This is a genomic window from Micromonospora sp. NPDC004704, assembly GCF_053601675.1.
Genome location: NZ_JBSGCD010000046.1, coordinates 1 through 49,401, shown reverse-complemented (window position 1 = coordinate 49,401; position 49,401 = coordinate 1). Strand labels below are relative to the sequence as shown.

At 71.5% G+C, this 49,401-nt stretch carries 41 protein-coding genes; 13 read left to right on the top strand and 28 right to left on the bottom strand.

From position 1 onward, the window contains the following. Positions 1 to 158: 158 nt before the first annotated feature. The 16 genes from ACWEFB_RS34735 to ACWEFB_RS34660 form a co-directional block, all read right to left on the bottom strand. A complete protein-coding gene (locus ACWEFB_RS34735) occupies positions 159 to 1,442 on the bottom strand; it encodes an MFS transporter (protein ID WP_452292295.1) in 1,284 nt (427 codons plus the stop codon). Beyond that, a complete protein-coding gene (locus tag ACWEFB_RS34730; protein WP_452292293.1) occupies positions 1,442 to 2,098 on the bottom strand; it encodes an ArsR/SmtB family transcription factor in 657 nt (218 codons plus the stop codon). Before ACWEFB_RS34730 ends, ACWEFB_RS34735 begins: the two co-directional genes overlap by 1 nt. A gap of 51 nt (positions 2,099 to 2,149) precedes the next feature. Continuing rightward, positions 2,150 to 3,568, bottom strand: a complete 1,419-nt coding sequence (locus ACWEFB_RS34725) for a hypothetical protein (RefSeq protein ID WP_452292291.1) — start codon at positions 3,566 to 3,568, stop codon at positions 2,150 to 2,152. Then, positions 3,555 to 4,100: a SigE family RNA polymerase sigma factor gene (locus ACWEFB_RS34720; protein ID WP_326561027.1), complete on the bottom strand. Its 546-nt coding sequence runs from the start codon at positions 4,098 to 4,100 to the stop codon at positions 3,555 to 3,557. The genes ACWEFB_RS34725 and ACWEFB_RS34720 overlap by 14 nt, the downstream gene beginning before the upstream one ends. Positions 4,101 to 4,288: 188 nt before the next feature. Beyond that, positions 4,289 to 5,488, bottom strand: coding sequence for a cytochrome P450 family protein (locus tag ACWEFB_RS34715; RefSeq protein ID WP_452292289.1), 1,200 nt, complete (start codon positions 5,486 to 5,488; stop codon positions 4,289 to 4,291). Positions 5,489 to 5,706: 218 nt separating this feature from the next. After that, the gene (locus ACWEFB_RS34710) at positions 5,707 to 6,711 is read right to left on the bottom strand and encodes a TerC family protein (protein ID WP_452292287.1); all 1,005 of its coding nucleotides are present in this window, start codon (positions 6,709 to 6,711) and stop codon (positions 5,707 to 5,709) included. Between the two features lie 385 nt (positions 6,712 to 7,096). Beyond that, a complete protein-coding gene (locus ACWEFB_RS34705) occupies positions 7,097 to 7,351 on the bottom strand; it encodes a hypothetical protein (protein WP_326563035.1) in 255 nt (84 codons plus the stop codon). Positions 7,352 to 7,382: 31 nt separating this feature from the next. Then, positions 7,383 to 8,429, bottom strand: a complete 1,047-nt coding sequence (gene tsaD, locus ACWEFB_RS34700) for a tRNA (adenosine(37)-N6)-threonylcarbamoyltransferase complex transferase subunit TsaD (protein ID WP_452292285.1) — start codon at positions 8,427 to 8,429, stop codon at positions 7,383 to 7,385. After that, complete coding sequence (gene rimI, locus ACWEFB_RS34695) at positions 8,422 to 8,859, bottom strand: ribosomal protein S18-alanine N-acetyltransferase (RefSeq protein ID WP_326561031.1); 438 nt, start codon at positions 8,857 to 8,859, stop codon at positions 8,422 to 8,424. Before rimI ends, tsaD begins: the two co-directional genes overlap by 8 nt. After that, positions 8,856 to 9,533 carry a tRNA (adenosine(37)-N6)-threonylcarbamoyltransferase complex dimerization subunit type 1 TsaB gene (tsaB, locus tag ACWEFB_RS34690; RefSeq protein ID WP_452292282.1) on the bottom strand — a complete coding sequence of 226 codons (678 nt, stop codon included), beginning with the start codon at positions 9,531 to 9,533 and terminating at the stop codon, positions 8,856 to 8,858. The genes rimI and tsaB overlap by 4 nt, the downstream gene beginning before the upstream one ends. A gap of 118 nt (positions 9,534 to 9,651) precedes the next feature. Beyond that, positions 9,652 to 10,338: a uracil-DNA glycosylase gene (gene ung / locus ACWEFB_RS34685; protein WP_452292280.1), complete on the bottom strand. Its 687-nt coding sequence runs from the start codon at positions 10,336 to 10,338 to the stop codon at positions 9,652 to 9,654. A 100-nt stretch (positions 10,339 to 10,438) separates the two neighbouring features. Then, on the bottom strand, positions 10,439 to 11,035 hold the full coding sequence (gene tsaE / locus ACWEFB_RS34680) for a tRNA (adenosine(37)-N6)-threonylcarbamoyltransferase complex ATPase subunit type 1 TsaE (RefSeq protein WP_452292278.1): 597 nt from the start codon (positions 11,033 to 11,035) through the stop codon (positions 10,439 to 10,441). Beyond that, entirely contained in the window at positions 11,032 to 12,147 is a 1,116-nt protein-coding gene (locus ACWEFB_RS34675) for an alpha/beta fold hydrolase (protein ID WP_452292276.1), read from the bottom strand. Before ACWEFB_RS34675 ends, tsaE begins: the two co-directional genes overlap by 4 nt. After that, entirely contained in the window at positions 12,144 to 13,301 is a 1,158-nt protein-coding gene (alr, locus tag ACWEFB_RS34670) for an alanine racemase (protein WP_452292274.1), read from the bottom strand. The genes ACWEFB_RS34675 and alr overlap by 4 nt, the downstream gene beginning before the upstream one ends. Before the next feature lie 77 nt (positions 13,302 to 13,378). Further along, positions 13,379 to 14,839: an NAD(P)H-hydrate dehydratase gene (locus ACWEFB_RS34665; protein WP_452292272.1), complete on the bottom strand. Its 1,461-nt coding sequence runs from the start codon at positions 14,837 to 14,839 to the stop codon at positions 13,379 to 13,381. Between the two features lie 139 nt (positions 14,840 to 14,978). Further along, positions 14,979 to 15,347: a holo-ACP synthase gene (locus ACWEFB_RS34660; RefSeq protein WP_326561038.1), complete on the bottom strand. Its 369-nt coding sequence runs from the start codon at positions 15,345 to 15,347 to the stop codon at positions 14,979 to 14,981. 168 nt (positions 15,348 to 15,515) lie between these two features. Here ACWEFB_RS34660 and ACWEFB_RS34655 point away from each other — a divergent pair, with 168 nt between their 5' ends. Further along, the gene (locus ACWEFB_RS34655) at positions 15,516 to 15,782 is read left to right on the top strand and encodes a hypothetical protein (RefSeq protein ID WP_452292270.1); all 267 of its coding nucleotides are present in this window, start codon (positions 15,516 to 15,518) and stop codon (positions 15,780 to 15,782) included. Beyond that, a complete protein-coding gene (locus tag ACWEFB_RS34650) occupies positions 15,782 to 17,404 on the top strand; it encodes an alpha/beta hydrolase (RefSeq protein WP_452292299.1) in 1,623 nt (540 codons plus the stop codon). Before ACWEFB_RS34655 ends, ACWEFB_RS34650 begins: the two co-directional genes overlap by 1 nt. Before the next feature lie 179 nt (positions 17,405 to 17,583). On the opposite strand, the gene glmS is transcribed toward ACWEFB_RS34650, so the two are convergent. Then, complete coding sequence (glmS, locus tag ACWEFB_RS34645) at positions 17,584 to 19,497, bottom strand: glutamine--fructose-6-phosphate transaminase (isomerizing) (protein ID WP_452292268.1); 1,914 nt, start codon at positions 19,495 to 19,497, stop codon at positions 17,584 to 17,586. 474 nt (positions 19,498 to 19,971) lie between these two features. Between glmS and ACWEFB_RS34640 the strand changes: the two genes are divergently transcribed. Both ACWEFB_RS34640 and ACWEFB_RS34635 read left to right on the top strand, forming a co-directional pair. After that, entirely contained in the window at positions 19,972 to 20,727 is a 756-nt protein-coding gene (locus tag ACWEFB_RS34640; RefSeq protein WP_452292266.1) for an MmpS family transport accessory protein, read from the top strand. Between the two features lie 189 nt (positions 20,728 to 20,916). Continuing rightward, complete coding sequence (locus ACWEFB_RS34635; protein ID WP_452292264.1) at positions 20,917 to 22,104, top strand: pyridoxal phosphate-dependent aminotransferase; 1,188 nt, start codon at positions 20,917 to 20,919, stop codon at positions 22,102 to 22,104. A gap of 12 nt (positions 22,105 to 22,116) precedes the next feature. On the opposite strand, the gene glmM is transcribed toward ACWEFB_RS34635, so the two are convergent. The 5 genes from glmM to ACWEFB_RS34610 form a co-directional block, all read right to left on the bottom strand. Further along, positions 22,117 to 23,472 carry a phosphoglucosamine mutase gene (gene glmM, locus ACWEFB_RS34630; RefSeq protein WP_452292262.1) on the bottom strand — a complete coding sequence of 452 codons (1,356 nt, stop codon included), beginning with the start codon at positions 23,470 to 23,472 and terminating at the stop codon, positions 22,117 to 22,119. Between the two features lie 121 nt (positions 23,473 to 23,593). Next, positions 23,594 to 24,088 carry a 30S ribosomal protein S9 gene (rpsI, locus tag ACWEFB_RS34625; protein WP_326561045.1) on the bottom strand — a complete coding sequence of 165 codons (495 nt, stop codon included), beginning with the start codon at positions 24,086 to 24,088 and terminating at the stop codon, positions 23,594 to 23,596. A 20-nt stretch (positions 24,089 to 24,108) separates the two neighbouring features. Beyond that, on the bottom strand, positions 24,109 to 24,552 hold the full coding sequence (gene rplM / locus ACWEFB_RS34620; RefSeq protein ID WP_326561046.1) for a 50S ribosomal protein L13: 444 nt from the start codon (positions 24,550 to 24,552) through the stop codon (positions 24,109 to 24,111). 369 nt (positions 24,553 to 24,921) lie between these two features. After that, positions 24,922 to 26,340, bottom strand: a complete 1,419-nt coding sequence (locus ACWEFB_RS34615; protein WP_452292297.1) for a nitrate/nitrite transporter — start codon at positions 26,338 to 26,340, stop codon at positions 24,922 to 24,924. A gap of 305 nt (positions 26,341 to 26,645) precedes the next feature. Next, complete coding sequence (locus ACWEFB_RS34610; RefSeq protein WP_452292260.1) at positions 26,646 to 27,347, bottom strand: class I SAM-dependent methyltransferase; 702 nt, start codon at positions 27,345 to 27,347, stop codon at positions 26,646 to 26,648. Positions 27,348 to 27,492: 145 nt separating this feature from the next. Between ACWEFB_RS34610 and ACWEFB_RS34605 the strand changes: the two genes are divergently transcribed. Genes ACWEFB_RS34605 through ACWEFB_RS34585 form a run of 5 tightly spaced genes read left to right on the top strand, consistent with a single transcriptional unit; the run spans position 27,493 to position 35,183 of the window. After that, positions 27,493 to 29,721 (top strand): molybdopterin oxidoreductase family protein, encoded by a 2,229-nt coding sequence (locus ACWEFB_RS34605; RefSeq protein WP_452292258.1) that lies wholly within the window; start codon positions 27,493 to 27,495, stop codon positions 29,719 to 29,721. Further along, positions 29,718 to 31,172: an FAD-dependent oxidoreductase gene (locus tag ACWEFB_RS34600; protein WP_452292256.1), complete on the top strand. Its 1,455-nt coding sequence runs from the start codon at positions 29,718 to 29,720 to the stop codon at positions 31,170 to 31,172. The genes ACWEFB_RS34605 and ACWEFB_RS34600 overlap by 4 nt, the downstream gene beginning before the upstream one ends. Continuing rightward, positions 31,169 to 33,742, top strand: coding sequence for a nitrite reductase large subunit NirB (gene nirB, locus ACWEFB_RS34595; RefSeq protein WP_452292254.1), 2,574 nt, complete (start codon positions 31,169 to 31,171; stop codon positions 33,740 to 33,742). Before ACWEFB_RS34600 ends, nirB begins: the two co-directional genes overlap by 4 nt. Then, entirely contained in the window at positions 33,739 to 34,095 is a 357-nt protein-coding gene (gene nirD / locus ACWEFB_RS34590) for a nitrite reductase small subunit NirD (protein WP_326561051.1), read from the top strand. Before nirB ends, nirD begins: the two co-directional genes overlap by 4 nt. Then, positions 34,095 to 35,183, top strand: coding sequence for a uroporphyrinogen-III synthase (locus ACWEFB_RS34585; protein WP_326561052.1), 1,089 nt, complete (start codon positions 34,095 to 34,097; stop codon positions 35,181 to 35,183). The genes nirD and ACWEFB_RS34585 overlap by 1 nt, the downstream gene beginning before the upstream one ends. A gap of 251 nt (positions 35,184 to 35,434) precedes the next feature. Here ACWEFB_RS34585 and ACWEFB_RS34580 read toward each other — a convergent pair whose 3' ends face one another. The 4 genes from ACWEFB_RS34580 to ACWEFB_RS34565 all read right to left on the bottom strand — a co-directional run bounded on the left by ACWEFB_RS34580 (position 35,435) and on the right by ACWEFB_RS34565 (position 40,059). After that, on the bottom strand, positions 35,435 to 36,058 hold the full coding sequence (locus ACWEFB_RS34580) for a GTP-binding protein (protein ID WP_326561053.1): 624 nt from the start codon (positions 36,056 to 36,058) through the stop codon (positions 35,435 to 35,437). Continuing rightward, complete coding sequence (locus ACWEFB_RS34575) at positions 36,039 to 36,410, bottom strand: DUF742 domain-containing protein (protein WP_326561054.1); 372 nt, start codon at positions 36,408 to 36,410, stop codon at positions 36,039 to 36,041. Before ACWEFB_RS34575 ends, ACWEFB_RS34580 begins: the two co-directional genes overlap by 20 nt. Before the next feature lie 65 nt (positions 36,411 to 36,475). Further along, positions 36,476 to 36,886, bottom strand: coding sequence for a roadblock/LC7 domain-containing protein (locus ACWEFB_RS34570; protein ID WP_326561055.1), 411 nt, complete (start codon positions 36,884 to 36,886; stop codon positions 36,476 to 36,478). Then, complete coding sequence (locus tag ACWEFB_RS34565; RefSeq protein WP_452292250.1) at positions 36,883 to 40,059, bottom strand: nitrate- and nitrite sensing domain-containing protein; 3,177 nt, start codon at positions 40,057 to 40,059, stop codon at positions 36,883 to 36,885. Before ACWEFB_RS34565 ends, ACWEFB_RS34570 begins: the two co-directional genes overlap by 4 nt. 479 nt (positions 40,060 to 40,538) lie before the next feature. On the opposite strand from ACWEFB_RS34565, the gene ACWEFB_RS34560 reads away from it, so the two are divergent. After that, the gene (locus ACWEFB_RS34560) at positions 40,539 to 41,726 is read left to right on the top strand and encodes an ABC transporter substrate-binding protein (protein ID WP_326561057.1); all 1,188 of its coding nucleotides are present in this window, start codon (positions 40,539 to 40,541) and stop codon (positions 41,724 to 41,726) included. Between the two features lie 158 nt (positions 41,727 to 41,884). Here ACWEFB_RS34560 and ACWEFB_RS34555 read toward each other — a convergent pair whose 3' ends face one another. Continuing rightward, positions 41,885 to 42,712, bottom strand: a complete 828-nt coding sequence (locus ACWEFB_RS34555) for an ABC transporter permease subunit (RefSeq protein WP_442792137.1) — start codon at positions 42,710 to 42,712, stop codon at positions 41,885 to 41,887. Positions 42,713 to 42,937: 225 nt separating this feature from the next. Next, complete coding sequence (locus tag ACWEFB_RS34550; protein ID WP_326561059.1) at positions 42,938 to 43,978, bottom strand: ABC transporter substrate-binding protein; 1,041 nt, start codon at positions 43,976 to 43,978, stop codon at positions 42,938 to 42,940. 270 nt (positions 43,979 to 44,248) lie between these two features. Here ACWEFB_RS34550 and ACWEFB_RS34545 point away from each other — a divergent pair, with 270 nt between their 5' ends. The 3 genes from ACWEFB_RS34545 (at position 44,249) to ACWEFB_RS34535 (ending at position 49,137) form a co-directional block, all read left to right on the top strand. Continuing rightward, a complete protein-coding gene (locus ACWEFB_RS34545; RefSeq protein WP_326561060.1) occupies positions 44,249 to 45,034 on the top strand; it encodes an ABC transporter ATP-binding protein in 786 nt (261 codons plus the stop codon). Position 45,035: 1 nt separating this feature from the next. Further along, positions 45,036 to 45,986, top strand: coding sequence for an LLM class F420-dependent oxidoreductase (locus ACWEFB_RS34540; protein WP_326561061.1), 951 nt, complete (start codon positions 45,036 to 45,038; stop codon positions 45,984 to 45,986). A gap of 76 nt (positions 45,987 to 46,062) precedes the next feature. Continuing rightward, positions 46,063 to 49,137 carry a hypothetical protein gene (locus ACWEFB_RS34535; protein WP_452292247.1) on the top strand — a complete coding sequence of 1,025 codons (3,075 nt, stop codon included), beginning with the start codon at positions 46,063 to 46,065 and terminating at the stop codon, positions 49,135 to 49,137. The last annotated feature ends 264 nt before the right edge of the window (positions 49,138 to 49,401 follow it).

The following is a 49,401-nucleotide window of genomic DNA, read 5'->3' as shown; positions in this document are numbered from 1 at the left end:
GAAGTGCCAAAGTGAGTGCATTAGATGGTGTCACGAAAAGTCCGGGATCACATAAATGCGCGTCGTATTAACCTATGCGTTTGCGGGCGGGCGCGCACCGGCGGGCGGGCGGACGGACGCGGGCGGGCACGGATAGGCACGGACAGGCGCGGGCGGGGTCAGGCGCCGGAGGGGACCTGGCCGGTGGGCTGGACCGGAACCAGCGGGCGCTCCGGTGCCGGGCGGTCGTCCATGGTGCGCCAGACCGGGCTGAAGAACGGAAGCAACGTCACCACCAGGTACGCGAGCCCGAAGAGCAGGCAGGCTGCCGGCAGCGACAGCCCGGTCACCGCCGCGCCGCCGAGCAGTCCGCCGAGGGGGATGCCGGCGAACGAGACCGCGCGGGTCAGCCCGAGCACCCGGGCCCGGAGCCGTTCGGGAATCCGTTCGTAGGAGAGGGCACCGAAGATCGGGTTCACCGCGGCGATCGACACTCCGGCCACGAACGAGACGACGTAGACGACCCAGAGCCGGTCGGTCACGGCAAACGCGACGAAGCGCGGTGCACCCGCGATCAGGAACCCGATCGCGAACACCCAGAACCGGGGGATCCTCGGCGCGACCACGGTGAAGACCACGTTGCCGAGCACCGCGCCGACCGCGAACGCGGCGGAGACGAAGCCGAGGGCGATCGGGGAACCGATCACGTCGCGCGCCCAGACCGGGGCGAGCACGGTGCCGTACGCCGCGTCGGCCAGATTGGTCACGAAGACCATGAGCAGCATTCCGCGCATCAACGCGTTCTGCCGGATGAACCGCAGCCCGGTTCGCAGGGCCGCAAGGTACGACTCCCCCTCCCCGTCGCGCTCCTGCTCGGACCCCACCGTCGACCCGGCACGGGGTACGGCGAACGCGATGATCAGCGCACCGGCGCCGAAGGTCGCGGCGTCGATCAGCAGCACCGTCGGCGCGTCCAGGGCGGCGATGAGCAGCCCGGCGAGCGGGGCGCCCAGCAGGGTCGCGAGCCGACCGAGTCCGTCGTGGAGGCTGGTGGCGCGGGTCAGCTCCACCCCTGCGGCGGCCACCGTCTCCGGGAAGATGACCTGCTTGGACGAGTCACCGAACCCGCGCAGCAAACCGGCGACCGCGACCAGCGCGGTCAACACACCAAAACCGAGCAGGTCGGCCCGGTACAGCAGCGGTACGGCAACCACCGCCGCCGCGCTGCCCAGGTCGGCCACGATGCTCGTACGGCGGGCGCCGAGCCGGTCGATCAGCGGCCCACCCAACGCACAGGCCAGCACGTACGGCAGCATCTCGGCGAACGCCACCACGCCCGTCTTGGCCGCGCTGCCGGTGGAGACCAGGGTGAACCAGGGCAGCGCGACCATGCTCATCCGGCTGCCGACCAGTGAGATCGCCTCGGCGGTCAGCAGCCCGGCGAGCGGCGTCCGCCGACCCATCAGGCACCGTCCCCGGTCGAACCGCCGCCATCGTCGGTCGAGCCGCCGGACCCGGTCGAGTCGCGGTCAACGTCGGTCGAGTCGCCGTCGTCGGGTCGGCGGGTGAACGGCAGGATCTGCACCTGGAGGATCACCGACTCGGCATCGTCCGGCGCCGGAACGTCCGGGTGGTTGCGGCGGTAGCGCTCGGCCAGCGCGAAGACCTCGGCGTGCAGTTCGGCCGCTTCTACCGGAGTCAGCCGGAGCCGCCAGTCGCTGAGCGTGCTCACCCCGATCCATTCCGGTGGGATCGCCACTGCCTCGCCCAGCCACCGTTCGACCTGGTCGGCGTAGGCCGCGGCGACCGCACGCACGTACGTTTCCGCGTCGGCGGGGGCGCGGGTGATGGTCTCGGAGTCGAGCGTGGTCGTCCGGTGCGCCGCCCGCCACCACCGTTCCCGCCCCACCCCGCGCTCCGGGTCCTCGACCACGAAGCCGTACGTGGCGAGTTGGCGCAGGTGGTAGCTGGTGGCGCCGGTCGACTGCCCGAGACGCTCGGCGAGCCCGGTCGCGGTGGCCGGACCGTGCTCGCGCAACGCTCCGAGCATCCGTACCCGCAGTGGATGGGCGATGCCGCGCAGTGAGCGCGGGTCGAGCCTGATCCGATCCTCAGACATGTTTGCAAAGCTAGCCTTGCAAAGACTCCTTTGCAAGAACGGGGCTCGGGGTCAGACACAGCTCCAGCGGAACGCCACCCGCGTATCCCTGCCGACGTCGTGCAGCACGCTGCCGATCTGCTGGCCGTTGTCGCTGATCACGACGGTGATCGGTTCGTTCGTGTTCCGGTCGAAGCCCTGCGCGAGCGGCAGCACCAACAGGCGGCCATCGGTGGCGAGCGCCGGTGCGAGCTTGCCGGCACCGTCGACGACGTAGCCACCGACCCAGCCGTACCGGTTCACCGAGGTCACGAACTTCAGCGACAACGGCCGCACCTCACCGGTACGCAAATTCCACCGTCCCGCCACCATCGCCCCCTCGGCCGGGTTCAGGTAGGAACCGATCACCCAACCGTTCCGGATCGACTGGATCGAGACATCCGGCCCGTACCCGGGCGGCGCGGCAAGTTCGCGGACCGACCCGTCCGGCGCCCAGACCAGACCACGAGCCCCTCTGAGTATCGGGTCCTTGGCGTTGCCGCCGACCCGTGCCAGGGCCTTCGTCACGCTCCTGCCGACCACCGTGCCGTCGTCGTCGATCCCCGCGACGGTCACGAGGTCCGCGTTTGGCGGCGCGGCCAGTACGCGTACCGCGTCCGGGTTCTCCCCCGGCCAGACCACCTGCCGCAGGTCGTAGCTCCTGTCCAGCGCCTGCCCCCGCTTGGTCGCCAGGAGGTCGGGCGGGACGGCGTCCGAATCCGTCACGCCACCGGGAGCGGCACCCGCCGGAGCGCCGGGCACCACATCGCCGGAAGCCGGGGCCTCGGGCGCGACCAGCTTGCCGCCCTGGACCGTGCCGAGGATGTCGCCGCGCTCGTTGATCCCCACCACGGCAAAGGCACGCCCGCCGCCCGTGGGTAGGTTCACGAACGCGTCGTTCCGGTAGACCCAGGCAATGGATCTGCCCTTCTCCGCCGGACCGACGTAGCCGTCACCGGCGACATCGCCCCGGGAGTTGACCACCAGTTGGGTCGGCTGCTCGACCGGCACCTTGAGCGTCGTGAGCTGACCCCGGTCCCACCGGACCACGAAGGACTGCCCACGCTTGTCCGAGGCCGTGCCGACCAGGAAACGGCCGGACGGGTCACCGCCGAACACCTCGCTGCGGATCGTCATGTCCGGCAGCGGCAACTGGTGTGCCGTGCAGGCCGCCGGCTCCAACGGAACGTCCTCCGGCTGGGCCGCCCCGCCCGTCGCCACCGGGCGCTGCTGCTGTGCAGGGCGGTTGGCCAGGTCGACCACCACCGGTACGACGGCAACCGCGCCGATCGTCACCAGCGCGGTTGCCGTCACCGCGACCAGCCGTCGGCGCCGGGCCCGCCGTCGGCCGTTGCGCACCAGTGCGCCGATGTCGACCCGGGAAGGTGGCGGTGTGTCGTCGGCCAGCATGCCCAGCAGTGAGCGGGCCGACTCGTCATCAGACTGGCGCAACTACTCGACCCCCTTTCACACCGCGCGGGTCCCAGGCCGCGAGCGTCTCCGCGCCGAGCAGTCGCCGCAGTGCCGCCAGTCCGTGCGAGGTCTGGCTCTTCACCGTGCCGGGCGAGCAGCCGAGCAACTCCGCCACCTCGTCCACCGGCAGATCACAGAGAAACCGCAGTACGAGCACCGCCCGCTGACGTTTCGGCACCCGACTCAGCGCGTCCCGGAGCACCGCCCGGTCCTCGATCCCCGGCCCCTCCGGCGTGATCCGCTCCGGCACCGAATCGGTCAGGTCGACACGCGAGGACCAGGCCAACCGTTTCTCGCTCAGGAACGCCCGTACCAGCATGGTCCGTACGTACGCATCCGGGTACTCCACCGCGCGGACCCGCCGCCACTGCACGTAGAGGGTCGTGAAGGTCTGCTGGACGAGGTCGTCGGCCCGGTGGGCGTCACCACAGAGCAGGTACGCGATCCGCTGCATCCGGGCGAGCCGGGCGGTGACGAATTCGACGTACTCCTGCTCCAGCTCCGCCTGCACGCCGTGATCCCTCCCCTGGACTCCGGTGGGTCAAGGCGCCCGGGCACCTCGTTGGTTGTACGCATCGCCAACTGCGACCCAGGTCACACCGAACGTTCCAGCCTCCTGACCCGGCAGCCGGCCCGAAGACGATAACCCCAGGTCGGAGCTGGTCAAGAGGGGGCCTTTGTCGACGCCTCGGGAACCGCTCAGCCGAGGGTGACCGGAAGGGCCGAGAGGCCGCGCAACAGCAGATTGGGCCGCCAGCCGATCTCCTCGACCGGCACCGCCAGCCGCATCCCAGGGAACCGGCGGGACAGGGCGTGGAAGGCGATCTGCCCCTCCAGCCGGGCCAGGGGCGCGCCGAGGCAGTAGTGGATGCCGTGTCCGAAGGCCAGGTTCGGGGTGGCGGGCCGGTCCAGGTCGAGCTGGTCCGGCTCGGGGAACCGGTCGCTGTCCCGGTTCGCGGACAGGAGCGAGACCAGCACGAACGCGCCCTCCGGAATGGCCACCCCACCGATCTCGGTCGGCTCGAGGGCGGTACGGAAGGTGGCGCTCTGCACCGGGCCCTCGTACCGCAGCAGTTCCTCGACGGCGTTCGGGATCAGCTCCGGCTCGGCCACGATCCGGGCCCACCGGTCCGGGTCGGACAGGAGCAGCACACTTCCGTTGCCGATCAGGTTGACCGTGGTCTCGTGCCCGGCGATCAGGAAGAGGTAGACCATCGAGATCAGCTCGTCGTCGTCGAGCCGGTCGTTGTTGTCGTCCCGGACCGCGATCAGCGCGGAGAGCAGGTCGTCGGCCGGGTGCCGGCGCTTCGCCACCAGCAGCTCCCGGATGTACGCGACGATCGCCACCAGTGCGGGCGGCAACCCGGCCGGATTCACCGGCCCGGTGACGATGGCGTCACTCCACCGGCGGAAGTCGTCCTGGTCCTCCGCCGGTACGCCGAGCAGCTCGCAGAGCACCTGAATCGGCAACGGGAAGGCGAAGTGGTCGATCAGGTCCAGCCGTTCGGTGCCGGTCATCCGGTCCAGCAGCCGCTCGGCCAACTCCTCGATCCGGGGTCGCAGGGCGGCCATCCGGCGGGCGGTGAACGCGCCGGAAACCAGCCGCCGGATCCGGGTGTGGTCGGGCGGGTTGATGGCGAGCATGTGCCGGCTCACCGCCCGCGCCACGTCCGGCGGCACCATCTCCCGGTAGGAGAAGCCACCCGCGGAGGTGGTCTTGCCGAGCCTGGGGTCGCTGAGCGCCCGCTGGGCGTCGGCGTACCTGGTCACCAGCCAGGCGGTGGCGCCGGTGGGCAGGGCCAGCTCGACCACCGGGCTGTCCCGGCGCAGCGTGGCCAGCACCTCGTGCAGATCGGCCTTGGCGGACTCGAACGGATTGATGGCGGCGCTTGTGGTCATCTTTCGCTCCCCGTTTCCCGATCGCGGTTCCGCAGCCGGAAATTCATCCTCGCCGCGGCCGTACGCGTTGTCGAGACACCACCGACCGGTCCGAGTCCCGTACGGTCAACCGGCCGGCGACCCATGGACGGCCGTCGGGCCCGTCCCGGTGGTGACACCAGGACGGGCCCGACAGATCCGTTGCTGTGCGGCCGGGGCGGGTAGCCCCGGCCCCGCCGTCACGGCGTGCCGACGTCGGCCAGTTCCCGCTTGCGGTCCTTGGACGCCTTGAGCAGGCTGGCGATGGTGGCGATGATCAGCGAGCCGAGGATGACGGTGAGCGAGAGCCAGATCGGGATGTGCGGCGCCCACCCGACGTGGTCGCCACCGTTGATGAACGGCAGGCTGTTGTCGGCCAGCGCCTCCAGGACCAGCTTGACCCCGATGAAGCCGAGCACCACCGCGAGGCCGACGTTGAGGTAGACCAGCCGGTCGAGCAGCCCGCCGAGCAGGAAGTAGAGCTGGCGCAACCCCATCAGCGCGAACACGTTGGCGGTGAAGACCAGGTACGGCTCCTTGGTCACGCCGAAGATCGCCGGAATGGAGTCGAGCGCGAAGATCAGATCCGTGGTGCCGATCGCGATCAGGACCAGCAGCATCGGGGTGAACAGGCGCTTGCCGGTCTCGCTCATCACAGTGAGCTTGGTGCCGTTGAAGGAGTTCGACAGCGGCAGGTGCCGCTGGCTCCAGCGGACCAGCGCGTTCTCCTTCACGTCCGCCGCGTCCATCTCGCCCTGCCGGAGGAAGCTGATGGCGGTGTAGACGAGGAAGGCGCCGAAGATGTAGAAGACCCAGGAGAACTCCGACACCAGCGCGGAACCGGCGGCGATGAAACCGCCGCGCATCACCAGCGCGAGGATGATCCCGATCAGCAGTACGGTCTGCTGGTACTGCCGCGGTACGGCGAACCGTCCCATGATCACGACGAACACGAAGAGGTTGTCGATCGACAGGCTGTACTCGGTCAGCCAGCCGATGTAGAACTCACCGGCGAACCTGCCGCCGGAGGTGGCCCACACCCCCAGCCCGAACAGCACCGCGAGTACGACATAGAAGCCGACCCAGAGGCTCGACTCCTTGATGCTCGGCTCGTGTGGCCGCCGACCGATGATCAACAGGTCGAGCAGGAGTACACCGACCAGCACGACCAGCGTGATGATCCAGGTGAGGGCGGAAACATCCATCGAAACCTCCGGCAGGCACGGGACATCGCCGACCGACCTGAACCCGGAACGGGCCAGACTGGAGGGCGATGTGGCATCTGGTGACTGTCGGAGGTCTTTTCCGCCACCGAGCCGCGGGAGCTTAGCCCCTTGGGGTGACCGATGGCGCCGGGTTTCTCCCCGGCTGGGCCGGATGTCCACCGTGCTGACGACACCACCGTCGGGGAATACTCCCCTCCTTGCATCTATTGTTGCCCATCAGCCGCCCCTCGCGTCAAGATTCGACCCGTCGAGCGCCCGTCAAAGCACGCCGTCCGGGCCACCCGGTACGCTCGGTGGCAGCCGCTTACAGCGTACCTGACCAGGCAAAACGCGTACGGGGAGCAGGTTTCGCCGGGGCCGTGGCTCAGCGGTCGACCTGAGCGAAATCCCACACATGCGGCGGGCGGGCCATCAGCCGAGCGGGCGGCTCGGGGAGGTCGAGCGGGCTGCCCCGCCACTTCGAGATGACCACCAGCCGGTTGTCCGTGGAGGAGAAGACCTCACTGGACATGTGCAACGGATGGTGGTCGAACTCCGGCAGCGCGGTCTCCGTGACCCACACGATCAGGTCGGCGAATCCCGCCGGCTCCGCGCGTGCCTCCCACATCCGCACGATCACGTCCGCCATCTCCGTTCCCTCTTCCCTCGCACTACACGCTCACCACGGTCAGCGGCATCGCCGAATCGGCGGGCAGGTCCAGTCGGCTCGGCGCCACCCCGGCCGCGACCAGGTGCGACCCGAGCGCCGCCACCATCGCACCGTTGTCCGTACAGAGTTTGGGTCGGGGGACCCGGACGGTGATGCCGTACTTGGCGGCGCGTTGCTCGGCCAGCACCCGCAGTCGCGAGTTCGCCGCCACCCCACCACCGATCACCAGTGTCTCGATGCCCCGGCTGCGGCAGGCATCGATCGCCTTGGCGGTCAGTACGTCACAGACCGCCTCCTGGAACGAGGCGGCCACGTCGGCGACCGGAACCGGCTCACCGGCCCGCTGCTTCGCCTCGACCCAGCGGGCCACCGCCGTCTTCAGCCCGGAGAAGGAGAAGTCGAACCGGTGCGCGGCGAGATCCTTCGGTGCGGTCAGCCCGCGCGGGAACCCGATCGCGGCGGCGTCGCCGGACCGCGCCTCCCGGTCGATCGGCGGACCACCCGGAAACGGCAGGCCGAGCAGCCGGGCCACCTTGTCGAACGCCTCACCGGCGGCGTCGTCGATGGTGGCACCGAGCGGCGTCACCCCGGTCGCCAGGTTGTCCACCACCAGCAACGACGAGTGCCCACCGGAGACCAGCAGGGCGATCGCCGGCTCGGGCAGCGGGCCGTGCTCCAGGGTGTCGACGGCGACGTGGGCGGCGAGATGGTTCACCCCGTACACCGGTTTGTCGGCGGCGACCGCGTAGCCCTTGGCCGCGGCGACCCCGACCAGCAGGGCACCGGCCAGGCCCGGACCGGCGGTGACCGCGATGGCGTCGATGTCGGCCAGGGTCACCCCCGCGTCGTCCAAAGCCCGCCGCATCGTCGGCACCATCGCCTCGAGGTGCGCCCGGCTGGCCACCTCCGGCACCACCCCACCGAACCGGGCATGCTCCTCGACACTGGACGCCAGCGCGTCCGCAAGCAGGGTGTGCCCGCGTACGATCCCGACCCCGGTCTCGTCGCAGGAGGTTTCGATCCCCAGGATCAGCGGCTCGTCAGCCATCTCGCATCATCACCAGCGCGTCGGTGTTGCTCGGTTGGTAGTAGCCCCGGCGGATCCCCACCGGCTCGAAGTCGTACGCCGCATAGAGCTTCTGGGCGCCGGGGTTGTCCACCGCGACCTCCAGCATCGTCTTGCGTACGCCGCGCCGGGCCGCCTCGGCCAGCAGCGCCTCCAGCAGGGTCCGGCCGATCCCGCCCCGCTGGGCGTCCCGCCGGACCGCGATGTTCTGCACCCACGCCTCGTCCGGCGTCACCGCCAGCCCGGCGTACCCGACCAGCGACCCGGTGTCGTCCAACGCCACCGCGTAGTAGTGGCCGCTGGCCAGCTCGTTCCAGAACATCCCCGGCGACCACTGCTCCTCACCGAAGAGGTCGGCCTCGATCGCCAGCACGTCCTCGATGTGCCACCAGCGGAACCGGGCCAGTCTCACGGCAGCACCGACTTGTGGCCGGTCGCCGCGACCGCGTCCGGCCGGCGCAGGTAGAGCGGGACCAGGCGTTCACCGGGGGCACCGGCGCGGACCCGCTCGGCGGCCAGCTCCGCCAGGGCGTACGCGGACGGGTAGGTCGGTTCGGGCGACACCGGCAGGCCGAGGATGTCGGCGTACCGCTGGGCGCCCTCGCCGACCGCGACCGTGACCCCCAGTTCGGGCACCCGCCCCGCGACCACGGCGGGGGCGTCGACGGCCGGTCCGGCCACCCGCTCCCCGGCCTCGTCGAACGCCGCCCAGTAGATCTCCCGGCGCCGCGCGTCGCTGGCGACCAGCACCCGCCGGCCGGTACCGGCATCGCGGCCGAGGGCGTCCAGGGAACCGACCCCGTAGGTCGGGATCGACAGCACCTGCCCCATGGTGGCCGCGGTGACCAGACCGACCCGCAGGCCGGTGAACGGCCCCGGCCCGAGGCCGGCGACGAGTGCGGTCAGGTCGGCCGGACGGGCGCCGGCCTCGGCCAGCACCGCTTCGATCGCCGGGGCGAGCAGCTCACCATGCGCACGCGCGTCCACCGTGCGGCGTTCGGCGCGCAGCACGACCCGGTCGGGCGTCACCTCCGCGAGCGCCGCGGTCACCGCCGGGGTCGATGAATCCACCACGAGTACGAGCACCCCAGAACCCTAGCCGGAAGGCGATTACCGCCCGTCATGACCCGGCCGGGTGGGACCTGGACGCATCCGTCGGGCGGCGGGCGACCCGGTCGGCGGCCACCCGCACCGCCCCGACGGCTCAGCCGGCGGTCCGCTCCCACTCGATGGTCGGCTGGCCGGCGTCCGCGAGAGCCTTGTTGGCGGCGCTGAACGGCCGGCTGCCGAGGAAACCGCGCGGGTTCATCGGGCTCGGGTGACCCGCCTCCAGCACCACGTGCTGCGGGTTGGTGATCAGCTCCCGCTTCTTGCGCGCGTAGCCGCCCCAGAGCAGGAAGACCACCCGTTCCGAGCGGGCGTTCAGGGCCGCGATGGTGGCGTCGGTGAACGCCTCCCAGCCCTTGTTGGCGTGCGAACCCGGGGTGGCCTGCCGGACGGTCAGCACCGCGTTGAGCAGCAGGACACCCTGGGCGGCCCAGCCGGAGAGGTTGCCGCCGCGCGGAGCCGGGACGTTCAGGTCCTCGGCCAGTTCCTTGAAGACGTTGCGCAGCGACGGCGGCACCGCCACCCCGTCACGCACGCTGAAGCTCAGCCCGTGTGCCTGACCCGCTTTGTGGTACGGATCCTGGCCCAGAATCAGCACCCGGCAGTCCTGCGGCGCGCACAGCCGGTACGCCGAGAACAGGTCCTCGACCGGCGGGAAGACCGTCTGGGTGGCGTACTCGGCGGCGACGAATTCGGCCAGCTCGGCGGTGCGGGCCGGATCGAGGTGCGGCTCCAGCACCGTGCGCCACTCGGTGGGCAGCAGGGCGGGCAGGTCGAGGGTCATCGGTCACCTTTCGGGGGCTGAAACACCGTTCGGCACGGCTGATCGGCATGGCTGAACACTCGCCCGCGACTCTAGAAGCCCGGTACGACAGGGGATCGCGCTAGAGGGTGGTGAGGCGTTCGGCCCAGTCGCCGCCGACCGGTACCAGCTCGATCCGGCGGGAGTCGTCGTCGCGCCGGTCGATCCGTACCCGCAGGTGGGCGTCGACGAGTTGCTCGACCAGGCCCTCGCCCCACTCGACCACGGTGACCGCGTCGTCCACCGACGCGTCGAGGTCCAGGTCGTCGATCTCGGCCCGCGGGTCCACCGCCGCACCGAGCCGGTACGCGTCCGCGTGCACCAGCGCCGGCCGGTTCGCCCGCCTCCGGCCCACACTGTCCGGGTCGGGCCGGTGCACCCGGGCGATCACGAACGTGGGCGAGGTGACGTCGCCGAGTACGCCGAGTCCGGCCCCGATCCCCTGGGTCAGCGCGGTCTTGCCGGCGCCCAGCGGGCCGGTGAGCACCAGCAGGTCACCGGCGCGCAGCAGCGCGGCCAGCCGTCGCCCGAAGGCCCGCGTATCCTCCACAGTGGACAGCTCGACCACCGGGTTGGCCGGGTCGCCCGCCGGGCCGTTGAAATCAGCCGCGCCCGCCGGACCGTTCGGGACAGCCGCACTCACCGGATCAGCCGCGTTCATCGCATCAGCCGCGTTCATCGGGCCAGTCTGTCAAGGAAGCCGAGCAGGGCCGCGTTCACCTGGTCGGCGTGTTCGAGCATCACCACGTGGCCGCCGTCGGGGACCTTGACGTACTCGGCCTCGGGCAGGCGGCGCAGGATCTCCTCCGAGTGGGTCACCGGAGTGATCATGTCCTGGTCACCGACGATGACCAGGACAGGGGTGTTCTTCAACGCCGACAGCGCCGGGTAGCGGGCGTGGGTGTAGAGGGTACGCAGATAGCGGGCGACCGTCTCGGCGGTGGTGCCGGCGTTCATCCGCTCGACGTACGAGACCAGGGCCGGGCTCGGGTTCGAGGTGCCGAAGCCGTACCTGCGGGTGAGCAGCCAGGCCATGTTCGCCGACGCCTTCCGAGCCCGGTCGATCACGCCACCGGTGAGCTTGGTGGCGTTGTTGACCAGCGGCAGCAGCGGAGTACCGACCCGCCCGATGATCGCCGGGAGACCGATCTTGGTCTCCTCCAGCAGCCCGCCCGAGGTGGCCATCAGGACCGTGCCGACCACCCGGCTGTCGAACATCTCCGGATACCGCTCGGCGAACGCCATGATGGTCATACCGCCCATCGAGTGCCCGACCAGCACGAGCGGGCCCTCCGGCACCAGGTGGTCGATAACCGACCGGAGCGTCTCACCGAGCGCGGGCAGCTCGTACTCGCCGGACTCCAGCTTGCCGGAGCGACCGTGGCCGGGCTGGTCGTAGAAGAGCATCCGGTGCTGGCCGTGGGCGGCGACCGCCTTGCGCTGGAAGTGGAAGGTGCCCATGTCGAGGCAGAAGCCGTGCACGAAGACCACGGTGGGGCGGGGCGGGGCGGCCGGATCACCGACCTCGACCACCTCGACGTGGATGTCGGTGCCGTCGGCCGTTTCGACGGTGCACGCGCTGTCGTACGGCAACTCGCCGAAGTCCTCCTCCGCGTACGGGTCGTCCGGTACGGACTTCGCCCGCCGGACCACCGCCCGCTCGGCGGCCAGCCCGGCGGCCACACCGGCCGCGGCCACACCGACCGCCGCACCCAGGATCCCGGCCGCCCGCGCCAGCCCGGAGCGCGGTACGCCCCGACCGAGCCTGCTCCGGGTACCCGTTCGGCTCACCGGGACACCTCCGGCGTGACGGTCACCGGCCCGGTCGGCACGGGCGCCCCGTCGTAGATCCGGGGCACCCGGACGCCACCGAACCGGGTGACGATCTCGTAGTTGATCGTGCCGGCCGCCTCGGCCCAGTCGTCGGCGGTCGGGCCGCCGTCCGTACCGTCGCCGAACAGGGTCGCCACGTCACCGGCGGCCACCGGGTCGTCCCCGCAGTCCAGCACGAACTGGTCCATGCAGACCCGGCCGGCGATCCGGCGTACGCGCCCGCCGAGCTTCACCGGGCCAGTGTTGGAGGCGTGTCGGGGCACCCCGTCGGCGTAACCGAGCGGGACCACGGCCAGCGTCGTCTCCCGCTCGGTGAAGTACGTGTGCCCGTACGACACTCCGCTGCCGGCCGGGACCCGTTTGGTCAGCATCACCCGGGCACGGGCGGTCATCGCCGGGCGCAGACCGTACGTCTCCCCGGCCACCGGTGACAGGCCGTAGACGGAGACGCCGGGGCGGACCAGGTCGAAGTGGGTGTCCGGGCGGGTCAGGGTGGCGGCGGAGTTCGCCAGGTGCCGGTAGCGCGGCCGGATCCCGACCCGTTCGGCCAGGGCGAGCGCCTCGTGGAAGACGGCGAGCTGCCGGTCGATGGTCGGGTGGCCGGGGGCGTCGGCGTAGACGAAGTGGCTCCACACCCCGACGACCTCGATCAGTCCGTCGGCCTGGGACTTGGCCGCCGCCTCGACCAGGGCCGGCCAGTCGTCGATGACCGCACCGCCCCGGGACAGGCCCGTGTCGATCTTGAGGTGGACCCGGGTCGGCCGACCGGCGAGCTGACCGGCGTTGATCATCTCCCCGAGCTGGTCCAGGCTTGCCGCACTCAGGTCGACGTCGGCCGCCACCCCCTCGTGCAGCGGCAGCCCCGGCGCGAGCAACCAGGCCAGCACGGGCGCGGTGATCCCGGCCCGACGCAGGGTCAGCGCCTCGTCCAGGGTGCAGACACCGAGCCAGTCGGCACCGGCGTCGAGGGACGCGTACGCCGCCGGCAGCATGCCGTGGCCGTACCCGTCGCCCTTCACCACCGCCATCAGCTCGGCGGTCGTTCCGGCCCGCAGCCGGGCCACGTTTTCCCGGATCGCGTCGAGATCAACGCGCAACTCAGCCTGCCACATGAGGCCAGACTACTAACCGAGATCAGGATCGGGACCGGACAACCGCCCCGACCTCCACCGGAGCCCGCACGGACGGGTCAGCGGGGCACCACGTCCCGCAGCGCGGCAACCACGTCGGGGGCGGTCACCGGACCCCGCCGGGCCGCCTCCCGCCCGGCCAACCCGTGCAGGTACGCGGCCACGATCGCCGCCCGGTCCGCCGGCAGACCCGCGGCGAGCAGCGACCCGAGCAGTCCCGCCAGCACGTCGCCGGTGCCCCCGGTGGCCAGTGCCGACGTACCGGTCGGGTTGACCACCGCCCGGCCGTCCGGGGTGGCGATCACCGTACGGTCGCCCTTGAGCAGCACCACCGCGTCCATCCAGGCGGACAGCCGCAACGCCGCACCGACCCGGTCCTCGCCCGGCGCCTCCCCGCAGAGCCGGGCGAACTCCCGGTCGTGCGGGGTGATCACGATCGGCGCGTCCCGCTGCCGCAACCGGTCCGCCATCGACCCGTCGACCAGCATGGTCAACGCGTCCGCGTCCAGGATCGCCGGCACCGGCGCGGCCAGTACGCACCGCAGCTCGGTGGCGGCGGCCTCGTCGGTGCCCAACCCGGAGCCGCAGACCCAGGCCTGCACCCGGCCCGCGTCGGTCACCCGCCCGGTGGCGATCACCGACGGATGCTGGCGGAGCACCTCCTCGCGGGCGCTGCCGGCGTAGCGGACCAGACCGGTCGGCCCGGCCAGCGCACCGCCGACGGAGAGCACCGCCGCGCCCGGATAGGTGGCCGAACCGGTCGCCACCCCGACCACACCCCGGCTGTACTTCTCCGACTCGGGGCCGGACCACGGCCACCAGTCGAGCACGTCGGCCCACTCGGTCACGTGCAGCGCCGGAGTGGCCCGCAGCCACGGCCGCACCCCGATGTCGACCAGGTCCACCTGACCCGCGCGGACCGCCGCCGGACCCACCACCAGCGCCGGCTTCAGCACCCCGAAGGCAACCGTCACGTCGGCGCTCACCGCGCTCGTGCCGTCGAACGTCGGCGGGACGTGCCCGGTGTCGACGTCGACCCCGCTCGGTACGTCCACCGCGACCAGGACCGCCCGCTGCCCGCCCCGCCCGCGCAACCCGGCCAACCGGCCGACCAACCGGGCGGCCGGCTCCCGCAGGCCGCCCGTGGACCCGATCCCGACGATCCCGTCCAGCACCAGGTCCGCCCAGGTCGGCAACCCGTCGACGGTACGTCCACCGGCCGCCCGCAACGCTTCCAGCCCGCCCCGGTGCGCCCGCTCCGGATCGAGCAGCAGAGCCTGCACCGCCGCCCCGCGCTCGGCCAGCCGGGCACCGGCGTACAGCGCGTCCCCACCGTTGTCACCGGAGCCCACCAGCAGCAGTACGGACGCGCCGTACACCCCGCCGCGCTCTTCCAGCAGCAACGCGCACCGGCGGGCCAGACCCGCGGCGGCGCGCTGCATCAGCGTCCCCGGCGGCAGGGTCGCCATCAGCGCCGCCTCCGCCGCCCGGACATCCGCCACCCGCCAGGCCGGCTTCACCGCGCCACCCGCACAACCGGCTCCGGCCGCGCCACCCGCACTCGTCCGTCCATCGCCGCGCCCCCTCGGGTCCCGTCCGTCAGCCCACCACCGCCGGTGCCGCCCACGCTGCGATCCTGCGACGTGGGACTCCGGCGGCTCACTGCTCCGCTACCACCATGGCGGACGCGATGCCGCCGTCGTGCGACAACGAGAGGTGCCACCGGTTGACGCCACGCTCGGCGGCGACGGCGGCGACCGTACCGGAGACGGTCAACCAGGGCCGGCCGTCCGGATCGGCGACCACCTCGCAGTCGTGCCAGCGCAGGCCGGCGGGCGCACCGAGGGCCTTCGCCACCGCCTCCTTCGCCGCGAATCGGGCGGCGAGGGACTCTGGCGAACGGGGGTTGCCGGAGCCGGTGAACCGCTCGGACTCGGTGAACAACCGGTCGGCCAGCAGCGGGGTGCGCGCCAGGGCACGGGTGAACCGGTCGACGAGCACCACGTCGATGCCGACTGCGACGATCACGCCCCCACCCTAACCGGCTCGACGGGCGCGCAGATTAGCTCCCAGGCTGTTGCCGTACAACCCCTGTGGACAACCGGGGGCCGTGCACCGCCCCGGTTATCCACAGGGCTTCCGACCAGCCGGCACGGCGTCCTAGCGTCGAAGGCATCGACGTCGGTTGGAGGCGCCATGCAGGACGATTCGATCCGGGTACGGACCGGGACGCTGCGCGGGGCGGCGGACCAGGTGACCGCCACCGCGTACCGGCTCGGCCACGGGCTCGCCGGGGTCACCGGCCCGTCCGGTCGGCCGGCGCCGGCGGCTCCCGGCTGGGCCGCCACCACCGCGCTGGCCGCGCTCGAGTCGGCGGTGCACGACTGGCTCACCGACATCGGGGGCCGGGCGGCGGCAACCGCCGACGACCGGGCCGCGATCCGGCTCACCGGCGGCCGGTGATGATCGGGTACGCCGAACTCTGGGCGGCCGACCCGGCGGCCTGGCGCACGGCCGGTTCCGCCTGGCGGGGCATGGTCGGCCCGACCGACCGGCGCACCGCCGAACTGACCGGCACCGCCACCACGCTGCGCACCGACTGGTCCGGCCCGGCCGGGCAGGCCGCGGACCGGCGACTGCACGGGCTGACCGCCGAGCTGGCCGCCGGCAGACCGGTGTTCATCGAGGTCGAGCAGATCCTCACCACCTACGCGGCCCAGCTCACCCGGGCCAAGGCGATGCTCGACGCCGCCGTCAGGGTGGCCGCCGCCAGGGGCGTACTGGTCGACCGGCGCGGCGGGGTCTCGCCCGATCCGGAGGCGCTGCGACCGGACCCGCTCGGCACGGGAAACCAGCCGGACGTCCGTACGACGGCGGCCGTGGCGGACGTCGCCGACGGGATCCGGGCGGCGCTGGAACTGGCCTCGATCGCGGATCGGGACGCCGCCCGGCAGCTCGCCGATCTGGCCGCCTGTGCGGGCAGCGGCTGGGCCGACCCACCGCCGACCGGGCCACCCCCGCCCGGCACCGACCCTGTGGTGGTACGCCGCTGGTGGGCCGACCTCAGCCCGGCGCAACGGCGCTGGCTGGTCACACACGAGTCGGCCACGATCGGTGGGCTGGACGGCGTGCCGGTACGGGACCGGGACCAGGCCAACCGGCTGCTGCTCGACCGGCAGCGGGCCGCCCTGCTGGCCGAACGGGATGCCCTGGCGGCCGGGCCGCCCGACCCGGTGGTGCCGGCCCGGCTGGCCCGGATCGACCGCACCCTCGCCGGCCTGGACGTGATCGGCGACCGGCTGGCCAACGACGGCGGCACCCGGGCGTACCTGCTCGGCCTGGATCCGGCCGGCGACGGGCGGGCGATCGTCTCGATCGGCGACCCGGATCGGGCGGAGAACGTCGTGACCTACGTGCCGGGCATGACCTCCGACCTGCCCGGCGTCGGCGGCGAACTGGGTCGGGCCGAGTTGATGGCGGGGCGCGGCGCCGCCCTGGACCCGACCGAACGGACCGCGGTGGTGCTCTGGCTCGACTACGACGCCCCGGACTTCGTCGACGAGGCGTTGCGCGCCGGGCAGGCCCACGACGCCGGGCCCGCGCTGCACAGCTTCCAGGAGGGGCTGCGGGCCACGCACGAGGACCAGCCGGCCCGGCAGACCGTCATCGGTCACAGTTACGGATCCCTGGTGGTCGGCACGACCGCCCGCGACCACGGGCTCGCCGCCGATCAGGTGGTCTTCCTCGGCTCACCGGGGGTCGGCGTCGACCGGGCCGCCGACCTCGGCCTGCCGCCCGGACGGGTCTGGTCGAGCACCGCCGACAACGACGTGATCCAGTACGCGCCGGGGCCGGCCGAGTTGGTCGGGCGGGTGGTGGTCGGTGCGGCGCTGCCGGGTCTCGGACTGCTGGCGTTCGGGCAGCCCGCCGACGACCTGTGGTTCGGCGCGGACCCGAGCGGGTCTGCCTTCGGCGCCCAGGTGTTCGAGGGGCGGCCGAGCGGCCACACGGGCTACTGGGACGCCGGCAACCCGGCCCTGGACGCGGTGGCGCGGATCGCCGTCGACGGCAGGGCGCGTGCCTGAATCGCCATGCTCACAAGCCCTGACCCGCCGCGCCCGTCCGGGGCCGTCGACGAGCGCCCGGATGCCCCGGCAACCGGGTCAGCACCACGGCGAGCGACACCAGCCCGGTAACCGGCCCGGTGTCCGTGCGACCAGGAACGCTCGCCGCGCGGATGACCACCGGGCCGGTCCGGTTCGGCTCACTCGACGGTGACCGACTTGGCCAGGTTGCGCGGCTGGTCGACGTCGTGCCCACGGGCGGCGGCGATCTCGCAGGCGAGCACCTGCAACGGAACAGTGGTGACCAGCGGTGCCAGCAGGGTCGGCGTACGCGGCACCGTGATCAGGTGGTCGGCGTACGGCAGGACCGCCGTGTCGCCCTCCTCGGCGATCACGATGGTCCGGGCGCCACGGGCCCGTACCTCCTGGATGTTCGACACGATCTTGTCGTGGAGCATGCCCCGGCCGGCCGGCGACGGCACCACGCAGACGACCGGGGTGCCCTGGTCGATCAGGGCGATCGGGCCGTGCTTGAGCTCACCGGCGGCGAACCCCTCGGCGTGCATGTACGCCAGCTCCTTGAGCTTCAGCGCGCCCTCGAGGGCCACCGGGTAACCGACGTGCCGGCCGATGAACAGTACGGTCGGCGCCGACTTCAGGTCCCGGGCCAGCTCGCGTACGGGCTCGATGTCGGCGAGCAGGTCCCGCAGCTTGCCCGGCATCTCCTGGAGCTGGGCCACCACGGCACCGACCTCGTCGGCGTACTTCACCCCGCGCACCTGGGCCAGGTGCAGGCCGATCAGGTAGCAGGCCACCAGCTGGGTCAGGAACGCCTTGGTCGAGGCGACCGCGATCTCCGGCCCGCTGTGGGTGTAGAGGACCGCGTCGGACTCGCGCGGGATGGTGGACCCGTTGGTGTTGCAGATGGCCAGCACCCGGGCCTTCTGCTCCTTGGCGTGCCGGAGCGCCATCAGGGTGTCCATCGTCTCGCCCGACTGCGAGATCGCGACCACCAGCGTCGACCGGTCGAGCACCGGGTCGCGGTAGCGGAACTCGCTGGCCAGCTCGACCTCGCAGGGGATCCGGGTCCAGTGCTCGATCGCGTACTTCGCCACCAGCCCGGAGTGGTACGCCGTACCGCACGCCACGATGAAGATCTTGTCGACGTCGCGCAGGTCCTGGTCGGTCAGCCGGACCTCGTCCAGCATGATCTCGCCGTTCTCGGTCAGCCGGCCGAGCAGGGTGTCGGCGACCGCCTGGGGCTGCTCGGCGATCTCCTTGAGCATGAAGTAGTCGTAGCCGCCCTTCTCGGCGGCGGAGGCGTCCCAGTCGATGTGGAAGTCCTTGCCGACGGCCGGCGTACCGTCGAAGTTGGTGATCTCGATGCCCTCGGCCGTGATCAGCACGACCTGGTCCTGGCCCAGCTCGACCGCCTCGCGGGTGTGTTCGATGAACGCGGAGACGTCGCTGGCCAGGTAGTTCTCCCCCTCGCCCCGGCCGACGACCAGCGGCGAGTTGCGGCGGGCACCGACCACCGCGCCGGGCACCGCGGCGTCGACCGCGAGCAGCGTGAACGCACCCTCCAGGCGCTGGCTGACGCTGCGCATGGCCGCCGCGAGCAACTGCGGGCCGTCCGGCTCGCCGGCCTCGCGCAGGTCCGCGAGGGCGGCGGCGAGCAGGTGGGCGGCACACTCGGTGTCGGTGTCGCTCTCGAACTCCACCCCGTCGGCTTCGAGTTCGGCGCGGAGCTTGGCGAAGTTCTCGATGATGCCGTTGTGGATGACAGCGACCCGGCCGTCCCGGGACTGGTGCGGGTGGGCATTGCGGTCGGTCGGCCCGCCGTGGGTCGCCCAACGGGTGTGCCCGATGCCGGTGGTGCCGTCGCCGATGCCGAGCTTCGGGGTGGGGCAGCCGTCCGGATCCGCGCTGACCCGCTCGGCCAGGGTCTTCTCCAGGTTGGCCAGCTTGCCGGCCTTCTTCTCGGTCAGCAGCTCGTCATCGCAGACGATCGCCACTCCCGCCGAGTCGTAGCCTCGGTACTCCAGGCGTCGCAGCCCGTCCAACACGATGCTCAGCGCCGGCCGGGCGCCGGCGTAGCCCACGATTCCACACATAGCCCCGAGCCTAGTCGAACTTCGCTCAGCGCGGGTGCTCGAAAGGCCGCTTATCAAGCATCCGTCATGAGTGATAGGTGAATTTCGGGAAGCAACGGGACGGAGTTGCCAATTCACCACCGACCCACCGGTCCACCCCTCACCCACCGCCAAGAAAGCACAACAGTCTGTCGTCAACCGGCTTGCCCGTCGATGCCCGGTGCGGGACCGTTGGCGTTGGCGCCCACGGCCGCCCCGCACCGCCCCCCGGCGCCACCCGACGCCCCTGGAGCGCAGCCGATGACCGATCCGGCACCACCGCAGCCGCCCCGCGAACCCACCCCCGCCGCCGAACCCACCCCGTCGCCCTGGGCACCACCGCCACCCCCCGGACCCTGGGCCCCCTCGTCCGGCTCCGCCGATGCCGATCCCCCGGCGTCCGCTCACCCGACCGTCAATCCCCCGGCGTCCGCTTACCCGACCCTCGATCCCACGGTGTCCGGTTACCGGCCTGTCGAGACACCGTCCGGTTACCCGCCTGTCGACCGCACGCCGTCCGGTTACCCGGCAACCGACCCGACCGTGCCCGGTTACCCCGGTGCTGATCCCGGCGGGGCCGGTTATCCACCCGCGTACGGTTACGCACCGCCCGCCGGTTATCCACCGCCGCCCGGCTACCCGACGGCTCACGGGCCGCTGCCCGGTTACCCACCCGACCCCTCGGTGTCCGGGTATCCGCCACCGACCTGGGCCGGCACGCCCGCGCCCGTACGCGGTCGGGCCAACACCGGTCTGGTCGCGGTGGTGGTCGTACTGGCGGTGCTGCTCTGCGGCGGGGCCGGCGTGGCCGTCGCCGGGCTGGTGAGCTGGCGCGGCTCGGCCGAACCACAGGCGGCTCCCACACCGCCGCCGAACGGACAGGCGGGCGGGCCGGTGGTGCCGGAGCCGCCGCCCGAGCCGACCATCCAGCCCGGCCGCCAGGTGGTCTACCAGGTGATCGGGGACGGTCCGGCCGAGGTCAGCTACCTCGAATATCCGAACATGCCCCGGCAGATCGGCGCCACGAACCTGCCCTGGCGGGTGGAGTTCGCCATGCCCGATCCGGGCGTGGTGACCGTGCTGGCGATCCGGACCGGGACCGGCCAGGGAGAGATCACCTGCAAGATCCTGGTGGACGGCGAAGAGGTGATCACGAACTCGGCCAGCGGCCCGTACGCCACCGCCACCTGCGCCGCCCTCACCATGAACTGAACCCGACCGCCCCACGCCGCCCCACGCCGCCCCACGCCGCCCCACGCCGCCCCACGCCGCCCCACGCCGCCCCACGCCGTCGATCTAGGGCAAATGGTGGTGATCAGAGATCATCTCGCACGTATTTGCCCTAGATCGACGGGGGGCGGCACCGTCGACGGGGTGGGCGGGCGGGCCTAGGGTGGGGTGGTGACCACGACCACCGCTCGCGATCCGCTGGTGCACCGGATGCGACCGTTCGGCACGACCATCTTCACCGAGATGTCGGCGCTGGCGGCGCGCACCGGTGCGGTCAACCTCGGGCAGGGTTTCCCGGACACCGACGGCCCGGCCGAGATGCTCGCCGCCGCCGCCGAGGCGCTGCGCGGCGGGCAGAACCAGTACCCGCCGATGCCCGGCATCCCGTCCCTGCGAGCGGCGGTAGCCGAACACCAGCGCCGGTTCTGGGACCTGTCGTACGACCCGGACCGGGAGGTGGTGATCACCGCCGGCGCCACCGAGGCGATCGCGGCCGCCATCCTCGGGCTCTGCGAGACCGGCGACGAGGTAATCTGCTTCGAGCCCTACTACGACTCGTACGCGGCCTCGATCGCGCTCGCCGGTGCAATACGGCGGCCGGTCACCCTGCGCCCTGCTGCCGACGGGCGGTACAACTTCGACCCGGCCGAACTGCGCGCCGCGTTCGGGCCCCGGACCCGCCTGGTCCTGCTCAACTCCCCGCACAACCCGACCGGCAAGGTCTTCACCGCCGACGAACTGGCCCTGGTCGCCGAACTCTGCCAGGAGTACGGCGCGTACGCGGTCACCGACGAGGTGTACGAGCACCTCGTCTACACCGACGCCTCCACCCCGCACATCCCGCTGGCCAGCCTGCCCGGCATGGCGGAACGGACGTTGCGGGTCTCCTCGGCCGGGAAGACGTTCTCCTGCACCGGCTGGAAGGTGGGCTGGGCGAGCGGCCCGGCACCGCTGGTCTCCGCGGTGCTACGGGTCAAGCAGTTCCTCACCTTCGTCAACGGCGCCCCGCTGCAACCGGCGGTCGCGGTGGCCCTCGCCCTGGGCGACGACTACTACGACAACTTCCGTACCACCCACCAGGTCCGGCGGGACCAGCTCACCGCCGGTCTCACCGACGCCGGATTCGACGTGCTGTCGGCGGAGGGGACCTACTTCGTCACCGCCGACATCACCTCGCTCGGCGGGCGGGACGGAGTGGAGTTCTGCCGTACGCTGCCCGAGCGGTGCGGTGTGGTGGCCATTCCGAGCCAGGTTTTCTACGACAACGTGGACGCCGGGCGTCGACTGGTCAGGTTCGCCTTCTGCAAGCGCCCCGAGGTGCTGGCCGAGGCGGTCGAGCGGCTCCGTACGCTGCGCTGAGCGTCGGCCCGGTCAGGCGATCGGGCTGGCGAGGCGTACCTCGGCCGCGATCCGCTCGGCCACCGTCTGGGCGATCTCCTGGGTGGCGGCCTCGACCATCACCCGGACCAGCGGTTCGGTGCCCGACGGCCGGAGCAGCACCCGCCCGGTCTCGCCCAACTCGGCCTCGGCCCGCTCGGCCGCGCCCAGTACGGCGGGCGCACCGGCGCCGACGGTCCGGTCCCCGACCGGCACGTTGATCAGCACCTGCGGCAGCTTCACCACCACCGACGCGAGGTCGGCCAGCGAGCGTCCGGTGGCCGCCATCCGGGACATCACCTGGAGTGCGGTGAGCAGGCCGTCGCCCGTGGTGGCGTACTCGGGAAGCACGACGTGCCCGCTCTGTTCGCCGCCGAGGGCCAGCCCGGAGGCGCGCAACTCCTCCAGCACGTACCGGTCGCCGACCTTGGTCTCGATCAGCCGGATGCCCTCGCGGGACATGGCGATACGCAGGCCGAGGTTGCTCATCACGGTCGCGACCACGGTGTCCGCGGTCAGCGTGCCGGCGTCGCGCATGGCCAGGGCGAGGATGCCCAGGATCTGGTCACCGTCGACCTCCTCGCCGTCGGCGGTCACCGCCACGCACCGGTCGGCGTCGCCGTCGTGCGCGATGCCGAGGTGCGCACCGTGCTCGACCACCGCGGCCTGGAGCCGGGCCAGGTGGTTCGAGCCGCAGTCGTCGTTGATGTTGATGCCGTCCGGCTCGGCGTGGATCGCGATGACCTCGGCACCGGCCTCCCGGTACGCCACCGGCGCCAGGTCGGAGGCGGCCCCGTTCGCGCAGTCCACCACGACCTTGATCCCCTCCAGCCGGTGCGAGACGCTCCCGACGAGGTGCTGGATGTAGTGGTCGGCGCCGTCCAGCAGGTCGTGCACCCGGCCGACGTCGGCGCCGGTGGGCCGGTGCCAGTCGGACGAGTCGTTCGCCTCGATGGCCGCTTCGATCTTCAGCTCGACCTCGTCGGGGAGCTTGCTACCGCCGGCCGCGAAGAGCTTGATCCCGTTGTCGGGCATCGGGTTGTGCGACGCGGAGAGCATCACGCCCAGGTCCGCCTTGGTCTCGGCGACCAGGTACGCCACCGCCGGGGTGGGCAGCACGCCGACCCGTACGACATTCGCGCCCGCGCTGGCCAGGCCGGCCACCACGGCCGCCTCCAGCATCTCGCCGCTGGCCCGGGTGTCCCGCCCCACCACGGCCAGCGGCCGGTGGCTGAGGTCGGACTCGGCCAGGGTGTGCGCGGCCGCGACGGCGACCGCGAGCGCCAACTCGGGGGTCAGGTCGGCGTTCGCACGTCCACGTACGCCATCCGTGCCGAACAACCGGCCCATGCGCGAGTACCTCCGGGGGAGCAGACCAGTGGAAAAAGCGAGCGGCCGGGCCCGCCACCGCGCGAGGGGGAGGCGGACCCGGCCGTCCGTCAGACGTGCAAGGGGGTGAAGAAAGAGCTGATCAGCGCTTCGAGTACTGAGGCGCCTTACGGGCCTTCTTGAGGCCGTACTTCTTGCTTTCCTTGACCCGGGCGTCCCGGGTGAGGAAGCCGGCCTTCTTGAGCGCCGGGCGGTCGTCGGGCTCGTTGACGATCAGCGCGCGGGCGATGCCGAGGCGCAGCGCGCCGGCCTGCCCGGTGGTGCCGCCGCCACGGAGGTTCGCGATCACGTCGAACTGCTCGGTCTTCTCGGCGGTCACCAGCGGCTCCTTGATGAGCTGCTGGTGCACCTTGCTCGGGAAGTACGCCTCGAGCTCGCGCCCGTTGCAGGTGATCTTGCCGCTGCCGGGGACGATGCGGACCCGGACGATGGCCTCCTTGCGGCGGCCAACGGTCTGGATCGGCCGGTCACCGCGAGGGGCCCGGGCAACCGGGGCGGCCGGAGCGGCGGTCTCGGTCTCGGCCGGGGTCTCGGTCTCGACGACCGGCGTGGGCTCGGCCTCAATGGTGTCGGTCATGCTGATTCCTTCGTCCGCGCTCACTGCGCGATCTGCTTGATCTCGAACGGCACCGGCGCCTGCGCGATGTGCGGGTGCTCGGCACCGGGGTAGACCTTCAGCTTCTTGATCAGCTGCCGGCCGAGCTTGTTGTGCGGGAGCATCCCCTTGACGGCGAGCTCGATGGCCTGCTCGGGGCGCTTCTCCAGCAGCTCCTCGTAGCGGACCTGCTTGAGGCCGCCCGGGTAGCCGGAGTGGCGGTAAGCGATCTTGGTCTGACGCTTGTTACCGGTCAGCGCGACCTTGCCCGCGTTCACAACGACGACGAAGTCACCGGTGTCGACGTGCGGCGCGAAAGTGGGCTTGTGCTTGCCACGCAGCAACGTGGCAGCGTGGGTGGCCAGACGGCCCAGCACGACATCAGCGGCGTCGATAACGTGCCACTGACGCTCGATCTCACCCGGCTTCGGGCTGTACGTACGCACAGGTCTACCTTGTCTCGTCGTCGGTCTGGGGTCACGCACCGGTCACCAGGCGCGCACGAACGACCAAGCGTACCTGATGGGGCACGCCCTCGGCTGTCACACAACAGCAGGCGATGTTACTCTTCCGGCCCGCACGCGGTCAAAACGGGGGCCACGGATCGCCACCGGCCACCCGCCGCGCCCGCCGGTCCTGAACCGGTGGGTCAGACCGGGCCACCCAGTCACCAGCCGCAGCTGATCGTACCCGTACACCCAATCACACCCGTGTCGCCGGGCTGCACCCGGCCGCCCTGTTGCGGCGGGGCGCGGCCGGCGCCGGCCGCCCGGATCTCCCCCCGGGCGGCCCCGTCCCCCGCCGGACCGCCCTGGTCACACGCCGGACAGCCGCCGGGGCGACGGCCGGAGATAGACCGCCCAGGTGACGACAACGCAGAGCGCGTAGCAGACGATGAAACTGACATAGGCGGCATCGGCCGTCCGGTAGGTCAGGAACGACTGCCGGAAGGCGATGTTGACCAGCACTCCCCCGAAGGCGCCGACCGCACCGGCGATCCCGATCAGGGCGCCGGCCAGCCGTACCGCCCGCCGGGCCGCGTCCACCGACACCTCGGCCAGGGCGCCGGCATCGATCCGGGCCCGGGCCCGGAAGATCGCCGGGATCATCTTGTACGTGGAGCCGTTGCCGATGCCGGAGAAGACGAACAGGGCAATGAAGCCGACCAGGTACAGCGGCAGTGAACCCCGCCCGGAGGCATAGAGCACCACACCGGCGCCGAGCGCCATCAACACGAAGTTCCAGCAGGTCACCCGCGCCCCGCCCCACCGGTCGGCGAGGTACCCGCCCAGCGGCCGGATCAGCGAACCGACCAGTGGCCCCAGGAAGGTGAGGTACGCCGCGTCCAGCGGGGTGGCGAACCGGTCACCGAACTGCACCTGGAGCACCTGCCCGAAGGCGAACCCGAACCCGATGAACGAGCCGAATGTCCCGATATAGAGGAAGGACATGATCCAGGTGTGCGGATCCCGGGCCACCTCCCGCATCGCGCCCCGCTCGCTCGGCGTACCGGCCGACCCGTCGCGTCCGGTGGCCGCCGGCGAGAGGTTGTCCATGTACCGCGCGGCGAGCAGCGCGGCCAGCACGATCAGCGGCAGGTAGACCGCCGGGACCAACCGGGGGTACGCCGCACCGGCGGTCGCCAGGACCAGCAGGCCGACCAACTGCACCGCCGGTACGCCGAGATTGCCGCCCCCCGCGTTCAGGCCGAGCGCCCACCCCTTGTGCCGGTCGGGGTAGAACAGGTTGATGTTCGCCATCGACGAGGCGAAGTTGCCGCCGCCGACCCCGGCCAGACAGGCGAGGATCATGAGCGTTCCGTAGGAGACTCCCGGCTCGATCAGGATCGTCATCGGGATAGTCGGCAGGAGCAGCAGGGCGGCGCTGATCACGGTCCAGTTCCTGCCCCCGAAGACCCCGACCGCGAAGGTGTACGGCAGCCGCAGCACCGCCCCGAGCGCCGTCGGTACGGCGGTGAGCAGGAACTTGCCGGCCGGGTCGATGCCGTACTCGGGGCCGAGGAAGAGCACCAGCACCGACCAGAGACTCCAGACGGAGAAGCCGATGTGCTCGGAGAAGACGGAGAAGGCGAGGTTGCGCCGGGCGACGGCCGCGCCGGTGAGCCGCCAGAACGTCGGGTCCTCCGGCCGCCAGTCGTCGATCCGGTGCCGCCGGCCGGGTGCGGTCCGGCGAGGGGTCGCCGGTGCCGGCCTACCTGCGGGAGCGGGTGCGATCGGGGGAACCTCTGCGGGGTCCGCCGTGGTGGGGGCTGTGCTCACGGGCCGGCTCCTTCTCGTCGGGGACGAGCCGAAAGCTAGGCGCGATCAGTTTCCGTACGGTTCGCGTCCCGCGTCCACCCCGCAACCAACCCCGCACCACCCCCACCCCCCACCCGTGAGAACCCCCGAAACGCTCGCCACAGGGGTGGCGCCTCTTGTAGAGAAAGAGGGCCTTTCGCGCCCCCGATAACCACTCTTTCTCTACAAGTGCGGGCGCAGCGGGGCGGCGGGGCGGGGCGGGCACAGTGGGGCGGCGGGGGTTAGTGGAGCGGGCGGTGGCCGGCGAAGACGGCGAAGCGCCAGGCTTTGAAGAAGCAGTCGACGTCGGTGAAGCCGGCTTCGGTGAGCCAGTCGCACTGGGCGGCCACGGGGGCGGGGCGGTCGTAGGCCATCCGCTGGTGTGCGGCGTCGATCTCGGCCCGGTCCGATCCGAGAGCGGTGATCTGGGCCAGCCAGACCTCGGCGTACCGCCGGTCGAGTTCGGGGGTGGGTCCGGCCACCTGTTCGGCGTTGACGAACACTCCACCAGGTCGGAGGACGTCGTATATCCGTTGGTAGAGCGCGCGTTTGCCGGCGTCGTCGAGGTGGTGGACGGCGAGCGCGGTGACCACCGCGTCGTACCGGGCGGTGGGCAGCGGGTCGGCCAGGTCGGCCACCTCGACCGTGTGCGGGACCCCCTGGGCGGTCAGGTGCCGGGCGGCGATCTCCAGCATCGCCGGTGCGGCGTCGACCAGGGTGATCCGGGCACCGGGCACGGCCGCGCCGACCAGTGACGAGAGCAGTCCGGTGCCGGCTCCGAGGTCGAGAACCTCCGGTGTACGCCCCTCCGCGAGGGCGGTACGCAGCACCGGCGCCGACACCTCGACGGCGGTGCCGTAGAAGTCGTCAAAGCACGGCACGAGCCGGCGTCTGGCCTGGTCATAGGTGCCGGCGGCGGCTTCGAACAGGTGCACCACGCTCATCCGGGTCTCCCAAAATGTAAGACAGTTTTCCCATATTATAGACCCGATCGACTAACCCTCTGCCCACACGCACTGTGAGCGCCTCTTAGCAGGCACGAAACAAAAGGGACCCGGCCGCGAAACCACCCCCGTCCACGCTTCGGACATGACGGACCTTGCGCGGGACGGGACGTATTCCGGTGCGCCACCACCGGGCGTCACCATGTCGGCACCGGACGTCGACACGCACTGCCCGTACTGCGCCCTGCAATGCGGGATGACACTTCGCGCCACACCGCAACGGGTCGAGGTCCGGTCCCGGCAGTTCCCGACCAACCGTGGCGGCCTGTGCCAGAAGGGCTGGACCGCGGCCGAACTGCTCGACCACCCCGACCGGCTGACCACCCCACTCGTACGCGACCCGCACACCGCGCAACTGCGCCCGGCCACCTGGGACGAGGCGCTGGACCGGGTCGCCCGCACCATCGCCGGTCTGCAGACCGCGTACGGCCCCGACTCGATCGCCGTGTTCGGCGGCGGCGGGCTGACCAACGAGAAGGCGTACGCGCTGGGCAAGTTCGCCCGGGTGGCCCTGCGTACCCGGAACATCGACTACAACGGCCGGTTCTGCATGTCCTCGGCCGCGGCGGCCGGCAACCGCGCCTTCGGCATCGACCGGGGGCTGCCGTTTCCGCTGGCCGACCTGGCCGGGGCGGACACCCTGCTGCTGGTCGGCGCGAACGTGGCCGAGACCATGCCACCGCTGGTGCGCTACCTGGTCGAGCAGAAGGCCCGCGGCGGCAACCTGATCGTGATCGACCCCCGGGTGACCGCCACCGCCCGCCAGGCCACCCTGCACCTGCAACCGATGCCGGGTACGGATCTCGCGGTGGCCAACGCCCTGCTGCACATCGCCGTCACCGAGGGGTGGGTCGACCGGGACTACGTCGAGACCCGCACCGCCGGCTTCGACGCCGTACGCCGCAGCGTCGCCGGTTACTGGCCGGCGCAGGTCGAGCGGCTCTCCGGCGTACCGGTGGCGGACCTGGAGACGGCGGCCCGCGCGCTCGGCACCGCCGGCACCGCGATCATCCTGACCGCCCGGGGCGCCGAGCAGCACGCCAAGGGCGTCGACACGGTCACCGCCTTCATCAACCTCGCCCTCGCCCTCGGGCTGCCCGGCCGGCCCGGTTCCGGGTACGGGTGCCTCACCGGGCAGGGCAACGGCCAGGGCGGTCGTGAGCACGGGCAGAAGGCCGACCAGTTGCCGGGCTACCGGCGGATCGACGATCCGGCCGCCCGCGCCCACGTGGCCGGCGTCTGGGGCGTGCACCCGGACGACCTGCCCGGTCCCGGTCTGTCCGCCTACGAACTGCTCGACTCGATCGGCTCACCGACCGGTCCCCGGGCCCTGCTGGTCTTCGGCTCCAATCCGGTCGTCTCCGCACCCCGGGCCGGGCGGATCCAGCGCCGGCTGGCCGACCTCGACCTGTTGGTGGTCGCCGACTTCGTCCTCTCCGAGACCGCGGCCATGGCCGACGTGGTCCTGCCGACCGCGCAGTGGGCGGAGGAGGACGGGACGATGACCAATCTGGAGGGTCGGATCCTCCGGCGACGGGCCCTGCGCCCACCGCCCGCCGGAGTCCGCACCGACCTGTCCGTCATCGCCGAACTGGCCCGCCGTCTGGTGGGCGACGGGGTGGCCGGCAACGGGACGACCGGCGGCCGGACGACCGGCAGCGCGACGGACGGCAACGGGACGACCGGCAACGGGACGACCGGCGGCGGTGCCGGGTCGAGCTTTCCGGAGGATCCGCGCCTGGTCTTCGACGAGCTGCGGCGGGCCTCGGCCGGCGGGATCGCCGACTACGCAGGCGTCACCTGGGACCGGATCGACGCCGAGGACGGGGTCTTCTGGCCCTGCCCGGCGGAGGACCGGCCGGGCATCCCCCGACTGTTCGCGGAAACCTTTCCCACCCCGGACGGCCGGGCCCGGTTCCTGCCGGTCGAGCACCGGCCGGCGGCCGAGGAGGTCTGCCCGGAATATCCGCTCTACCTGACCACCGGGCGGGTGCTCGCCCAGTACCAGTCCGGTGCCCAGACCCGCCGGATCGGACCGCTTCGTACGGCGGCGCCGAACGCGTTCCTCGAACTCCATCCGGACCTGGCCAGCCGGCTCGGGGTGGCCGACGGGGACGAGGTGACGGTCCACAGCAGACGCGGTGAGATGCGGGCACCGGCCCGGCTCAGCGACACCATCCGCGCCGACACCGTCTTCGCCCCCTTCCACTGGGGCGGGGCCTCGCGGGCCAACTCGCTCACCAACGACGCCCTCGACCCGACCTCGAAGATGCCCGAGTTCAAAGTCTGCGCGGTCCGGGTGGAGCGGGCATGACCGGCCGGGTGGTCATCGTCGGCTACGGCATGGCCGGATCCCGGCTGGCGAGCGAACTGCGGGCCCGCGACGGGGACCGGAAGATCGTGGTGCTGGGTGCCGAACCGCACCGGGCGTACAACCGGATCATGCTGTCGAACCTGCTCGCGGGCAAGATCGACGAGACGCAGGTGGAGCTGACCGAGGCCGCCGGACACGGCGTCGACATCCGCCCCGGAGTCACCGTCACCGCCGTCGACCCGGTAGCCGCGACGGTCACCACCGACCGGGGCGACACCGTCGAGTACGACCACCTCGTGCTCGCCACCGGCAGCCGGGCCATCGTGCCGCCGCTGCCCGGACTCGTACCTGATCCGGATCGGCTGCCGGAGCGGGTGGTCGCCTTCCGTACCCTGGACGACTGCCGGCGGATCCTCGCCGCCGCCGGCGCGCGGACCGCCCTGGTCCTCGGCGGCGGCCTGCTCGGCCTGGAAGCAGCCCGTGGGCTGGCGTCGCGCGGGCTCGACGTACGCGTGGTCCACCCGGTCGGGCACCTGATGAACCGCCAACTCGACCCGGCCGCCGGAGCGGTGCTGGCCCGGACCCTGGCCGGGCTCGGCGTCATCAGCCACCTCGACGCCGCCGCCACCGCCGTGCACGTCGACGCGGACCGGGTCACCCTCGAACTCCCCGCCGGCCACCGGCTGACCGCCGACCTGCTGGTCCTGGCCTGCGGCGTACGGCCGGAGACCGGGCTGGCCCGATCCGCCGGCCTGACCGTCGAGCGGGGTGTCGTGGTCGACGACCGGCTGGCCACCAGCGACCCGCGGATCTTCGCGATCGGCGACTGCGCACAGCACGATGGGCAGCTCACCGGGCTGGTCGCGCCCGCCTGGGCACAGGCCCGGGTGCTGGCCGGAGTGCTGAGCGGCGACCGGGCCGGCGACCGTTACCGGCCGCAGGCACCGGTGACCCGGCTCAAGGCGGCCGGGATCGACCTCGCGGCCATGGGTGACCTGGGCCCGGTCGACGGGTCCGAGCCGGCGGTCGAGGAGCTGAGCTTCACCGACCCGGCCCGGGGCACGTACGCCCGGCTCCGGATCGTGCGCGAACGGCTCACCGGAGCGATCATGCTCGGCGACAATCCCGCCGTCGGGACGGTCATCCAGCTCTTCGACCGGGGCACCCCGGTGCCGAGCGACCGCCGCGCGCTGCTGCTCGGCCGCGCCGTCGGCGACCGGTCCGGCACTCCGGTCGAGTCCCCCGCGCTGATGCCGGACGCCGCCACCGTCTGCCAGTGCAACACCGTCCCCAAGGGCGCCCTGGTGCGCTGCTGGCGCGCGGGCGCCCGGTCGGTCGCCGAGGTGGTCACCGCGACCCGAGCCACCACCGGCTGCGGGAGCTGCCGCGACGCCGTCGAGGGAATCGTCCACTGGTTGTCCACAGCCGACTCCGCGGAGGTGTCCGGATGAACCGCAACAAGCTCGTCGTGGTCGGCAACGGCATGGTCGGCCAACGCTTCGTCGAAGCACTGCGCACCCGTGACACCGGCGCCCGCTGGCAGGTCACCGTACTCGGCGAGGAGAGCCGACCGGCGTACGACCGGGTCCGGCTCTCGGCGTACCTGGACGGGGTGAGCGCCGAGGAGCTGAGCCTGCACACCCCGGACGACGGCGTCGAGCACCGGCTGGACGAACCCGTGCTCGGCATCGACCGGGACCGGCGGCTGGTACGCACCGCCACCGGCGAGTACCCGTACGACGCCCTGGTGCTGGCGACCGGCTCGTACCCGTTCGTGCCGCCGATCGACGGCGCCGCCGGTCCGGACAACACCGCCGGGCTGCGGGCCGGGGTCTTCGTCTACCGCACCCTGGACGACCTGGACGCGATCCGGGACTACTCGTTAGGCCGGCGGACCGGGACGGTGATCGGTGGCGGCCTGCTCGGCCTAGAGGCGGCCAACGCGCTGCGCCTGCTCGGACTCGACACCCACCTGGTGGAGTTCGCCCCCCGGCTGATGCCGGTCCAGGTCGACGAGGCCGGTGGCGCGATGCTCCGCCGCTACGTCGAGGACCTCGGCGTCGTCCTGCACCTCGGCACGGCCACCACCGCGATGCGACCGGGACCGGACGGCGCGGTGACCGGACTCGTCCTCGGCGACGGCAACACCGTCGCCACCGACCTGGTGGTGGTCGCCGCCGGCATCCGCCCCCGCGACGAGCTGGCCCGGGCCGCCGGACTGGCCCTCGGTCCCAGGGGCGGTGTCGAGGTCGACGAGACCTGCCGGACCGGCGACGAACGGATCTGGGCGATCGGCGAGTGCGCCGCGCTCGGCGGCACCTGCTACGGCCTGGTCGCGCCCGGTTACGCGATGGCCGAGGTGGTCGCCGACCGGCTGCTCGGCGGTACCGCGACCTTCCCCGGCGCCGACACCGCCACCAAGCTCAAACTGCTCGGGGTGGACGTCGCCTCGTTCGGTGACGCCCACGGCACCACCCCCGGCAGTCTGGACGTGACCTGGACCGACCCGGCCACCCGCAGCTACGCCAAGCTGGTCCTCTCCGACGACGCCAAAACACTGCTCGGCGGGGTGCTGGTCGGCGACGCGTCCGCGTACCCGACCCTGCGGGCCAGCGTCGGCGGCCCACTGCCCGGTCCCCCGCTGACCCTGCTCGCCCCGGCGGGCGAGGGCGGCGGTGCGGGTGCCGGGATCGCCGCGCTGCCCGGTGGCGCGCAGGTCTGCTCCTGCAACGCGGTGACCAAGGACCAGATCGTCGCCGCGATCGCGGACGGCTGCACCGACGTACCGGACCTGAAGGCGTGCACCCGGGCCGGCACGAGCTGCGGTTCCTGCGTACCGATGCTCAAGCAACTGCTCGCCGTCTCCGGGGTACGGCTGTCCAAGGCGATCTGCGAGCACTTCGACCAGAGCCGGCAGGAACTGTTCGACCTGGTCCGGGTACGCGGGATCCGCACGTTCTCCCAGCTCGTCGCCGAGTACGGGCGCGGCCGGGGCTGCGACATCTGCAAACCGGTGGTCGCCTCGATCCTCGCCTCGCTCGGCAACGGGTACGTGCTCGACGGTGAGCAGGCCGCGCTCCAGGACACCAACGACCACTTCCTGGCCAACATCCAGCGGGACGGGACGTACTCGGTCGTGCCCCGGATCCCCGGCGGCGAGATCACCCCGGAGAAGCTGATCGTCATCGGCGAGGTGGCCCGCGACTTCAACCTCTACACGAAGATCACCGGCGGTCAGCGGATCGACCTCTTCGGGGCGAGGGTCGAGCAGTTGCCCCGGATCTGGCGGCGGCTGGTCGACGCCGGGTTCGAGTCCGGTCACGCGTACGGCAAGGCTCTGCGTACGGTCAAGTCCTGCGTCGGCTCCACCTGGTGCCGGTACGGCGTACAGGACTCCGTCGGCCTGGCGATCGCCCTGGAGCTGCGCTACCGGGGGCTGCGCGCACCGCACAAGCTCAAGTCGGCGGTCTCCGGGTGCGCCCGCGAGTGCGCCGAAGCGCGGAGCAAGGACTTCGGCATCATCGCCACCGACCAGGGCTGGAACCTCTACCTCGGCGGGAACGGCGGCTTCCGGCCCCGGCACGCCGAACTGTTCGCCACCGACCTGTCCACCGAGGAACTGGTCCGCTACCTCGACCGCTACCTGATGTTCTACATCCGTACGGCCGACCGGTTGCAGCGCACCGCGGGCTGGCTGGAGGCGATGGACGGCGGCCTCGACCACCTCCGGGCGGTCATCGTCGACGACAGTCTCGGGCTCTGCGCGGAGCTCGACGCGGCGATGTCCCGGCACGTCGCCGACTACGCCGACGAGTGGCGGGAAACCCTCGACGACCCGGAACGGCTGCGCCGGTTCACCTCGTTCGTCAACGCGCCGGACACCCCCGACCCGTCGATCAGTTTCACGGTGGAGCGGGGCCAACCGGTCCCGGCGACGACCGAACGCCGGCCGGTCGCCCTCGGCCTGCCGACCACGAACGGCGCCGGCCGACCTACCACGAACGAGGGAGTACGCCGATGAGCCTGGACGGTGCCGCTGGACAGCGGTGGACACCGGTCTGCCCGTACCCACGGGTGGAGCCGGAGCGGGGTGTCGCCGCGCTGGTCGATGACGAGCAGGTGGCCGTCTTCCGGACCCACGACGGGCAGCTCTTCGCGATCGGCAACCGGGACCCGATCGGCGGCGCGTACGTGATGTCGCGCGGCATCGTCGGCAGCCGGGGCGCCACCCCGACCGTCGCCTCCCCCCTGCACAAGCAGGTGTACGACCTCCGCACCGGCCGGTGCCTCGACGACCCCGGGGTGGCGGTGCCGACCTACCGCATCCGCTGCCGGGACAACGTCATCGAGGTCGGCACCCGGCAGGAGCCCTGATGTCCGACGAACTGGCCGGATTCACCATCGGCGTGACCGCCGACCGGCGCCGCGACGAACTCGCCGCACTACTGGAACGCCGGGGCGCCCGGGTGGTGCTCGCACCGGCGCTACGGATCGTCCCACTGGCCGACGACTCCGAGCTGCGCGCCGCCACCCGCGCCTGCCTGGACAACCCGCCCGACGTGGTGATGGCGAACACCGGCATCGGCATGCGGGGCTGGCTGGAGGCCGCCGAGGGCTGGGGGCTGGCCGAACCGCTGCGCTCGGTCCTCTCCGAGGCGTACATCGTCGCCCGTGGGCCGAAGGCGCGGGGCGCGATCCGGGCCGCCGGCCTGCACGACGAGTGGTCGCCGCACTCGGAGAGCTGCGACGAGGTGGTCGACCACCTGCGGGAGCGGGGTGTCGCCGGCCGGGTGGTCGCGATGCAACTGCACGGCGAGCGGCAGCCGGAATGCACCAGCGCCCTGGAGGACGCCGGAGCCACCGTGATCGAGGTACCGGTCTACCGCTGGGCTCCGCCGACCGATCCGGCCCCGCTGCACCGACTGGTCGACCTGATCACCGGGCGGCTGGTCGACGCGGTCACCTTCACCTCAGCCCCGGCCGTCGGGGCGCTGCTGCGCGCGGCCGGCACCGGTGGCGACGCCGTACTGGAGGCGTTCCGTGCGGACGTACTGGCCGCCTGCGTCGGGCCGGTCACCGCCGCACCGCTGCGCCGGCACGGCGTACCGGTGCTCGCCCCGGCCAGGGCCCGCCTCGGCGCCCTGGTCCGCAGCATCGTCGACGAACTTCCCCGACGGGCGGTCAACGTCAAGGTCGCCGGGCACCTGCTCACCCTGCGTGGCCACGCGGCAGTGGTCGACGGTGAACTGCGCCCGCTGGCGCCGGCACCGATGGCGGTGCTCCGGGCACTCGCCGCCACTCCGGGCCGGGTGCTCTCCCGCGCCGACCTGCTGCGTACGCTTCCGCGCGGGGCCGACGAACACGCGGTGGAGATGGCCGTGGCCCGGCTCCGGGCCGCCCTGCGTACGCCGGGCGTGGTGCAGACCGTCGTCAAGCGCGGCTACCGGCTACCGGTCGACTGATCAATTTTTCCGTTCGGCGGAATCGACCGTCGAACGCTCTTTCCCCATGGCCGTAGGACCATGGGGAATGGTCGCGCGTGAATGCGGCGACCGGAATTGCCGGCGGGCGCGCTGACGGAAGCCCCGTCGACGCGACGTTGGTTCCTCCGAGCCCGGAGGATCCCCGCCCGGGAGCCGGAGCAGCCGCCGCCGACCGGGGTTCCGTCCGGTCGACCGACCGCACGGCCCCCGGCCGGCTGGTGAACCGAGGGTCAGCCGACCGGGGTGGGAAAACCCCGGCCGTGCTGCGCCTGCAGGGTCGCCATCGCGTGCTCCACGACGGTCACCAGCACCTGCTTGACCGAATCCCGGTGCCGGGCGTCGGTCATCACCAGCGGTACGTGCGGGGCGATGGCCAGGGCCTCCCGCACCTCCTCCGGCGCGTACTGCGGTGCTCCGTCGAAACGGTTCAACGCAACCACGTATGGCAGTTGCCGGTTTTCGAAATAGTCGAGCGGGGCGAACGCGTCCGTGATCCGCCGGGTGTCGACCAGCACGGCCGCACCCACCGCACCCCGGATGATCTCGTCCCACATGAACCAGAACCGGGTCTGCCCCGGCGTCCCGAACAAATAGAGAATCAGGTCCTGGGCCATGGTGATACGACCGAAGTCCATGGCGACCGTGGTGGTCTCCTTGCCCGGCACCTTCGACGGATCGTCGATGCCGACACCGGCCGCTGTCATCACCGCCTCGGTGGTCAGCGGAGTGATCTCCGAGACCGCGCCGACAAGCGTCGTCTTGCCCACCCCGAAGCCGCCCGCAACCACAATCTTCGCGGAGGTGATCCCCCGGTTGCGGCGTGCCCCGACGGGGTCATAGCCTGCGAAGTCCACTTAGCACCCTCTCAAGCAGTTCCATCCGCTCCTCGTACGCTTCCGGGGGAGCGGCAGTGTGCAGCGTCAGCAAGCTGTCCGCCACCATGTCGGCGACCAGCACTCGGGCGACACCCAACGGAAGCCGGGTGTACGCGGCGATCTCCGCCAGCGACTGCGCCCGGCCCTCGCAGACAGTGGCGATGCGGTGCTTGTCGTGCCCGGCGAACCGGGACTCCGCAACCGCCGCCGGAGTCGCCGTGAGTACCGCCTCAAGGGCGATGTCCTGGCGAGGTTCGGTACGGCCGCGGGTGACCGCGTACGGCCGAACCAACGCACCTCGCGGGTCCTCACGGCGCGGGGGGTAGTCCATCCTGCGGTCACCTCCTTTCGATCAGGTCGCGGCACCACCGACATCCGTCCTTGGGCAAAACCGTGCTAGGGGCGGGCGACCGCCTCACGCGGCAACGGCACCAGCGCGGCACCCACCCGTTCGACCAGGAGCGCCATCTCGTAGCCCACCTGGCCGACATCGCAACTCCGGGCAGCCAGTACGGCCATCGACGACCCGTCACTGATCGACATGAGGAACAGGTAACCGCTGTCCATCTCGATGACGGTCTGCAGCACTCCGCCGGCACTGAACATCCGGGAAGCACCGTCGGTCAGACTGACCACACCGGAGGTGATCGCGGCGAGCTGGTCGGCGCGGTCCTGCGGCAGGTCGCGTGAGGAGGCGAGGAGCAGCCCGTCGGCCGAGACGGCCACCACGTGCGCGATCCCCGCCACGCTGTCGGCGAAGTTGCTGAGCAGCCAACCCATGTCCTGCATCGCTGCTGGCCTGTTCATCGGCTCGTCTCCTTGGTTGATGTCGTGCCGTTCTGCTCACTGCCGGCCGTACGGCCGCGTTGCACACCGCGGTGATAGGCGGACAGCAGTCCCCGTACCTCGTCCGGAGTTCGACGGCTCGGTGCCTGACCGGGCTTGGTCTCGACGCCGCCGGGCACGAGTTGTGCCTGCGGCACCCGCTTGGGCAGACCCGAGCGGGTGGTACCCGACGCGGCCGGCTCGGCCGCCCGGGTGGCCCGGGCCCAGCCCTCGTCCGCAGCCGTCCGCCAGGCCTCCGTACCGGTGCCTGCCGGCGGGGAGACCGGTGCGGCCACCGGTGCGGCGACCGGCGCCGCCACCGGTTCCGGTGCCCGGACCGGCGCGGCCGGTACGGCCGGCGCCTGCGGCGGGGTGTAACCGGTCGACGTGGTCTGGCCGGGAGTACGGGCCGGCAGGGTGGCCCGGCCCCGGGCGGCGACGCTCTCCGCCAGGCTGGCCCGTTGCGCGGCCGGCTCGGCCGCTCGTGGTGCCGGGACGGTGCGGGGAGCGGGAGGTGTCTGGTAACCCCCCGGCGGAACGTTGAAGATGGCCGTCGAATCCTGTCCGTGGGAACGGAACCAGACCGCTTCCATCTCCCGGAAGATCGGCGCCTCGCCCGGCTGTTCCGGTGCCCGGGGTGCGGGCGCCGGAGCGACCGGCGGTGCCGGCGGTGGTGTGGGGGTCATACCGGCCACCGGTCCGGACGGCAGTCCGGCCGACGGTGCCGCCGTCGGAGCGGCCGGCGCGGGGGTGGGAGCCACCCCGGCACCGACGGTGCGCTGCGGCAGCGAACGAACCGTCGGGTAGGCCATCGTCGGCGTGCCCGCGTAGCTGTCGACCGGCGCGGTCAGGGTGGGGTGCGTGGCGGGCGGGGGCGGGGTGACCAGTGGATGCGCGGCCGTCGGCTGCGCGGCCAACTGGTGGGTCACCGGCGCGGCGGTGGCGCCGACCGGCGTCGTGGTGTCCCGTACGTCGGCGGTCTGCCACTGCATCGGCTGCGGCTGTACCGGCGGGGTGGTACGCCACTGGTCGGTCAGGGTGGCGGCGGAGGTACGGCCGGCACCGACCGGCGTCATCGGTTCCGACCAGCTCGGACCGGCCGGCAGCGCGGCCGCCGGACCCGGCTCGACCGCGAGCGGCTGCCGGGGCCGGGTGGCCAGTGGCTCGCGACCGCGCAACTGCGGCAGCACCACGGTCTCGCTGGGCAGGGTGACCTGGGCCACCGTGCCGCCCTCGACGTTGCGGCGCAGTTCCACCCGGATGCCGTACCGGGAGGCGAGCCGGCTCACCACGGCCAGACCCATCAGTCGGAACGCGGCCACGTCCACGGTCGGCGGAGCCGCCAACCGACGGTTGAGCGCGTCGAGCTGTTCCTCGCTCAGGCCCAGGCCACGGTCCTCGACCTGGATCAGTACGTAGTCACGGATCCGCCGGGCGTCGGCGACCACGACCGTGTTCGGCGAGGAGAACCGGGTCGCGTTGTCGAGCAGTTCGGCGACCAGGCGGACGACGTCGTTGACGGCGTGCGCGGCCACCGAGATGTCGGTGTCGACCGTGCCGAACTCGATCCGGTTGTAGGCCTCGACCTCGGACTGGGCTGCCCGCAGCGCGTCGACCAGCAGAGCGTCGTCGCGGCGCGGGGCGGTGGAGTCCGCACCGGCGAGGACCAGCAGGTTCTCGTCGTTGCGGCGCATTCGGGTGGCCAGGTGGTCCAGCTCGAAGAGCTGGGCCAACCGCTTCGGGTCCTCCTCGCCGCGCTCGATCATGTCGAGCTCGCCGATCATGCGGTCGACCAGCGCCTGGCTTCGACGGGCCAGGTTGAGGAACATCGCGGAGACGCTGGTCCGCAGGGCGGCCTGCTCGGCCGCGACCCGGACCGCTTCCCGGTGTACGACGTTGAAGGCGAGCGCGACCTGGCCGATCTCGTCCTTGTTGTTCAGTCGGATCGGGTCCCGGACCTGGCGGACGATCTCCTCCACGCCGCCGTCGCCGATGCTGCCGACGTTCTGCAGCCGGGCGACCGCGTCCGGGAGGTCGTGGTTGGCCACCGACAGAGCGCCCTCACGCAACCGGCGTAGCGAGGCGTTCAGTGACCGGGCCAGGATGACGGCGAGCGCGATGGCGACGATCAGCGTGATCAACACCACGATCGACTCGATCACGGCCTGCTGGATCACGTCCGACTGGGCCTGGTCGGCCTGGGCGAGCAACTCGACCTCGAGCTGGACTTCCGCCCACCGCATCAGGTCGATGACCGCGCCGATCGCCTCCGAGGTGCTCCTGGCGAAGGCGGCGTTGGTCGGCTGCCCGACCGCACGGGCGACGTCGGAGGCGGCCCGTTCGGCCAGCGTCACAGCGTCACCGCTGTAGGTCTTGTCCACCAGTTCGTTCTGGCTCGCCGAGGCGGCCAGTTCGAACGAGGCCAGGGCCTCCTGCTGGCTGGTCTGGGTGGCCACGAACGAGGAGTACTGCTCCTCGTCGAGCCGGGCCGACCGCAGCGCGGTGAAGCCCACCGCCTGTTCCTCGGCGGCGCCCGCCTTGGCTCGGGCGAACGCGGCGACGGCACGGAGGCTGTCCGCCACCCGGCCCTCACCGGAGAGTTCACCGAGGGTTTCGCCGTAGTCGCCGAGGTCGGTGAGGATCACGCCGTAGCGCAGCACCGCCTCGACAACCAGCATCTGCTTGCGGTCGAGAACCTCCTGGCGGGTGTTGTTCAGGGTCGCCAGGTGGTCGTCGATCTTCTCGATCCGGCTCTGCATCGATTCGGGCACGTTGCCGATCGAGTTGCGCTCGTCGCCGTACGCGGTGATCCGCTCGTCCGTACGCCGGACAGCCAGGTTGTACGTGTCCGCGTTCGCGGCCGGATCGGCGAGGTAGGTGGCCGCGGCCATCCGTTCCTTGTGCAGATCCTGGGTGAGCGCCGACACGTCGATCGAGAGCGCGGTCAAGGACCGGATCATGTTCGCGTCGTAGGCGGTCTGCCCGACGTCGACCAACCGGACCGTGGCCAGCGCGAGAACCGCTGCCACCGGCACCACCAGGATGAGCGCCAGTTTGGACCGAATCCTGGTGTCCCGAAGTCGGGGCAGCCAGCGGCGCCGTGCCCCGTGCTCCGGCGGGCCGTTTTCGGGCAGGGTCGTAGGTCCGGTGCTCACGACATCGCCTCCGTCGTTTCTCCCACGCGTGGCCACCCCTCCGGTGCCTGCTGCCACGGATGGGGCCGCACGCGGCACGGCCGCGATTTCATCAGAAGCAGGCCGATTTGGGAAGCGGCGGTGCGGCAGGAATCGGTCGGACGGGACTGAACCACTACTCTGCTCACCGAAACCCTTCTATTCACGTGCCCCTGAACTGGGCAAATATCGTCAGAGTGGTCGTACGCTTCTGGAAAGTTAACGCCTGCAAACACCGGTCGCCGCCAGCATGTGGGATCGGCGTCCCGAATGTAGGATCGCCGTCCTGAAACATGCTCGACTACGCCCGCTTGACCCGGGCGCTCGCCATTGGCAAGGTTTTCCAGGTTCGAAGGCTTCGCGCACACCGTACGACAGACCACCCCCGTCTCTCTACTGAGGACGGAATTCGTCGCCGGTGACCGGGCACCCCGCCCTAGCCGCGCACATGGAGGACTGAGTTGACGCCCATCCGCTCCGCGACACTCACGGTGCTCGCCTCGGCCATTCTGGCCACGTCGCTCACCGGCTGCCAGTTCAGCAGCGAACAGCAGGACACCGGCGAGATCGTCGTCCGCGCCGACCTGGAACTTTCCGGTGCGTCGGCGCCGGTCGGCGAGGCGTACAAGCGCGCCCTGGAACTCAAGGTCGAGCAGATCAACGAGTCTGGTGTACTCGGTGGCCGGACGCTCTCCCTGACGGTCAAGGACAACCGCTCCGACCCGAACGAATCGCTGCGCAACATCGGTGAGTTCGCCGCCGATCCCAAGGTCAGCGCCATCATCATGGGCAGCTGCGACGCGTGTGCGGTCGCCGCGGCAAAGCCCATCAACGAGAAGAAGATCCCGACCATCGCCCTGGCCGCGGCGAACAACGTGGCCACCCCGGTCGCCGACCGACGCTATGTGTTCAAACTGGCACCGAACGCGGCCGACAGCGCTTCCGCCCTGGTCTCCGAACTGAAGCTCCGGCCGGCAATCAAAAAGGTCGGTGTGCTCTACACCGATGACGCGTACGGCCGTGACGGGCAGAGCGCGCTGGCGTACGAACTGGGCAAGACAAAGCTGAAGACCGCCCCACCCCAGCCGATCAAACCGACCGACACCGACTTCACCGGCCCGGTCACCGCGATGATCGAAGCTGAGGCAGACGCGATCATCGTATGGACCAACGCCGAACAATCGGTCCTGGCCGCCACCCAGGCACGGGCGGACAATTACCAGGGCCAGCTCTTCTTCGACGCCGGTGCGGCCGGTGACCTGTTCCTGGAAGGCGCGGGCGGGCAGGCCGCGGAGAACACCACAATGGTGTTCAGCCAGACCATGGTGATCGACGACGTCATCGCGACGACGCCCGCAAAGGCGGCCCGCAAGCAGTGGTTCCGGGACTACACCGCCCGGTTCGGCGGCTACTACGGCAGCTCCTCGTTCGCCGCCGACGCGCTGCAACTCATCACCGACGCGGCCGTCCGTGCCGGGAGCACCAGCGAGAGCGTCAACCGCGACGGGCTGCGCGACGTGCTGGAGACCTCCCAGATCGACGGTCTGAGCGGCCCGATCCGGATGACTCCGGACAACCACTCCGGCCTCATGCCGCAGGCCCTGAGCATGCTCGTGGCGCGCGGCGGTCGCTGGCGTCTGGCGAGCTGACCCGCAGCACCACCGTACGGCGCTACGGCGGCCACGTACCGGCCCGGAAGGGTTGGTACGTGGCCGCCGTCGTCGGCACCGACGGCGGAACCCGGTCGAGCCGGGATCCGCCGTGACGTCGGTGGCACCGCGAGGCAGACCTGCCGGCGGCACGAAGCTCACCGGGCCGAGGTGGTCTCCCGTACCCACGGCAACGTCAGGTACTCGATCAGGACCAGGGCGTAGTAGAGCACGATGCTCATGATGCCGATCAGCAGGATCGCCACCCACGCGGTGGCACTGTCACCCTGGCCGCCGAACTGGATGATCTGCGTACCCAGGCCCTTGCCCGCACCGGCCTGGAACTCGCCGATCACCGCGCCGATCGCGGCCAGCGGCATGGCGACCTTCAGCCCGACGAAGATCTGCGGCAGCGCGGCCGGCATCCGTACCTTGCGGAACGCCTGCAGCCGCGAGGCGTTCAGGGAACGGGCCAGCTCGACCAGGTCGGACGGGGTGGCGGTCAGCCCGGCCGTCGTGGCGAGGACGATCGGGAAGAAGCAGAGCAGGAACACCATGATCAGAATCGGCTGCTGTCCCCAGCCGAAGGCGAAGACCAGCAGCGGCGCGATCGTCACCTTCGGGATCGCGTTGATGCCGACCAGCAGCGGGGAGAACATCCGCTCCAGGGTCTGCGAGGCGGCCAGCGCGAGCCCGATCAGGATCCCGGCCACGGTCGAGATCAGGAAGCCGATCAGGGTCTCCAGGGTGGTCTCCAGCAGCCCCTCGAACAGCAGGCTCGGCTTGGCGGTGAACGCGTCCAGCACCTCGACCGGCGGCGGCAGCACCGCCGGGTGAACCAGCGAGAACACGTCCGTGGAGAGCCACCACACGGCGACCGTGACCACGATCCCGACCACCGGCCAGATGGCCACCCGCGCCACCGACCCACCGACCCGACGCTCCCGGCTCACGGCCGTGGGCACCCTGGGTCGAACCTCGGTCAACTCGGCCATTTCTTGGTCTCACACTCCTCATTCGGTCCGGCGGTCGGCCGGCTCCTCATTCGGTCCGGCCACCGGCCGGCGCTACGTAGGGTCCGGCCATCACCGGCGCTACGTCCGGTCCGGCTGTCGCCGGCCCTACCTCCGATCCGGCTGTCGCCGGAACGAAAGCGGGGGGTACACCCGCCGGTGTGACCGGCGGGTGTACCCCCCGTGACGCTGGAACGATCAGGCCTTCGGCGTCAGGTTGACGTCGATGAGCTGCTCGGGGGTCAGACCCGGCGGGATCGCGCCGGCACCCTGCAGGATCGCGATGCTCCGGGCGACCCGGTCGATGTCGATCGTGCCAACCGCGGCACCCGTACCGGCGGAACGGACGAACGCGGCCATCAGCTCGCACTCGGCGGCAGCCGGCGCGGCGAGGGCGGTCGGCACGTTCTTGTTCAGGATCTCGCCGGCCTCCTTGGGGTTGTCGATGCTCGCGACGAGCCCCTTGATCAGCGCGGCGGTGAAGCGCTTGACCTTGTCCGGGTCCTCCTTGGCGATCTTGGTCGAGGTGACCAGAACGTTGCCGTAGAGGTCGGTCATCACGTCGCTGTACGGCAGCACGACGGCCTTCTTGCCCTTCGCCGCCGCCTCGACGGTGGGCTTGCCCACCACGAACTGACCGATGCCCTGCGCCGCGCCACCGGCCAGCAGACCGATCAGGCCCGCCGGGTCACCGTCGCGCCAAGTGACCTTGGTCGCGTCGACGCCGGCCAGCTTGGCGTACGTCGGGAACAGGTTGCGCACGACGGAGCTGGGGCTGTCGACGAGCGTCTTGCCCTCGAGATCCTTCGGGGTGGTGATGTTGTTGCCGTCGAGCGTAATGATCGCGGCCATGGTGCGCTGCTGGATGCCCGCGACCACGGTGACGTCCTTGGCCTCGGCGCTACCGGTGCCCCGCGCCTGCAGGATGCCGGTGAGGTCGAGCGGGGTGAACATCGCGGTGCCGGTGGCGACCGCCTTGAGGTTGTTCAGGGTGCCGCTGCCCGGCTTGATGTCGACGTCGAACCCGGCCTCCTTGAAGTAGCCCTTGTCCTTGGCGACGTACGCGTACGCGTCCCGACCGAAGTTGGCGAACGAGGTCAGGTACGTGACCTTCTCCAGCGTCTTGGTGTCACCGCCACCGCTGGCTGCGTCGGAACCGTCCGAACCGCTGCAGCCGGTCGCGATGGCCAATGTGCTGGCCAGGGCAGCGATGGCGAGCGTACGGGTGAGCCTGTTCATGAACACCATTTCCTTTCGACCGGCGGCTTTCGACCGTCCGGAGGGGGCCGTTTGGGGCGGAGCGGCTCGGGGCCGGGGGGTGGGCGCCGTGCCGTGGTTAAGGAAACTTCGCGGGCACAGCGTACGAGAACCCCACCTTTGCCCCGCCAGGCGTGTCATGTTGCGGAACGGAAACAAACTGGTATCGCCCCCCGGGGTGTCCGTTCGCCGACAATCCGGATAACCTGTCCGGGCTGTTGACCTGCCTACGTTGGATGGGGAGCCTGCCGGATGATCCGACTCGCGGGGGTGTCCCGTACCTTCACCGGGCGATCGGGCACCGTGGAAGCGTTGCGCGGCATCGACTTGGACGTCGCCGAGGGCGAATTTGTCGCAATTCTCGGACGCTCCGGGTGCGGAAAGTCCACTTTGCTCCGACTTATCGCCGGCTTGCTGCCGACAACCGAGGGCGAAATCACCGTCGCGGGCGAACGGGTCACCAAAACCCGGCGCGACATCGCCATGCTCTTCCAGCGCCCCGCCCTACTGCCGTGGCGGACGGTGCTCGACAACGTACTTCTGCCGGTCGAGATCTTCGGTTGGCGCCGCGCGAGCCACCGGGCCCGCGCCATGGAACTGCTGGAAATGGCCGGTCTGGGCGGCTTCGAGAAGCGGCTGCCACACGAACTCTCCGGCGGGATGCAGCAACGGGTATCGCTCTGCCGATCACTGGTCGGCAATCCGCGGGTGATGCTGATGGACGAGCCGTTCTCCGCCCTCGACGCCCTCACCCGCGAGGAGCTGTCGGTGGAGTTGCAGCGGGTGCACATGGAGAACGCCGCCACCATCGTCTTCGTCACCCACTCGATCGACGAGGCCGTACTGCTGGCCGACCGGGTGGTCGTGCTGAGTCCCCGCCCCGGCCGTATCCGCAAGGTGGTCGACATCAACATTCCCCGGCCGCGCACCCTGGGCCGCAACGCCCACCTCGAAGAGGTGGCCCGTTGCAGTGCCGATCTGCACGAACTACTGATGGAGCGCGATTCCCCGGCTGGCGCCGGGGCGAGAGGTCGATAACGTGCGAGTTTCCATCTTCACCGAGCCGCATCGCGGCGCCACCTACGACGACCAACTCCGGATGGTCCGACTCGCCGAGGACGGCGGGTTCGAGGGCTGGCTGCGCGCCGACCACTACCAGTCGATGGGCGCCGACCCCGGACTGCCCGGCCCCACCGACGCCTGGATCACCCTGGCCGGTCTCGCCCGGGAAACCTCCCGGATCAGGCTCGGCACCCTCGTCACCTCGTCCACGTTCCGGCTGCCCGGGCCGCTCGCGGTGATCGTCGCCCAGGTCGACCAGATGAGCGGCGGCCGGGTCGACCTCGGCATCGGCGCCGGCTGGTACGAGCGGGAACACCTCTCGTACGGCATCCCGTTCCCGCCGGTCGGCGAACGGTTCAGCCGCCTGGCCGAACAGCTCGCCGTGGTGACCGGCCTGTGGCGTACGCCGCTCGACGAACGGTTCAACCACCAGGGCGAGTACTACCAGCTCGTCGACGCACCCGCCCTGCCCAAGCCGATCCAGGTCCCCGGCCCGCCGATCATCGTCGGCGGCAAGGGCCTGAAGCGCACCCCGGCACTGGCCGCCCGGTACGCGCACGAGTTCAACATGCCGTTCAAGTCGGTCAAGGAGACGGCCGAGGCGTACGAGCGGGTGCTCAACGCCTGCGACAAGGTGGACCGGGCAGCGAACGGGCTGGACCCGCTGGTGCTCTCCACCGGCATCGTCGTGGCGATCGGCCGGAACGAGGCCGAGGCCCAGCGCCGGGCGGCACCGCTGCACGAGAAGAGCGCACTCCCGCCGGAGGACCCGGTAATCGGCTCGCCGGCCCAGCTGGTCGAGCGGATCGGGGAGTTCGCCGAGATCGGTGCAGGCAGGGTGCACCTGCGGCTGACCGACCTCACCGACCTCGACCACCTGGAACTCATCGCCGCCGAGGTGCTGCCGCAGGTGGGCGGCACCCGATGACGAGGCAGCCGAAGTAAGACCCGACGCGCTGGCGTCAGGGTGGCGATCCAACCCGACGGGCCGTAACCTGCCCCGCATGGCCTTTCGGACCTGGGGCAGGGTGCTGCTCGTCGCCCTCGGCGTCGGCGTACTAGCCGGAGCGGGCCAGCTCGGCTTCGCGTACGGCTTCGGGATCGTGCGCTTCGCCCGTACCTTCGACACGACCGCGGCCAGTCAGTGGACCGCCCAGCTCGCCTGGGTGAGTTGGTTCACAATGGTGGCCGCGGTCGTCGGTGCGGTGATCGCGGATCGACTGGCCCGGCGGTACGACTACCACCCCACCCTCGGCACCCGGCTCGCACTCGCCGGCGCCGCCGCGCTCGGTGCCGGCGCCGTGGCGCCGCTGTCCATGCAACCGGCGCGAGCCGCGCAGGTCGCGTCGGTGGACCCGGTACTCGCCGCCGGCCTGGTCGCCGGCCTCGGCGCGCTGGTCGGGTTCGCGGCGGCGGTGGCGGCACTGCACCAGTCGCCGGTGAGCTGGAACGTCGCCGTCATCACCGCCGGCATCTGGGTGTTGGCACTGATCTCGGTGATGCCGTCGCTCGGCCCGACCGACCCGCTACCCGCCGTACGACTCGGAGTACCCGACCCGGCCTGGCTGAGCGCCGGCAGTACGCAGCGGCTGGCGGTCGTGACGATGCCGGCGCTGGCGCTGGTGGCCGGGGCCCTCACCGGCGTCCTGGCCCGGCTCCGGGGCCACTCGACGGTGGTGGTCGCCAGTACCGGGGCGGTCGGTCCGGCGATGCTCGCCCTGTCCTACCTCGCTGCCGGACCGGGTGACTCGGCCGACAAGTACCAGGCCGCGCCGTACTGGGGTGCGCTGATCGCGGTCGCGGCCGGTGCGCTCGGTTCGGTGCTCGCCGCCGTGATGCGCTGGCCGCTGACCTCGGAGACGGCAACAGCGACCCCGCTGCAACCGACCGAGATCCTCCAGCGGGTACGCACCCCGGAGCCCGTGGCGGAGAGCCCGACCGAGACCTGGACCAGCCGCTCGACGGACCAGTGGACCGACCGGCCCACCGAGCCCCGCCCGGACCACCTCTCCACCGACTCCGCGGCGGGCGACCCGACGCGGCCGTGGAACAGCGACCTCTCCACCGCCTCGGCGGCGGGCGGCTCGACCCAGACGTGGAAGGACGACCTCTCCACCGACTCGTCCGCAGGCGGCTCGACGCAGACGTGGAAGGACCACCCGACCGAGCTGTGGTCCAGCGCCCGGTCCGGCGACACGTCCTCCGACCAGGTGTCCGAGCCCACCATCCCGAGTCCGCGCCGGTCACGCGAGACCGATTACCCGCGACACAGCAGCCCCGCCACCGCCTTCCTCGCCCCCACCTCGGCCGACTACGCCGCGAGCAAGGCGGAGCCGTTGTACAAGCCGGAGCCGGTGGACGAGTCAGAGCTGATGTACAAGCCGGAGCCGGTGAACGAGCCCGAACCAGCCAGCAAACCGGCATCGCCAACCAGGTTCGAAACGACCATCCGGTCGGAATCCACGGACCCTGGCGATTCCGACCTTTTGCCATCTCCTGCCGCCTCGGCGACCCCTGCGCCGCCGATCCCGGCAGCACCGACAGCCGCGACGCAGTTCCCGTCGTCGGTAACCCCCGCACCGTCGTTCCGACCCTCGGCCGCGGCCTCCCCCTCGCTGCCACCGCCGCTCACGCCCGCCCCACCGGCGGCAGCACCGCCGGCAGCGACAACGATTCCAGCAGCTCCGACGTCCGGCGCCGGAAGCCGGGCGACCGCAGATCCGGTCCGCCCGGTGAGCCCCGCGGCAGTCACGCCTCTCCCGGCCCCGGCACCCGTGCCGGCCCCGCGCTCGCCGGCATCGGACGCGTTGCTGTCACCCACCCCGGACTCGCTACTGTCGCCCACCTCGGACCCGCTCGGGACGCCGAAGCCCGACCCACTCGGAACACCGAAGTCCGACCCGCTCGGGTCGCCGAAATCGGACCCTCTCGGGACGACACCCGAGCCGCCGAGCCGCCGACCTGAGCCCGAATGGGCCGATCCGACGCTCGCCACCATGTCCACCGCCGACTTCTGGCCGTCCTCGGCTGATCGGCACAAGCCGTTCGAGGAACGTACCGACAGCGGCTGGGACGCCTTCGCCGCCGCAGGCCGGACGGAAACCCCCGCTCCCGCTCCGGAACCCACCGGTCGTTCCAGCCGCGACACCGCTCACGACCAGGACCTTCCGCGTACGGAGAGCCGTCAGCCCGTCGCCCCGCCCGAACCGCTCTTCAAGGCTCCCGAACCGGTGGCCACCAGCAAGCCGTACGTGGCCCCCGAGCCGATAGCCACCAGCAAGCCCTACGCTGCTCCCGAGCCGGTCACGGCCAACGACCCGTCGACGCCCCCCGAACCGGTACGGAAGACCCCCTTCCGACTCGGCGGATCGACATCGCAACCGACACCAGCGGCCACCACCTCCCCCAGCGTCTCCCCCACCACCAGCTTCCCCAGCACTTCCCCCACCACCAGCTTCCCCAGCACTTCCCCCGCCACCAGCTTCCCCAGCTTTTCTCCCGCCACCAGCTTCCCCAGCTTTTCTCCCGCCACCAGCTTCCCCAGCTTTTCTCCCACCGTCACCTCTCCCAGCGCCTCCTCCTCCACCACCCGCCCCGAACCCACCGAGCCGTCACCGGATCGCACCCCACCGGGCACCGGCACCGACCTGGGCGCGACCAAGTCGCCACTCCCGTGGGACAACAACCCAACCGAGCGACAGTCCGAGAAGAAGGCCGAGCAAGAGGCCGAAGAGAAGGCCGTGAAGGCCGAGCAACCGGCCGAAGAGAAGGCTGGGCAGACGGCCGGAGGAAAAACCGAGCAGAAGGCGGCCCGCCCCCGTCGCGGCCTGTTCCGCCGCAACCGGTCATCCGAGTCCAAGCCCGACTCCGAGTCGACCGCCGGCACCGACACCGGTGGCACCGCACCGGAACCGCCGGCACAACGCGGCCGTGGCCGCGCCGAACGCCCGGTGTCCGCCACCGACGAGGAGTACGTCGACTGGGTCAGCGGCCTGGGTGCCCCCTCCCCCGCCGAACCGCCCTCCCCCGACACCCCCCGCCGCACCCTCCGCTCCTCCGGCCGCCACCACGCCGACTAACCCTCACAACCCCGTTGATCCCTCACAAACCCCGTTGATCATGAAGTTAGCGACGCGATCCGCTCGGATTACGTCGCTAACTTCATGATCAACCACAGCATCCCCGCCCGACCGAGCCCGGCCGGTGAGGGGAGGGAGGGCGGAACGGAACGGGGTTGGGCCCGCCGTGACCGGCGAGGGGATCAAGCGTGACGGCCCTCGCCGGGCACGGCGGGCCCGAACCGAATGATCACACGTCTGAAATCCAGACACCACATATGTCAT

Excerpts from the sequence above, each read along its gene's own strand:
- ACWEFB_RS34735 (WP_452292295.1), bottom strand. The coding sequence starts at position 1,442 with ATGGGTCGGCGGACGCCGCTCGCCGGGCTGCTGACCGCCGAGGCGATC.
- ACWEFB_RS34730 (WP_452292293.1), bottom strand. The coding sequence starts at position 2,098 with ATGTCTGAGGATCGGATCAGGCTCGACCCGCGCTCACTGCGCGGCATC.
- ACWEFB_RS34715 (WP_452292289.1), bottom strand. The coding sequence starts at position 5,488 with ATGACCACAAGCGCCGCCATCAATCCGTTCGAGTCCGCCAAGGCCGAT.
- ACWEFB_RS34710 (WP_452292287.1), bottom strand. The coding sequence starts at position 6,711 with ATGGATGTTTCCGCCCTCACCTGGATCATCACGCTGGTCGTGCTGGTC.
- tsaD (WP_452292285.1), bottom strand. The coding sequence starts at position 8,429 with ATGGCTGACGAGCCGCTGATCCTGGGGATCGAAACCTCCTGCGACGAG.
- ung (WP_452292280.1), bottom strand. The coding sequence starts at position 10,338 with ATGACCCTCGACCTGCCCGCCCTGCTGCCCACCGAGTGGCGCACGGTG.
- tsaE (WP_452292278.1), bottom strand. The coding sequence starts at position 11,035 with ATGAACGCGGCTGATGCGATGAACGCGGCTGATCCGGTGAGTGCGGCT.
- alr (WP_452292274.1), bottom strand. The coding sequence starts at position 13,301 with ATGTGGCAGGCTGAGTTGCGCGTTGATCTCGACGCGATCCGGGAAAAC.
- ACWEFB_RS34655 (WP_452292270.1), top strand. The coding sequence starts at position 15,516 with ATGCAGGACGATTCGATCCGGGTACGGACCGGGACGCTGCGCGGGGCG.
- ACWEFB_RS34650 (WP_452292299.1), top strand. The coding sequence starts at position 15,782 with ATGATCGGGTACGCCGAACTCTGGGCGGCCGACCCGGCGGCCTGGCGC.
- glmS (WP_452292268.1), bottom strand. The coding sequence starts at position 19,497 with ATGTGTGGAATCGTGGGCTACGCCGGCGCCCGGCCGGCGCTGAGCATC.
- glmM (WP_452292262.1), bottom strand. The coding sequence starts at position 23,472 with ATGGGCCGGTTGTTCGGCACGGATGGCGTACGTGGACGTGCGAACGCC.
- rpsI (WP_326561045.1), bottom strand. The coding sequence starts at position 24,088 with ATGACCGACACCATTGAGGCCGAGCCCACGCCGGTCGTCGAGACCGAG.
- ACWEFB_RS34610 (WP_452292260.1), bottom strand. The coding sequence starts at position 27,347 with ATGAGCGTGGTGCACCTGTTCGAAGCCGCCGCCGGCACCTATGACCAG.
- ACWEFB_RS34605 (WP_452292258.1), top strand. The coding sequence starts at position 27,493 with ATGACGGACCTTGCGCGGGACGGGACGTATTCCGGTGCGCCACCACCG.
- ACWEFB_RS34600 (WP_452292256.1), top strand. The coding sequence starts at position 29,718 with ATGACCGGCCGGGTGGTCATCGTCGGCTACGGCATGGCCGGATCCCGG.
- nirB (WP_452292254.1), top strand. The coding sequence starts at position 31,169 with ATGAACCGCAACAAGCTCGTCGTGGTCGGCAACGGCATGGTCGGCCAA.
- nirD (WP_326561051.1), top strand. The coding sequence starts at position 33,739 with ATGAGCCTGGACGGTGCCGCTGGACAGCGGTGGACACCGGTCTGCCCG.
- ACWEFB_RS34585 (WP_326561052.1), top strand. The coding sequence starts at position 34,095 with ATGTCCGACGAACTGGCCGGATTCACCATCGGCGTGACCGCCGACCGG.
- ACWEFB_RS34575 (WP_326561054.1), bottom strand. The coding sequence starts at position 36,410 with ATGGACTACCCCCCGCGCCGTGAGGACCCGCGAGGTGCGTTGGTTCGG.
- ACWEFB_RS34570 (WP_326561055.1), bottom strand. The coding sequence starts at position 36,886 with ATGAACAGGCCAGCAGCGATGCAGGACATGGGTTGGCTGCTCAGCAAC.
- ACWEFB_RS34550 (WP_326561059.1), bottom strand. The coding sequence starts at position 43,978 with ATGAACAGGCTCACCCGTACGCTCGCCATCGCTGCCCTGGCCAGCACA.
- ACWEFB_RS34545 (WP_326561060.1), top strand. The coding sequence starts at position 44,249 with ATGATCCGACTCGCGGGGGTGTCCCGTACCTTCACCGGGCGATCGGGC.
- ACWEFB_RS34535 (WP_452292247.1), top strand. The coding sequence starts at position 46,063 with ATGGCCTTTCGGACCTGGGGCAGGGTGCTGCTCGTCGCCCTCGGCGTC.